This is a genomic window from Acinetobacter sp. ATCC 27244, from assembly GCF_000156555.1.
In the GTDB taxonomy this organism is placed as follows: domain Bacteria; phylum Pseudomonadota; class Gammaproteobacteria; order Pseudomonadales; family Moraxellaceae; genus Acinetobacter; species Acinetobacter haemolyticus.
Genome location: NZ_GG665966.1, coordinates 1 through 57,671 on the forward strand (window position 1 = coordinate 1; position 57,671 = coordinate 57,671).

Genomic DNA, 57,671 nt, shown 5'->3' on the forward strand with positions numbered 1-57,671 from the left:
AAAGGTGGGTTTGTCTATTTTATCCGCGAAAATATGCACTTTTTATCGTTCTGAATGAAAAAAGATGCCCGTATTGGACATCTTTTTTATTTTGATTGATCGATTAGGCTTAACTACGGACCACATTGAGGAAATATAAGTGCCGCTCATATTGATCAATAATGTCTTGGATCAAATCTTCTTGTGTCCAGTCCATCACATCATAATTTTGACCACCTTCTCGTAGAAATACTTCAGCTTGAAAGTATTCTCGGTCTTCATCCTCAGCCTCACTTTGCCCCAACATAAAACTAGGTGGCGTGGTTTGATGTGAAAAAACCGTATATTCAAAATTAATTTCCTGATGGTGATCCACACGTAAGCGTAAACCTTGTTCGGTTTCATCAATACTGACTTGTAATTTACGGCGTTTAAATTCAGCTTGTACAGCCTCAAACGCTTTTCTTACTTGTGTCGCAATATATTGCTTGACCTCTTCTTCAGTATGCGGGTAATGCATGATCAAACCTAAACGTTGCTGCCAACTGCGCGGGTTGTTCATCGCTCTCGGTGTTGTTCGTGCCTCGGTCAACATTTTGGCTTTGGTCGCATCAAGATTTAATGCTTTTAATAAACCCCAGCTCATCAGCAACATGATTAACGCAAATGGCAGTGCACTGACTAACATTGATGCCTGCAAAGTTGATAAACCACCAACTAACAACAAACAGATCGTCAGTGTTGCAATCAGCACCACCCAAAATACTCTTTGCCATGCAGGCGTTTCCTCATTTTTGGCAGTTAAATAGTTCACCACTAATGCACCTGAATCGGCTGAGGTCACGAAGAAGAGTAGAACTAGTATCGCAGCCAATAAGCTCATGACACCAGAAAGCGGCAAATGATTTAAAAACTCAAAAAGAGCAACTGATGAATCTTCTTGTACCATTTGCATCAAAGCAATATTGTTTTCTTGCATGATGCTAAACAGTGCGGCATTCCCCCAAAATCCCATCCATACAATCGTGAAGCCTGTTGGAATAAGAATGACCCCAAGAATAAACTCTCGAATGGTACGTCCACGGGATACGCGAGCAATAAACATCCCTACAAATGGAGACCAAGCAATCCACCAAGACCAATAAAATACGGTCCAACCACCAATCCAACCTGTTGACTCATAAGCCTGAAGATTAAAGGTCATCACAAATAGATTTGAAAGGTACTGTCCAGTATTTTCAACCGTAGTACGTAATAGATGTAATGTCGGTCCAACTAAAAAAACAAAGGTAACCAAAACGACGGCAAGGATTAAGTTCAGCTCAGATAAGCGTTTCACCCCCTTTTCTAGACCTGCAAATACAGATAAAGCTGCCAAAATACTGACAAAAATAATCAGCATAATCTGTGTAGATGTGCTTTGATCAAGACCAAACAAATAGTTTAAGCCTGCATTGACCTGTAACACACCAAAACCTAATGAAGTCGCAACACCAAAAATCGTACCAACGGTCGCAAAGGTATCAATTGCATCTCCCCAACGCCCATAAATACGTTTACCAATAATCGGATATAAGGCAGAACGTGTTTTAAGCGGTAAATTATGACGGTAAGCAAAATATGCTAGTGATAAACCTACCAACGCATAAACAGCCCATGCATGTACTCCCCAGTGGAAGAAAGTAATTCTCAATGCCTCTTTGGCTGCTTGCACTGTTTCAGGATCACTATTTGGTGGGGTTACATAGTGCATAACCGGTTCAGCCACACCAAAGAACATCAGTCCGACGCCCATACCTGCAGTAAACAGCATCGCAAACCATGAACCCTTACTATAGTCTGGCTGACTATGATCTGGGCCTAGTTTAATATTGCCACTTGCAGAACAGGCGATATAAACCAAAAGAACAAGAAAAATCGCCACACATAAAATATAGAACCAACTAAAAGAATCGGTAATCCATTGTTTTGCTTGGGCAGATAAACTCTCAAAAATACCTGGGGTAAAGATTGCAAACGAAAGGAATACGGAAATAATCAATACCGTGCTAAAGAAAACATTTCGGTTGACGTTGGACAACCAAGATGATGTTTTGGAATGCATATTTTCTCCATACTATTCTAATAGCTATTGCGTCGCTTCGGCACACTAGAAGACGGAAAGTGAATAATTAAAAACGTCTAAACTATAAAAAAAACTCATCAGAGTTTATAAAAGGAATTATCAAAGCTGTGGGTACAGAAATGATAACTTTCCAATAAAAAACCACTATGTCGGTTATTTTTTAGGGTAACAAAGAATGTACTGAACACCTAATCATCAACCACTTTGCTCACCAATACACTACACATTACTGTGCGTTGATAATCACAATATGACATTTAATCCGTCGTTAAAAAGGCAATAATCATTTTCGCTAATTCTTGTTGAAGTCTTTGTTCTTCAATTAAAAATGTATTTTTACTGGCATAACGCATCATGGTAAATAAAGTACTATTGATAATCACAAAAGATTTATGCTTTAAGGTTTCAAAATCCCACTGGGGATAATATCGCCCAAACAAATACATCCCTATTTCTAGAAAATGTTGTTCCAAAACCTGTGCGGCTTCAGACTCACTATAGGCATGCCAATTTTTTAAAATCTCAATAAAAAAGCCTTGATCAGACTTTAATGTTTCGAAACCAAAGGCAATGCTTAATGTGATGATGTCTTGAATAGAAGCTTGCTCTTGCAAGACCACTAACTGTTTTAAAGCTTGCCCCAAATTTTCACTTTTACGTAATAGCAACTCGGCAATAATTTGCTCTTTATTTTCGAAGTATTGATAAATCGAGCCAACACCAACACCTGATTTTTCAGAAATTTTAGGCGTGGTGACCTGTAGCACCCCATGCTCAGCAATGCATTTTTGAGCACCCTCTAAAATACTTTCCACAATCATTTTGGCACGTTGTTGCTGTGGGCGTTTTCTCATGTACAGCCTCGATTTAAATGCGAATTGAATGCGAATATTTATTCGTATTAAGCTTTGATTAGATAATAATCTGAGGCGTGATGCAATGCTAAATCTAAATAAACCTAAGCGTTTGGCTTCCTATGAAAAAATGGTCCAATCCAGTATCACCAGCAAAGTATTAAGTTATTTAGTTAACCAAGACATACAGCCAAATTATGACGAATATCTGGCACTCAATACAGCATTACAAAGTGGTGACGAACCAATGGATCAAGTGATGCAGTGGATGTTGCAAAACCCCAAACTACACCGTAAGTATTTTGAAACTGCACTTTATGAAGGACTCGATAAACTCCCCCATAACATTCCAGAGCTTACTGATTTTTTTCATTTGGTTGAACAAAAACCAGTTTGGTATGAGCAACATAAAATTGACGCTGCAATCAAATTTACCTATCGACTAGGCATAAATAATGGTTTGATTTTAAGAGATTTATCATTAATGACAGGCTACATGTATCCTGGATTTAATCAGCCATTGATTCTGACAGGTGCATTAAAAAAACAAGCTGGCACTCGTCTTGCTGAAACCACGAAATGGTGGGTGGATATCACTGAACCAGATGGCTTTACACGTTTTGGTAAAGGTTTTACCTCAACGATCTACGTTCGTTTCATTCACGCTCTGGTTCGCCATCAACTGAGAAAGTCAGAAAAATGGGATGCTGAAACATGGGGTCTTCCAATCAATCAATATGACCAAGCAATGACCAATATTGCATTTAGTGGCGTGGTTTTAATTGGTATCCGCGCTCTCGGTATTTTCCCAAATAAACAGGAAGTCGATAGTTTTTTACATTTTTGGAAATATGCAGGCTGGTTAATGGGAATTGAAGAGAAATGGCTGGTTGATCAAGAGCGTGATGGTTGGAAACTCATTTACTGGATGCAGTTTGCTCATCCTAAATCTGATGCGAGCAGTATTTCACTGGGATCAAGCCTTTCCAAAGAACCTTTTGAACGTCAATACCGTTATTTACGTACTTTTCAACAGAAACTCGCCTATAAACAACATTTAGAAATTACCCAGTTTTTTATTGGTCGTAAGAAAATGAAACGCCTTGGTTTAGATGCTCAGTCTGCGTCATGGTTTGCTTACTATCTGATACTTCGTAATCTCACCCTCTATACCAGTGCCAAATATATTGCGCCAATCAACCAATTTCTTGAACGAAATGGACGACAACTACAGAAAACGGGGCTGTCGTTATATCGAAAGCAATCACAACAACTTGCCAGTATGCATCAATAACAATTGAAAAAGCCCTCAATCAATTGAGGGCTCTATCTTTATATCAACATGTTGATTAGTGATCAGATGCACCTGTAGCACCCACCCCAGTCATTGAACGAACATACTGTGCATCAAATGCTTTACGCTCTTTTTCAGCACGTGCTGACTTATCCGTTACAGAGAAGAACCAGCAGCAGAAGAATGAGAGTGGCATCGCAAATAATGCTGGACCGTTGAATGGGTTTGGTGCAGTGTCAGAAATACCCAACGTATCAACCCAAACAGCTTTAGAAAGAATGATGAGGCTGACCGCACCAATCAAGCCTACTAAACCACCGATAACTGCGCCACGTGTAGTCAACCCTTTCCAGAACATAGATAACACTAAAATCGGGAAGTTTGCACAACATGCAACCGAGAATGCTAAACCGACCATGAATGCAACGTTTTGTTTTTCGAATAAAATACCAAGTACCATCGCAAAAACAGCTAAACCTAAAGTTGCAATTTTTGACATACGTAGCTCAGATGCAGGCGTAGTTTTCCCTTTTTTGAATACGTTTGCATAAAGATCATGTGAAATCGCTGATGCACCTGACAGAGTTAATCCAGCAACCACCGCTAAAATTGTGGCAAAGGCAACCGCTGAGATAAAGCCCATGAATAAATCGCCACCGACGGCATCACTCAGATGCACCGCAGCCATGTTATTCCCACCCATCAACTCTAACTTTCCAGTAACTGCCATTTTTGCAACATCAAGGAATTGCGGGTTGTTGGCAACAAATAGGATTGCACCAAAACCAATGATAAAGGTTAAAAGGTAGAAGTAACCAATGAAACCTGTGGCCACTACAACCGATTTACGTGCTTCTTTCGCATCTTTAACGGTAAAGAAGCGCATTAGAATATGTGGTAAACCAGCCGTACCAAACATTAGCGCAAGACCCAGTGAAACAGCATCAATTGGATTTGCTGTCAACGAACCAGGACTCATAATTCTTAAAGCTTCATTCCAGCTTAAGTTATGCGCTTGACCATAGGCTTCAATCGCTTGATTGAACATATTGGTAAAGCTGAACCCAACACCTTTCATCACCATAAAGGCCATGAAAGTTGCACCGCTTAGTAACATCACTGCTTTAATGATCTGTACCCATGTCGTCGCCAACATCCCACCGAACATGACATACGCCATCATCAGTAAGCCAACAATCACTACCGCAACATTATAGTTCAGACCAAAGAGTAGTTTAATTAACTGACCCGCACCTACCATTTGTGCAATCAGATAAAATGCAACCACCACCAATGAACTCATTGCCGCAAGAGTACGTACAGGCTTCTCTTCCAGACGGAAAGACACCACATCTGATAAATTATATTTACCTAAATTACGTAAACGCTCGGCAATTAAGAACAATACGATGGGCCAACCGACCATAAAACCAAGTGAGTAAAGGAGACCATCGAAACCTGACATGAAGACCATGGCAGAAATACCCAAAAACGATGCGGCAGACATATAGTCACCAGCAATCGCCAAACCATTTTGGAAACCGCTAATACCGCCACCCGCAGTATAGAAGTCTTTAGCAGATTGAGTTTGCTTTGCGGCCCACTTGGTAATGAATAGCGTTAAACCAACAAAAATTGCGAACATTATAATCGCATGCCAGTTGGTTGCTTGTTGCTCTGCCGCGCCCAAATCAGGTCCTGCAAATGCAATACTTGAACAACAAAAACTGATCACCGCGAAAAGTTTTGCTGTAAATGACATTCCTTTCATCTTAGTGCATCCCTTTTTCATGCGTAATCGCCTCAACTTCCTTGAGTGCTTCTTCGTTTAATTGATCAAGTTTATTATTGGCAATATAGGAATAGACACCACATAATAAAAATGACAACACGATGATGCTCAAACCAAGGGGGATACCTACAGTGGTTACTCCTCCGCTAAATGAGCTTCCTAAAAATTCTTTGTTGTAGCCGACCAAAAGCATAAAACCGACATAGATAAACAGCATAATTCCTGTGAGCGTCCAGCTTAAGATGCTTTTCCTTCTCACCATTTCCTTAAATTTTGGATTTCGTAGAATCTGATCTACTTGTGAATCATCCATAACCAACTCCTTATTTTTGTGTCCGACCATGGACCCCTTTTTCTCTACGGGATTCTTCACTATCCAAGTTAGCAAGTTTATGATGATGCCGTAACTTAGACTTTGGTCGCTACAAACGCATTGATACGCATCTCCAAGCCCGTGCTTCGGGTATGATAAAAAATGGAATTTGATCACGTGAGCAATATGAACAGTTGGCTTATTCTTGGCATACTCGCACTTTATATTGCGCTGTTATTTGGCTGTGCTTTTTTTGGAGAAAAACACGCCAGTCGCCTCAGTGCGCGTGGTCGAATGCTGCTATTCAGCCTGACCTTAGGGGTATATTGTTCATCTTGGACATTTTACGGAGCAACAGGTGCAGCTGTCCGTGATGGAATCCTGTTTCTACCCATTTATCTTGGGCCCTTATTATTTATTTGGTTTGGTTATGATATTTGGAAACGTTTAGGACGTATCCGACAGTACCATTCCATTTCATCCATCGCTGATTTCATTGCTGCTCGCTACGGCAAAAGTGGTCGTTTGGCAGCCTTAGTGACGATATTGGCAGTAATCGCGATCGTACCTTATCTCGCCCTTCAGCTCCATGCGATTGCCTTAAGTGCGGCAGTAATTTTAGAACCCAACTCACAAATTCATACCACGACCAACAGTGTCTTGATGCTTACAGCGCTGTTAGCCATTTTGGCAATGATTTTCGGAACACGTCATATTGCAAATACCGAACAACACGGTGGTCTCATGCTTGCCGTCGCGTTTGAATCTTTTGTCAAATTGTTTGCTTTACTCTGTGTTGCTGGATTTTTCTTGTTGCAGTCACCTGAAAACATTAAACAGGTCAGCCATGATGTATCGCAGCATTTTTATAATGTACAGCAACTCGGTGTACCTGAAACCTTCTGGGTTCAAACTTTACTTGCTGCCCTTGCGATGATTTGCCTTCCACGCCAATTTCATGTTGCTGTGGTTGAACTTCGTGATGAAAAGCATATTCATGGCGCACGACTCTGGTTTGCCATCTATTTAATTTTAACAACACTCGCGATCATCCCTATCGCGAGTTGGGCTTTAAATGCCCTTCCTGAATCATTGGGTACCTCAGATATTGCTGTTTTAGCATTACCACTCAGCTATCAACAAGATTGGCTGGCTCTTTTAGCTTTCTTGGGTGGTTTTTCCGCATCCACAGGGATGTTGCTGGTTGCATCAGTCGCACTTTCCATCATGCTGAGTAACGATTTGATTATGCCTGCACTTTGGCATTTCAAAGTGATTTCTCGACATGATCCTCAGCTCCCCAAAGTGCTTAAGCTAACACGGCGTATCAGTATTCTGAGTGTCATGTTACTTGGCTTTTTATTTTTTAATTTCTTTAATGATATTAATCAACTTTCAGTATTTGGTCTTTTAGCATTTAGTGCCGTAGCACAGTTCGCCCCTTCTCTCATCGGCGGATTATATTGGCGTGGTGCGAGTCGCCAAGGCGTCTATGTCGGATTGATCGTTGGTTTTTTCATGTGGAGTTATACTCTACTTTTTCCGACCTTATTACGCAGTCTGCCTGAAGATTATCAGAACATTGCCCAACATATCTTGTTGTTTGGGCCGTTTGACATTCATAGCCTTCGCCCTGAAGCGCTACTCGGTTTTGAGTCGTTTGCGCCATTAACACACGGTGTGCTTTGGTCTTTAGGCTTGAATCTCATTTTATATATCTGGATTTCAAGACTTTACCGCCCAAGTATTGCCGAACAAATTCAAGCTGAAAGCTTCTTTTACTATGAAACCAAACCCGTGGCTTCTACACATGCAACTGTAGATCTGAATGACTTACATCAAAACGCAGCTCGACTCAAAGTTGGAGACTTATTGGCACTTGCCAAACGCATTACGGGAGAACGACCAACCAACCAAGCCTTCCAACAATTCTGCGAACAGAACCACATTGTTTTAAATGAAAATCATGTCGCCAATGGTATGTGGTGGCGGTTCACTGAACAATATCTCGCTGGCATTATTGGAGCAGCCTCTGCACGAACTTTATTGACCACAGCACTCATCAATAATGGTTTGGCCTTGGGACAAGTGGCCAATATTTTGGATCAGGCCTCACAATGGCAACGTTTTAATCAAAACCTGTTGATGACCATGATTGATCACATGACACAAGGTGTAAGCGTGGTCGATAAAAATATGTGTTTGGTTGCTTGGAATAATCAATATTTAAAACTGTTTGATTATCCCAAAGATCTGGTTTATGTCGGTTGCCCGATTGCCGATTTGATTCGTTATAACGCAGAACGTGGTGAATGTGGCCCCGGTCCTGTTGAAGAACATGTACGTAAACGCCTTCACTGGATGAAGGTTGGAAGTGCACATGAGTTTGAGCGAATTCGTAAAGATGGGCGTGTCATTCAAATGCGAGGCAATCCGATTAAAGGCGGTGGTTTTGTCACCACCTTTGCAGATATTACAGCCTTCCGTACCAATGAAGCGGTACTCGAAGAACGTGTGCATGACCGAACCCAACAACTTGCAGATGCACTGAAAGAACAACAATTAGCACTCGAGCAAGCCGATAAAGCCAATCAATCCAAAAGCCGCTTCCTTGCCGCAGCCAGCCATGACTTATTACAACCTATGCATGCTGCACGGTTGTTCAGTACTGCATTAGAACAAAGCGTACATTCAGCCGAAGACCAACAAACACTACAACAACTTGATCGCGCCTTATATGGGGCGGAGAGTATGCTGTCTGCATTATTAGATATTGCTCGATTGGAAGGTGGGACGATTCAGCCTAAACGTCAAACCTACGCACTACATGATTTACTCAGCGATCTTGAACTGCAATTTAAATCGATTGCCGCTCAACGAAAGATTCAGCTCCATGTTCACGATACAAAATTTTGGGTCGATACGGACCCACAATGGATGCGACGTATTATCCAAAACTTTGTCAGTAATGCACTGCGTTATACTGCCCAAGGTCGTGTCGTGGTCGGTGTTCTACGTTCAGCTCAGCGTCCACATCATATCCGGATTGGTGTATGGGACACAGGTCCGGGCATTAATGAACAACAAAGAATCAAACTTTTCCAAGAGTTTGAGCGCTGTGGACATACCTCACCTTGGGGAGAGCAAGGACTAGGGCTTGGCTTAGCAATTGTCCAACGCATGACTCATTTATTGGATTTTCCAGTCTATGTGTACTCTGAGTTAGGCAAAGGTTCCTGCTTCATGATCGAAGTGCCTTTGGCCGAAGCTAAGAAACCTCATCTCGCACCGACACAAAACACGGCGCTACAGCATACTGCTTACAAGGTACTGTGCTTAGACAATGATGAAAACATACTAGAAGGTATGCGCACACTGCTCGGTAAATGGGGCTATCAAATTTTCACTGCCACCGAACCAGTTGAGGCACTTAAATTGATTGAACAAGAAGATATCCAAGTCTGGTTGATCGATCAGCATTTAAACCATGACCAACTCGGCTTAGATTTTATTGAGCAACATCGACCTGCCCATGTACCTGTTGCCCTGATCACCGCAGATTCAGATCCTGAATTACCGCAACGACTCAAAGAGCAAAATATTGTGCTACTTCGAAAACCCTTGAAACCGGCTGCTTTACGGGCATGGTTATCAGGATTAAAAATTATGCCGATGTAACCAAATGTGTGACTGATTTGACATGACTCATGTTTCGAAAGGAGGATCTTTCCACAAACTAGCAAAATATTTTGCAACATAGGCGGAAAGCATCAAAACAATTGGATTTAGCTAATGATTAAGTGACCAAAACGCTCAAAGCTTTTTTGACTATGGCAAAAATGTTCACTTACATTACAGAACATTTGTATATTTATTTACAATTTATCATCCTATTGTTTTCATTAGACTTTAACTACAAAAATCAATATATAAGACTTTAGTCGTATTCTACTTGCTTTCTGAATAACGCATAAATTTATGCGTATCAAGAGGAACCTAGGTTCATGTTTTGGGTTTCTCATTATTATCAGAAAGGACATTGAGCATGAATCAGCAGCCTACATCAGAACTTCGTTCACAACAATTTTATCGCCAATACAGTGCCAATGCGTTATTACCACAATTGGACTGGAAAGCGATTTTTGTACACAATAAATTAGATGACGCGCATATACGTGCACTTGATACGCTTTATCAAACAGCAATTCCTTTGGCTTTAAAGGTCTTTGATGAATTGAATTTTGATGTATTTGCACCTGCTGCATACCAGCCTCAGGGACTTGGACTGTTTGAAAAGCTCGCTCAACAGGAAGAATTGTTTTTAAATACATTAGAAACTGAATCAGCACATCTCGATGAAGAAACACGATATCAGATGTGGAGTATGTTATTACGTGGCGGTGCGGTACTCGTCTTTAAGGCATGGCTTGGTCATGTTAAAGCAGGCGCTAACCAACTCGATCGTACTCAATTTGATGAGCTTTCAGATTTATTGTTCATCAAAACACGCCCTGAACAATTGGCACAACATTTAAAAATTCGTAGCACAACTGAATTTGGACATATTTTCTTGATGTATGAAAATGATGTATTCCTAGATCATTTTAATAGCTTAGAAACAGCTGCTTTGTTTGTTGATCTGGGTGTTTATGATGCTGCATTCTTAAGTCTACGTGATGATCGTGTCGCCGAATATCTCAAAGCCAAAGGCTATGTGACCCAAGAACAAATCGATGACTTGCAATGTGCATTGAATCCATTGTATTGCGATAGCTTAATGCCAAAACAAGACTGTTTGGCTTAGATTTTAAAAACAAGGTGGAAATATCCACCTTGTTTTTTTGTTGCTTAGAACTTCATGCTCATGCGCATCCAATAGTTTCGTCCAATATTATTGAACTGTTCACTGGCACCATAACCAAACATCGAAGCGCCTGCTTTATTAAGATGCTCGGTATAAGTTTTATCTAGAAGGTTATCAATACCAACCGAAACATCCATTGCCTTGGTTAATTGATAACTACCGTTCACTGCTAATGTATTAAACGCCTTGCTTTCATTCATATCATAACCCACCACATTCCCTTCATTTAGGCTGATACGATTCTGCTTAGCGACCACACGCCACAATAACCCCAAGCTATACTTATCCTCGACATAACGAAGATTAATACGTCCTTCTAAAGGTGCAATTTGTGGCAAGGCACGATCATCAGAGGTATTTTTTCCCCAAGCATACATGGTGGATACATCCGCTTGGATCTGATCATTAAATTGGTAACCTACACCCGCTTCTACCCCAGCAATCGTTGCATCCACATTACGCGCCAAAGGCTGTCTCTTAGCTGGTGTATTATATTCCAACAAAATAAAGTCTTTGATTAAGCCGGCATAAGCAGAAGCCCAAGTGTTCCATGCACCATGTTCTGTTTGAAAACCAACATCCAGTTGTGCTGTCCGTTCATTTTTGAGATTGTTTAAATTATCAAGCATACGGTAGGTAGTTTTCCCCTTCATATCGGTTGCTCCAACCCCACGATTTGTTGAAGTACTATACAGCTCCCAGAAATCAGGGCTGCGTTCCACATAACCCAGACCTGCATAGGTTTTTACACCATGTTCAGGTACAGCTTTTTCGATACGGATAAAACCACTTGCCAATGTATCACGGCGATCTTTACCATTTTTCAAGTTATCAATTTTGACTTGATCAATACGTGCACCTGCAACTAGTTTTTGATCAGAATCAAGATTGTAGGTCCACTCGCTAAACCCACCATAAGACTGGAATTTTAAATCTTCAGCATAAGGTGAATTCATTGACGGCATGGAATACATCACCATGTCCCCACCATGTTTATTATGCTGTGTGTCTACGCCTGAAATGACACTAAACTTATTCCAATCAGTTGTTACGGCGAGACGCGTATTTAAGGTTCGGCGATCAACACGCATCGACATTTTGTTGGGTACAGTCATGTCCATACCATGCATTTCCATTGTCGTCATGGGTGGTGTACGCAAGCTAAAATTATCCATGATGTGATCGTTATAACTATAATCCACTTGGGCTTCGATCTTTTTAATCACCTCATTTAGATTCTTTCGTTCAGCATGTAAACCAAGGCTTTCTCGTTTAAATTGCGAACCATCCATACTACGACCCGCATAGGCTGCTTCGCCATCGCCCTTACCAGCACGCAATTCCAACCATGAATCCTGTGTCGGTTTCCAACCTAAGGCGAGATCAGCATTCCAACGCTCCCAGTTAGAATGAACGGTTTGATCATCACCATCTTTATAGTTATCGGCTACAGAGCGATTGGCATTCAAACGTGCATATTTCGTCTCATCCCCAATTGCGGCTTCGACATTATGATCTAAACGTCCATATGACCCTGTCACCACACTCGCCTGCCCACGATAAGGTTGATCTTTGCTGAGACTCTCTAGTTGACGCTCAAAAATCACCGTGGCAGCCGAACCTGGTGTTGCATACCGTACTGTTTGTGGTCCTTTAATCACGGTAATTTTGTCAAAGCTTTCAGGCTGAATATAAGAGGTTGGGGCATCCATACGACTCGGACATGCCCCTAGATTTTCACTACCATCAACGAGCATTTTAATCCGTGAACCAAACATTCCACGGAACGTTACATCACCATTGGTTCCCCCATTTTTAATCGCATTAAAACCCATAATGCTTTGTAAATAATCTGCCCCATCTGTTGCTGGCACAGGTTGGATGGGCTTCTTCGGATCGGCCTGTACCACCAAACCATTGTTTTGATTGGGTTGTTGTGCGGTGACGACAATCGGTGCAAGTATCACTTGAGCCGTTTGAGATTGTGGTTGAACTTCAGCATTTGCCCATACCATCGCGGCATTTGAGGCAGCAAGAATCGCAACCGTTAATGGTTGTAATAAAAATTTAGGTTGAGCCATGATTGGTCTCTCTTAAAAACATAAGTAAAACTGGGCTAGAGTTATGCAAACCCTAATAAAATAAAGTTTTAATTTATGCTGAAAGAGGTGGAGCCCGCCCTTGGGGCAATAAGAACAATCGTTGTAGTGCAAAATAAACATGCTTAAAAGCTTGCTGATATGCAACTAAACGGATTTGAATCCGAACTAAAACCTCTTTGATGCCAAGCTCAGGTGGCAAGATCAAGTTGGCATAAACGGTACAATATTGGCATTGATGATTGGGATCGTGGTGATCGTGCTGTGACACCGATGCCTGAGTCTGATCAAACTGATGACCATGATGCGAAGAGTGTTGCGTATGTTGATTATGCGCTGTTATGACTTTCGGTAGTAGCAACGCCTGTGTAATCGTTTCACAGACAGGTGCAATCTGATATTGCTTGGGCAGTAATGGCTGCAAGAATACCGCAATCTGTAAACAGATCGCGGCAAATGCAAGCAATAACCCACAGCGAAACAAAGAGAACATCTTCAAATGATTTTTACAGTTTAGCGTTTAACTGCAACTTTCTCTTTTTCACGTTGACGAACCACTTTTTCGACCTTTTCACGCGCACGTTGGCGTTTTAGTGGTGATAAATAATCAACAAAAAGTTTGCCATTTAAGTGATCCATTTCATGTTGGATACAAACAGCGAGAAGTTCGTCAGCTTCTAACTCAAATGCTTGACCTTCAAGGTTAATTGCTTCGATTTTTACGCGTGACGGACGCTCAACTTTATCGTATATTTGAGGCACAGAGAGACAGCCTTCTTCATAAGGCTGCGTTTCTTCAGTCAGCGGAGTGACTTTGGGGTTAATGAACACCATCGGTTGGTTTTTCTCTTCAGAGAGATCCATAACAATAAGCTGAATATGATGATCAACCTGAGTTGCCGCTAAACCTATACCCGGTGCCTCGTACATGGTTTCAAGCATATCTGCTGCAAGCTGACGAATCTCATCAGTGACTTCTTCGACTGGCTTGGCAATGGTACGAAGGCGGGGATCAGGGAAACTTAGAATAGGTAATAAGGCCATACTGACATCCTCAACTTATGCCGTTGATCAGAAAACCGACTGAAGGGAATGCTTGATCAAAAAAAATTGTGTGTAAAGTCGTTATTATAGCGCAACTACACACATAATTTTTAGGAATTATGATAATGAAAAAGGTTTTAAACGGCATACAATCATTTCATGCCTTGGGGTTAAAAAAACAACTGATTGCCGCTGCAATATGTGCAGGACTAGGCATGAGTGTCAATCTTGCACATGCTGCAAGTCCGAACGTTAGTCCACCCTCAGTAAAAGTGGGTGCACCACACGTTTATGTGGTCAAAAAAGGCGATACGCTTTGGGACATTTCAGGTAAGTTTTTAAGTAAGCCTTGGCGTTGGCCTGAGATTTGGGCAAGCAATAAGCACGTTAAAAACCCACATTGGATCTATCCAGGCGATCGCTTATTGCTTTGTAGTTTGAATGGCAAACCATTGGTGGGTAAAGATGAGGGAGATGGCTGTGCGGGTATTATTCGCCGTTATACAGGCAACACCTCAACATTACGCCCACAGGTGCGTGTCGAAGCACTCAACAATAGCATTCCAGTTATTCCACTGGCGCACATTCAACAATGGCTCGAGCGTACCTCGGTTCTTCCAGCTGATGCAATTGCGCATACACCTTATATCCTGGGTACAGCCGATCAACGTGTACTCGCTGGTAAAGGTCAACGTGTTTATGTTCGCGGTAACGGTATTGAAAATGGTCAACGCTATGGCGTATTCCGTGAAGGTGAACCGTACACCATTCTTGATGAACATGGCAAAAAGCAGGTCCTTGGCGTTGAATTGACCCAAGTTGCTTCAGGTGTTGCCATTAGCACTGAAAAGGATATTACCACTGTTGAGTTAACCGATAGTTATAACGGTGAAGTTCGTCGTGGTGATCGTGTCATGCCTGAACAAGATGCCATGTTACCAACATTGTTCTACCCAACCGATGCAAATCAAGTCACTGATGGCGGTAAAATCATTCGTGTCATGGGTTCAATTGGTACAGCCGCTAAAAATGGTGTTGTCACCGTCGATCGTGGTACAGCTGATGGGATCGAAATCGGACAAGTATTTAATGCTTATCAAGACGGCGAAACAGTAAAAGATCCGAAAACGAAAGAAAATGTCAAATTACCAGGACAGTATGTCGGTAGTGTGATGATCTTTAAGAGCTTTGACCGTATCAGCTATGCGTATGTGCTTGAAAGTGAGTTACCAATAAAAATGGGCTCAAGTATCAAACCACCTCGTTTAGATAACTAAGTAGATGGCATATGTTGAACCAATTATTACCTCACCATTACTCTACCGTGCTGGTGTGGTATTTGGTTCAACATTCACTTTCTAGCTTTCAAAAAATTGTCGACTATTTTGGCAATTGCGAACAGGCCACCCAAACTGAGCGCTTCCCTGAATGGCAACAACTGGGTTTACATGCCAATCATTTAAAACGTTTAGCTGAATTTCAAACACCTGACGGGCAACAACAATTTGCTCAGTTAGTAAAATTAATCTGTCAACATAGTGATTTTATTTTAACACCCCAAGATATTGGCTATCCGACACAACTGCTCCCTTACTCAGACCATCCACCGATACTTTTTGGACAAGGGAATCCACACGCTTTATTACAGCCACAAATCGCGATGGTAGGAAGCCGCAAACCGAGTCCTCATGGGCGCCAAGTCGCTTATGATTTTGCGTATTATTTAAGTGAAAAAGGTTTTTATATTAGTAGTGGTCTAGCCCATGGTATTGATCATGCTGCACATCAAGGTGGATTGGCTCATCAACGTACCATTGCTGTTGTTGGAACAGGATTAGACCGTGTCTATCCAGCTCAACATGTACAACTAGCCCAGCAAATTGCACAGTCGGGTGCTATCATCTCCGAGTTCCTTCCCTCCACTATGCCTTTACAACAACATTTCCCTCGTCGAAATCGTATCGTCAGTGGCTTAAGTCTTGGTGTGGTTGTGGTTGAAGCTGCAATAAAAAGTGGTTCTCTTATTACTGCCAATCAGGCGGCTAGCCAAGGAAAAATGGTGTTTGCGATTCCTGGGCATATTTATAGTGAACATCATCAAGGCTGTCACCAACTCATTCGAGAAGGTGCAATCTTAGTCGATCATCCTGAGCAAGTAATCGAGGACTTAGCCTTACCTACTCAATGGCAATCTGAACAACAATCCTCAGAAAAATCCTCAAATGCGGCCCCAAACCTTCCCTCACACTTGGTTGGTCTATATCAATGTTTAGACTGGGTTGGGCAAGACATAGACCAACTCACACAACAACAGCAAAGCAATATTGCTGAGCTTACTTCACACCTCATGGAACTTGAGCTATTAGGTTTATGTACACAACAAGGCGGACGCTATTTACGTTGTCGTCCAATGCTTTAAACTAAGCGATGTCTCCTCCTTTTTTCGTATACATAACATGATTACCTCCTCTGTTGCTGATGCAGCTCAACTTTTAAAACAAGGACAAGTACTCGCCTATCCCACTGAAGCCGTTTGGGGGCTAGGTTGTGATCCATTCAATGAACAGGCTTTTCAAAATGTCCTTGAATGCAAGCATCGTCCAATTGAGAAAGGTGTCATTCTATTAGCGGGCTGTATCGAGCAAGTAGAGCATTTATTACAAGACCTTGAACCCGCGATTCGGCATCAGGTGATTAATAGTTGGTCAGATCGTGTTGAAACAGAACGCGCAACGACATGGCTATTACCCGCAGACCAACATATTCCGACATGGATCAAAGGACAACACCCTTTAGTCGCGGTGCGCGTCACTACACATCCATTATGTGTCCAACTTTGTCACCATTTTGGTGGATTTGTTGTGTCTACCAGCGCTAATCCTGCTGGGTTAGCACCAGCTCGCAGCTTAGAGGAAGCACATAACTACTTTGGTCATTCCCTACATTACTTAGCAGGCAATTTAGGCTTGAGTCAAGAACCGAGTCGGATTCTCAATGCGTTAACAGGTGAAGTTGTTCGCGCCTAAAATAGGCAAAAAAAAGCTCAGTTATATAGGGATAACTGAGCATAAAAAGGATGTGTATAATCACATCCAGAGGGTTCGAAAATTCGGTCAGCAAATAAAAAATGTATCAATTTGCTTCGGTGTTTATTATGGCGGAATCATCTCATTTATACAAATATATTATTCTCCTAACAAAAAATGTGAAAAGCATACCATTTTTGTCACCTTTAGATTTTCAATAAAATTATATTTTTATTTTTATTGAGCTTTTTTTTGATGATAATTTTAGCTGTTCTTCAAAATATACTTGTAATATCAAATAGAAAGAATCGTCTTCATACCAAATAAAATGCGCGTTTGTCTATTTTTTATACAAACACGCATTTTATTTACATCTTAAGTTGTCGATTCTAACGCACGAGATGGCAGTTTTAGGCTTTTTTTCTGTGCCAGAATAATCCCAACCAAGATCATAAAACCACCAATACTATGATAAATTGTCCAGCTTTCCGCTAACCAAAAACTCGCGATAATTGCTGTAAACACTGGCATCAGATTCATAAAAATACTGGTTCGATTGGGTCCAATGACCTGAACAGCCAACATCCATAGCAAAGGCGCGATTAAGGACGGAAAGACGCCTGCATAAATTACACTTGCTGCATTTTCAGCATTGATCCAGTCCAGCCCAAACCAAAGTAAAAATGGCAGGTGGTATACCAATGCAAATCCGATTTGAACATATAAACTGGTCATGAGCGGCAGCTTTAACTGCCACTTTTTAAGGAATACACCATAAAAAGCATAAAATCCAACTGCAAGTACCATCACAGCATCACCCCAATGCCCGCCCTGCATAAATAAGCTGGAAATATGACCTTGCCCCATGACATAAAGCAATCCAGCAAATGACAGTACACTTCCTAAAATCGCAAATCGATTTGGGCGATCTTTTAAAATCAGATATGAGATAAAAATGGTAAAGATAGGAACGAAAGCATTGACGATTCCCATATTGGTGGCGGTGGTATAATGCGCTGCCGCGTAGGACAAACCTTGATATAGCACCATACCAAAAGCACTTAATACCGCCAATTTTGGAATAAGAGGGCGAATCAAAGCGCGTTGCTGCCAAATTTTAGGTAACATAAACGGCGTTAATATCAGAAATGCCACCAACCAGCGATAGAAACTAATACTAACTGGTGAAATATAATCAGCAACATAGCGGGTTACTGCAATATTCAGCGACCAAATCAACACCGCAATCAATGGCAATACAAATGCCCATTTCTGATATTTAGATAACTGACCCATCAGTTTGTCTCACCTTATTACAACCATTCAAATATTGTGAGAGATGTCCAAAATAATTGAAATATCGTATATCAGACATTTATATCGCGCTTTAGACATCGATCATTCGAATAATTCCCATGTCCGCATCGCATGCTCAACCACTTTATGTAATTGGGTGACCGTTGCACCATCCCGCGCTTGCATGGTTAAGCCTTGTAACACCGTGGCATAGAAATCAGCCATTTCCGTTACGGGTGCAGTTGCTGCCAAGTCACCCTCGGCAACCCCCTGTTGCAGACGTTCTAGTAGTCTTTGCTTGGTTTTTAAACGTTTTTCTAAAATATTATGCTGAATTTGTTGTGCATTATCCGAACAGTTAATGGTCGCCACCACCAACATACACCCTGTTGGTTTATCTGGCTGTGCTAAACGTTGTACATTGTCATAAAGATAAAGTTCGAATGCCACTTTAGCAGTCTTTGCTTCTAAGAAGATCGCTTCAATAGGACAAGCCTCATGCGCCAAATAATAATCAATACATTTATAGAAAAGCCCCGCTTTATCACCAAAACTACTATATAAACTTGGTGCAGTCAGCTCCAATGCTTGTGTTAAGTCACTGACAGATGTCGCTTCATAACCATGTTCCCAAAACAACAACATTGCTTTTTCTAAAACCTGTTGTTCATCAAAGCACTTTGGACGTCCACGCTTTTTTTTGAGCGTGTCGTCACTCGGTGTTATTAGAGAATCATCTGCATGGGTCATGGCAATCACAAATATTTTTATAACGATCACTATTAAATTAATTGACGCCATCGCTTTTATCAACTATTTTATTTTTTAACGATCGTTATAAAAATTCAATCTTTTTCGATTTTATTGTTATCTATCTAACAATAAAGGAAATTATTATGGAACAATCATCTCCCACTGATATACGACCCATTGAGTCAAACCCTTCTCAAGGCAATTGGTTTGCACTGCTCTCCGTTACTTTAAGTGCTTTCGCGCTAGTCACTGGTGAATTCCTTGCTGTGGGCGTGCTTAATGAGATCGCACGAGATTTTCAAGTGTCCGTTGGAACAGCAGGTTTAACTGTTTCGCTAACGGCCATCGTCGGAATGTTTGCCGCAGTATTGATCCCGATATCGGCCAAAACACTGGATCGCCGGACACTATTACTACTGTTAACCTTGCTCATGATTTTGGCCAATTTCATTACAGCTTTTGCGTCCAACTTTGCATTATTACTGTTTGGACGTATTATTTTAGGGATTGCGATTGGTGGCTTTTGGGCAACAGCAGTTGCTCTCAGTGGTCGCTTAGCCCCGCCACATTTACCGATTGCCAAAGCAACGGCTTGGGTCGCTTTCGGGGTGACCTTAGCAAGTGTACTCGGTGTACCTATGGGCACGTGGTTGGCACAGTATAACGGCTGGCGCACCTCTTTCACCGTCATTTCACTCATGGGAATTTTGCTTTTTATCTTCCAATACCTCTATTTACCTCAATTAAAACCATCGTCTTCGCTGCGTTGGAAAGAACTTCCAATTCTTGTGCAACATCCCGCTGCTCGTAAAGGGCTGATTATTTTTATCTTTATGGGATTTGCACACTTCGCAGTTTATAGTTATTTTTCCGCCTTTTTTAAACATCAGATTGATTTCTCTGATGGACTGATTAGCCGTTTACTTTTGGTATATGGAATTGCGGGGATTTTTGGCAATATCTTTGCGGGTTATCTTGGGCAAATCAATATTCGCTACACCTTTGCAGTCAGTGGTTTTGCATTCTTTTTAGCATTTTTAAGCTTGCCGATGTTTGGCGCACATATTATGACCGCCATGGTGTTGACGGCTTTATGGGGCTTCGCTTATGGCATCATACCGACAGCAGTGAATATCTGGATGTTTACACATGCACCTGAAGCGGTAGAAAAAGGCATGCCAATGGTGACATTGACCTTCCTCATTTTAATTGCCTTAGGCAGTATGTTTGGTGGAATTATTGTTGATCATTTTAATGGCACCATCTTATTCTTTGCCATGCTTCCGCTGGTACTTTGCTCTCTGGTCTTGATTTTCACGCTAGCACGCGGTTTAAATAATCCTCAACTCAGCTGTGAAAATGAATAGAGATATTCCCCATGAAGCATGATCTGGCTAAACAATTTCCTTTTTTACATGGTATTGAAGTGCATGAATTTCTTTATCAAAAAGATGACGTTGTTAGCCCTCATTCTTCACTTTGGGGAGACTTTAACTTCAATCTCAATGGAACTTTAGAGTTTGATATTGAAGGGAAATATTACCTTTCGCCACCTAGCTATGGACTGTGGTTACCCCCACGTACTGAACATCAATCACTGCCCGTCGAACATGAAATTCATTATATTTGTATTCGTCTGCACCCTAAATTCGGTCAATTTTTAGGAAATAGTTGTCGTTGTTTCAGTATCCAACCTTTTTTCCGTGCATTGGTCATTCAAATCCTCGAACAACAAAAGCAAAGCCATTCACCAGAGTACGTGGAGCATCTACTCCAAGTGTTGTTAGATCAACTCAAACAAGCACCGACGTATTCCCATTATCTTCCGCAAAGCAACCACCCTATTTTATCGCCAATTTTAGAAAAGCTTGCAGATCCAGAATTGTTTCATTTGAGCTTACAGCAGGTTCTTCATCATTTTAACGTGAGCGAACGACATGTATTGCGACTGAGTCAACAAGAGTTACAACTCACACTCTCAGAATGGCGCAATCGAGCAAAAATTATTTTTGCAATTAATCAAATTCGCGAAGGAATGACCATTAAACAATTGGCATTTGCACTTGGCTATCATCACAGTTCAAGTTTCATCGAGTTTTTTAAACGCTACACGGGACAAACCCCCATACAACTTAAAAATGCAACGCTTTAAAGTTATACATTTTTCAGCATATTTTGTATGTATTCATATCAATAGCATTGCACTCTAAAAGATTAGCAGTTAAAACAAACAAGTGATTTCACAACAACAAATTAGGACATCCTCCATGAGCCAATCGGTTTATCACATTCCAGTTAAAGACATTAAAGGTCAAGACATTGATCTAGAACAATATAAAGGCAAAGTTTTACTCTTGGTGAATGTAGCCTCAAAATGTGGATTGACCCCTCAATACGAAGGTTTAGAAAAACTATATCAAGCTAAAAAAGATCAAGGCTTGGAAATTCTCGGCTTCCCTGCCAATAACTTCTTAGAACAAGAACCGGGTTCAAATGAAGAAATCGAACAATTCTGTTCACTCAATTATGATGTACATTTCCCACTTTTCGCCAAGATTTCTGTGGCCGGTGATGATAAACATCCACTTTATCAAACATTGACCCAAGCGATTCCTGAACGAATCGGTGAAGGACCTTGGTGGAAAGATCTTGTAGATTATGGTTTAACACCGAACAACCCACCAGAGGTTCTTTGGAATTTTGAGAAATTTCTCGTCAATAAAAATGGTGAAATCGTTGCACGCTTTGCACCTGATATCACGGCAGATGATGAACGCATTGTCACTGCGATTGAAGCTGAATTGGCGAAATAAGTTTAATCATCACTGAGAAGAATAGCCTTATTCTTCTCATACTTCAGCTCAAACCAACCTGTATTATCTTATTGCATGAAAATGTTAACGAATTGCAAAAATCACATTTTTCTTCACACTTTCTGATTATAGTGACGCTCTTTTCAGATTTTGATGAAGTTCTGTCATGCTTAAATACCGCCCAATCTCCGCGATTCTTTCTGCAGCAGCATTGATTAGCACGATTGCGCTGGTCGGTTGTGACCAACCTCCTCAAAAGAATGAACAGGCTCAGCAATATACTGAACAAGAACAAAACACCCCTTCGAGCACCGAGCAAGACGCTCTATCCAATATTGCTGACAACCAAAATCTAAGTCACGGCAATATGTTTAATATCATCCGTGATGTTGCGCAATTGCAACTCAAAACAGATGACTACACAGCATTGCTCCAGAACTCACAGAGCCAACTCGAACAGGCGATTCAAAACCAGAATGTTCAACAACTCAAAGAAAGTACTGCAAAACTTAAACAAGAGCTTCATGCATTACATGATGTTTTGTTGTCTTTGCAACTCAAAAGCACCGAAGTAGACCAAATCCGCCAAAGTCTGCTGAGCGCAAATCAACAGTTACTCAATCTACCTCTTTTACATGGTCAACAAGATATTAGCCAATTAGATTTTGAAAAAATCGCAGCACAGTTTAATAAAATTCAGGTCGATATGTTGAAACTTGCAGCTCTTGTTTTAGGTAATCCAACTTCAGAAGCAGATCAGCCAAACTAATCTCATAAATTTTCTGATTTTTAAATCTTAGATAGCTTGAATTGAATAAGGTGGGTTGGCATCGTTTGGGGCTTGTTGCTCCAAATCTGGTAGCTTTTCCGCATGTTGTGACATTTGCTTATACTTTTGCAGTTCAGCATTTAACTGTCTCACATGCTGTTTCAATTCAATCGATATAAATTGGTCTGCCTGTGCCAATGCAACCCAGCCTGCCTGAGCTCTGCGTTTAGGGTGATCATGCGCTAATTGTTTTTGTATCCATATATACAACCTTTGTGCACGTTGATAAGCCTCAAACTTATAAGCATATAAGGTTGTTGAAATGATTGCTTCTGGGATCTTCCCCATCAACTTTGTTTCAATCTGTCTCAGTTGAAATGCGTATAAATCAACTCGATATTTTAATAAATTCTGATTAAACCATTCTGCAAAGCGAATCAACAAATCGATGACCAAATCCGATTGCGCCTTCAACGCAACTTTCTCAGAAGTAGGTCGACGTTGTTCAATCTTGTGTATCCGCCAAGTTCGATATACTGCAATCCCCCCAATAAAGAAAGCACCAATTGAATCCGAAAGTGCACGCCCCATTGTAGCTTCAACAGCCAAACTATTTTTTGATATTGAACTCGAATATTTATCCTGCGAATACATCCCCAATATGGGTGAGTTTATCGATGTATTAAAATTACGATATACCGCAAAACCAGTATTCATCAATGGAATCGGTAAAAACTCTTCATTGCCAGTTGAATGCTGCAAACACGCAACAGCTGAGCGCTGCACCGAAGCATAGCTCAAAGCAAAATCAGCAAAGACTGAAGGATATTTTTCTTGTAAATGCGCAAGTTCAATATTCACAATAATCGCAATATGCGGATGCTGTCGTGCAAATGTTCCTATTTGATCAGCATCTAAGCTACATTTTACTTGCATGGGTGTGCCATCAACGATCAAATCAAAACTTGCAACATCAGTATGTTCAACAAATTCGATGCAATGTCCTTGTTGACTTAGATTATACGCAACTTGTTGTTTAGCAAGATAAGATGACACTTGTAACAACGCTGCATCATGCTGGTAATCAGACGCTGGGATTTGCTTTAAGTTATAAAATGCATCGGGCTCACGATGAGCGGCTGTTACCAAAGCATCCAGTACCAATGGATTTATTTGTAAGTAGTTCCAAATAAATCCCATACGATGATTGACCGCATTAATCCCACTGACTAACTTAAGATCACGCCCCATGAGAATGTTTTGCAATGCCGTATTCGCCGCTTTATGACGATCTAAGTTCATCGCAATTTCATGGTTATTGAGTAATTTGGGCGCACTCTCCACCACATTTTTATAATAAGGAACGATAAACTCATCTGTGGTTAGCCAATGATTCAAGGAATATCCAACAAATTTAAATTTATGCTGTATACCAAGCAATGATTTAGGTAATTCACGAGGCTGGGATTGCAAGTTTGCTGGTAATAACAGCACTACAGCCCATTGTGTTAATTGCTCATGTAAATGCGGTTGTTGAACACAATCAAGATTGGTCAAACATTCTAAAGCCTCAACCGCATCACGCTGTCCTTGCTCATTGTGATAATCATTTCGACTCAACAAACAGTGTATAAAATCATAGTGCACACTTTCAGGATGATAATCTTGCTGTTGAAATAGCATACGATAATTTTTAATTGCAGCTGACCAATCCTCGAAACGAGAATATAACTCGGCTAATGCTAACGTAACGGAAGAATTATTATATTTATCTTGTAACTGGTTAAGAATACTCAGTTTTAGATCACTATCTTGGCACGCGAGTAACTGAGTTAACAATGCGGCTCGTTCAGATATCGCAAGCGGTGACTGAGCATGTTGCAATCTAAAATTGAGCCCTTGCTCAAACCACGCATATCGATGAGCATGTTGTGGATAGGCCGGGATAAAAACCTGATTGATGAGTTGAATCAAACGCAATGAACAATGCGTTTCATCGACTGTACTGTGTCGGAAATTCCAAACTTTAGGTAAGTTTAGACTAAAAAATTGCGTATAGAGATTAGCCGTTAAATCAGGTTGTATTAATGTCACGAGTTTTATCTGATCTTTGACAGACAAATGATGTCCTTGTTGTTCGATACGATCCAAGCGCAACTTTAAGACATTACTTGCTAACATACTTTTCCTAATTTTTTCTTTAATATACGCATTCGTTATAGCTTACAACGATGTCATCCCTTCATCGTTAAGCATTCATCATATTATGTTTCGAGATAATAAAAAAGCACCTTCAAAACAATCTAAGATTGATATTGAAGGTGCTAAAAACTGAATTAAGCGTTGTTATTATTTACAAAATCGCTAATTTACTTTTTATCCAAACTAATACTCTGCTTACTACACTTTCCAGCTTGTGCAAATTTATACTCAGCAATCGCTTTTTTACCTGTCTCTAAATCTACTTGTTTCAGGTTCGCGCCACCTGTGATTACACCAGGTTTGATATATTGCTGAATAAAATATTGTTTTCCTGCTTCTGTATTCAATGTCAAATGATTCGGTGAAAAATCTGATTCAGTCGAAATCGTATGTTTCTGGTTACCCTCCACCTCTTTTAAGAAGAATGTGCCACGCGCAGTTTCACCTAAACACTCTCCGTCAATCCAAACATCTTTTTTGAGTGCTGCACCCAACACACTATTTGAACGGTAAACATAAACCGCAGCTTTACCTTCTGTAGGTGCATCAAGTTTTTTTGCTTGTTGAGACAATTGCGGTGTTGCTTGCGGTACGGAAGCACAACCAACAAATGTCAGTGCAAGAATGGCTGGAAGTAAAATTTTCATTATGATAATTCTCATGAAGTTATATGTTGCGAGCAGTACTTTATATGAAAATGAGAACTATTTGAATTTTGTTTCCAGTATATTTTCCAATAAAAAAGCCACCTGACGGTGGCTTTTTCAATCGAAAATCGGTACTGATTAAAGTGCGCGATTTTTGATTTTACGAATCGTTTCAAGCTGTGCTGCAGTTTCTGCAAGCGAAGCAAGTGCAGCAGCAGAATCCAAATCACTCTTTTGATTTGCGAGCAATTGTTCAGCTTGTTTACGAGCTTCTAAAATTGCCGCTTCATCTAAGTTGTCCGCACGGATTGCAGTATCTGCAAGTACAGTCACAACATGAGGTTGAACTTCTAACACACCGCCAGATACATAAACGATTTCTTCTGTACCATTTTCCAACTGAACACGAATCGGGCCCGGTTGGAGCAAAGTTACAAGTGGTGCGTGCCCTGGTAAAATACCAAGCTCACCACCTGCGCCTTTTGCGATTAACATCGTAACCGTGCCAGAGTAAATCGACTCATTCACACTTACAACATCACATTGCATCGTCGCCATGAGAATCTCCTTAAATTAGAGTTGCTAATTAAAGTTTCTCGGCTTTAGCAATCACTTCGTCAATACCACCAACCATATAGAACGCTTGTTCTGGAATGTGATCGTATTCACCAGCTAATAGACCTTTAAAGCCACGAATCGTTTCTTTAAGTGGTACTAATTTACCAGGTGCACCAGTAAATACTTCAGCTACGTGGAATGGTTGAGAGAAGAAACGTTGGATTTTACGCGCACGGTAAACAACCAATTTATCTTCTTCAGACAATTCGTCCATACCCAAGATTGCGATGATGTCTTTAAGCTCTTTATAACGTTGCAATACGTTCTGTACAGAACGTGCAATTTCATAATGCTCTTGACCAACAACCAATGGATCTAGCTGACGTGAAGTTGAGTCAAGTGGATCGATCGCAGGGTAAATACCTTGTGAAGCGATGTCACGGCTCAATACAACTGTTGCATCCAAGTGAGCAAACGTAGTTGCAGGAGATGGATCTGTTAAGTCATCGGCTGGTACGTATACTGCTTGGATCGATGTGATCGAACCAGACTTAGTCGACGTAATACGCTCTTGAAGAACACCCATTTCCTCTGCAAGTGTCGGTTGGTAACCTACTGCAGATGGCATACGGCCTAACAATGCTGATACTTCAGTACCTGCAAGTGTATAACGGTAGATGTTGTCTACGAACAACAATACGTCACGACCTTTACCATTTTCATCTTTCTGATCACGGAAATATTCAGCCATGGTCAAACCAGTTAACGCTACGCGTAAACGGTTACCAGGTGGCTCGTTCATCTGACCGTAGACCATTGCTACTTTGTCAAGAACGTTAGAATCTTTCATTTCGTGATAGAAGTCGTTACCTTCACGAGTACGTTCACCAACACCAGCGAATACAGATAAACCTGAGTGCGCTTTAGCGATGTTGTTGATCAACTCCATCATGTTAACGGTTTTACCAACACCAGCACCACCGAACAAACCAACTTTACCACCTTTAGCGAACGGGCATAGCAAGTCAATGACTTTAATACCTGTTTCTAAAAGATCAGTAGAAGCTGCTTGTTCTGCATAAGAAGGTGCTTCACGGTGAATCGGCAAACGCTCTTCAGTCGCAACTGGACCCGCTTCATCAATCGGACGACCCAAAACGTCCATGATACGACCAAGCGTAGCAGGACCTACTGGAACAGAAATCGGTGCATTTGTACTAGTTACATTCAGGCCACGTTTAAGACCTTCTGTAGAACCCATTGCGATGGTACGAACAACACCATCGCCAAGCTGTTGCTGAACTTCTAATGTAGTTTCAGTACCGTCAACTTGGAGAGCGTCATAGATCTTAGGAACGCTATTGCGCTCAAACTCGACGTCGATAACCGCGCCGATGATCTGAATGATACGACCGCTACTCATTGCTGTCTCCTCAATTCAAACTTAATAATGTTAAACGGCAGCGGCACCGCCAACGATCTCGGAAATTTCCTGAGTAATCGCGGCTTGACGCAGCTTGTTGTAAATGAGTTGTAGGTCTTTAATCAATTGTCCTGCGTTGTCTGTCGCTGCTTTCATTGCGACCATACGAGCAGATTGCTCACATGCAACGTTTTCAATTACACCTTGATAAACCATCGACTCGATATAGCGAACCAACAAACCATTTAACAGCTCTTCTGCTTCTGGTTCGTAGATATAATCCCAACCATAAGTACGGTTAAGATCTTCGCCTTCTTCTGCTGGTGCCAAAGGAACAAGTTGTTCAACTTTAGGTTGTTGGGTCATCGCATTGACGAAACCATTTGACACAAGGTAAATACGATCTAATTCACCCTTATCAAATGCATCAAGCATCACCTGAACAGAACCTGTCAACTGTTCCAAACTCGGTGTATCACCAAGTTGGGTAGTTGCACCAAGCACTTTACCGCCGTAACTCTTAAAAAACGAAACCGCTTTTTGACCAATCAAAGCAAATTCAACTTCAATTGACTGCTCTTGTTGTGCTTTGACATGCTGCACAACTTTCTTGAACAAGTTAATGTTCAAGCCACCTGCCAAACCACGATCTGAAGACACCACGATATAGCCAACACGCTTAACAGGGCGTTCAACCATATAACGGTGTTTGTATTCAGGGTTTGCTTGAACCAAGTGAGCAATTACACGGCGCATATTATCGGCATACGGACGGCCTTGAGCCATGCGCTCTTGCGCACGACGCATTTTAGAAGCAGCTACCATTTGCATCGCGCGAGTAATCTTTTGCGTGCTCTTGATACTAGCTACTTTGGCGCGAATTTCTTTTAAATTTGCCATACGCTTAACCTAGTAGTCGAAAGCTCTTTCGAGCTTTCGAAGGTTGATCCGTGAACCAAACTTAACTAAAGCTTAACTTAGTAAGTTTGAGTCGCTTTGAAGCTCTCAATACCTGCTTTGATTGCAGCTTCGATGTCTTTGTTGTAATCACCAGTTTCATCGATCTGTTGCATTAACGCAGCATGTTCAGAGCGGAAGTAAGAAACCAACGCAGCATCAAAGTCTACGATTTTCTTCACTTCTACGTCAGCCATGTAGCCTTCGTTAGATGCATATACAGAAATAGCTTGGTCAGCAATTGAGTATGGAGCATATTGTTTTTGCTTCATTAACTCAGTTACACGTTGACCATGCTCAAGTTGCTTACGAGTCGCTTCATCAAGATCAGAAGCAAACTGAGCAAACGCAGCCAATTCACGGTATTGCGCTAAAGCAGTACGGATACCGCCAGACAATTTTTTGATGATCTTAGTTTGAGCAGAACCACCAACACGAGATACAGAGATACCCGCGTTCACAGCAGGACGAATACCTGCGTTGAATAATGATGTTTCTAGGAAGATCTGACCGTCAGTAATCGAGATTACGTTGGTTGGTACGAATGCAGATACGTCACCAGCTTGAGTTTCAATGATCGGTAATGCAGTTAAAGAACCAGTTTGGCCTTTAACTTCGCCGTTCGTGAATTTCTCAACATAGTCAGCAGAAACGCGAGAAGCACGTTCAAGAAGACGCGAGTGAAGATAGAATACGTCACCTGGATACGCTTCACGACCTGGTGGACGACGTAATAACAATGAAATTTGACGGTAAGCAACAGCTTGCTTAGACAAATCATCATAAATGATTAACGCATCTTCACCACGATCACGGAAGTATTCACCCATTGTACAGCCAGAGTACGGAGCTAAATACTGCATTGCTGCAGGATCAGCAGCCGCTGCTGCGACAACAGTTGTATACGCCATAGCGCCAGTTTCTTCTAGCTTGCGTACAACGTTTGCAATTGTTGATTGTTTTTGACCAATCGCAACATACACACACTTAATGCCAGAGTTTTTCTGAGCGATGATCGCATCGATCGCCATTGCTGTTTTACCAGTTTGACGGTCACCAATAATCAACTCACGCTGACCACGACCTACAGGGATCATGGTATCAACTGATTTATAACCAGTTTGAACAGGTTCGTCTACTGACTGACGCCAAATTACACCTGGTGCTACTTTTTCAACAGCATCAGTTAGTTTTGCATCAATAGGGCCTTTCCCATCAATTGGGTTACCCAAAGCATCTACTACACGGCCAAGAAGTTCAGGACCTACTGGAACTTCTAATACACGACCAGTACAACGAGCTTTTTGACCTTCTTGCAGGCTTAGGTAGTTACCTAAAACAACGGCACCCACTGAATCCTGTTCTAGGTTCAGTGCCATACCGAATAAGCCGCCGTCGAATTCGATCATTTCGCCGTACATGGCATCCGCAAGACCGTGAATACGCACGATACCGTCAGATACCATAACAATGGTACCCTCATTTTTTGCGGTCGCGCTGGTGTCCAGATCGCCGATACGCTGTTTAATGAGCGCACTGATCTCGGATGGATTCAGTTGTTGCATTGCGCTATTCCTCAATCTTTTTTAAGTTCAGTCTTTTTGCTATTACGCAAGAAGACGAGTCCGCATTTTTTCAAGCTTGTTAAGCGCAGAGTCATCTATCACTTGGTCGCCTGCACGAATCACAACACCTGCGATCAACGCCGGATTAACGGTCACAGTCATTTGAACTGTTTTGTTAAAACGTTTTTCTAGTGCATGAGCTAAAATATGCTCTTGCTTCGCGTCCATCGGGAAAGCAGATTCAATCACTACTTCCAAGGTGTTGTTGTTCTGCGATTTAAGTAATTCATATTCTGCTGCGATTTCAGGTAACAACGTTAAACGATCGTTATCTGCAAGAAGTGTCAGAAAATTTGACACTGCTTGAGATTGATCTTCACCTAAAACCTTCGCAAAAAGACCTACTTGTTCCGCAGGAGTCAGCTCAGGGCGATTTAAATAAGCGGAAAATGCTTCATCTTGCACCGCAGCACCGAGCAGTTGTAACGCATTTGACCAAGCGTCAGTTGCATTCTGCTCAGATGCATAAGCAAATGCTGCTTTAGCGTATGGGCGTGCCAACGTCAAGAGTTCAGCCATATTTCCCTCGCTTAAAGTTTAGCAGCCAGCTGAGTCAGCATGGCATTATGAGCTTCTGCGTCAACTTGTTGGTTCAGAATTTTTTCTGCGCCATCAACTGCCAAAGCAGCAACTTGTTGACGTAATTCTTCGCGAGCAGCATTGATGTCTTGATCAACAGTTTCTTTCGCCTGTTGACGAATACGCTCACCTTCAGCCGCAGCTTGGGTACGCGCTTCTTCGACCAATTGTGCCGCACGACGGTTCGCTTGTTCGATCAATTGAGCCGCTTGTGCTTTTGCTGCATCGATCTCTGCCTTTACTTGTGCTTGCGCATCAGCTAAGTCAGCTTTCGCTTTTTCAGCAGCATTTAAGCCATCAGCAATTTTACGCTGACGCTCACTAATCGCATTGATTAGTGGTGGCCAAACAAACTTCATACAAAATGCGACAAAAACCGCAAATGCAATCGCTTGGCCAATCAATGTGAGGTTGATATTCATTTCGCTATTCCTCAATATGTGGATTTAGGAATTAAGCTATTAACCTACAAATGGATTAGCGAAGATGAAGAACAAGCCAATACCAACACCGATCATAGGCACAGCATCAAGAAGACCCGCGATTAAGAACATACGAGTTTGAAGTTGTGGAGCCAATTCTGGTTGACGAGCAACAGCTTCTAGAAAGCGACCACCCAAAAGACCAAAACCAATCGCAGTACCTAAAGCACCGAAAGCGATCAAGATAGCAGATGCAATTGCAACTAGACCTAAAGTGAGTTCCATGAAAAATTCCTCAGAGGTTAGGTTATTACCAAATTAAACTAAAAATTTAAGCCCAACCATCAACTGATAGTTAGGCAATACCATTAATGCTTTTCGCTTGCCATGCTCAAGTAAACGATGGTCAGCATCATAAAGATAAATGCTTGCAACGTGATTACAAGAATGTGGAAAATAGCCCAAGGCACAGATAACGCCCACTGGATCCAGAACGGCAATAATGCGATCAAGATGAAGATCAACTCACCCGCATATAAGTTACCGAACAGTCGAAGAGCCAACGAAACTGGACGAGCAAGGAAAGTTACTAACTCCAATACAAGGTTCACTGGAATCAATAACGCTTTTGCAAATTTATTACTTGGGTTAAATGGGTTAAGTGCCAATTCGCCAACAAAACCACCTACACCCTTTTCACGAATACTATAGAACAAGATCAAGGCGAACACAGATAACGACATACCTAAGGTAATGTTCGGATCTGTAGTCGGTACAATCTTGAAGTAAACATGATGCGGGTCCATACCAAATACGTGAGCACCGATTTGTTGAGCTAGGACAGGAATCCAGTCAACAGGCACTAAGTCCATCAAGTTCATGAGGAAAATCCACACAAAGATGGTTAATGCCAATGGTGCAATTAAACGTGATTTGCCATGAAAGGTGTCACGGACACTTGAGTCCACAAACTCGATAATCATCTCGATTGCTGACTGGAATTTTGTTGGAACACCTGCGTTAGCAGCTTTCGCAACAATCCAGAACATCAAACAGAAAATAATACCAAGTCCGATAGACCAACCCATTGAATCCAAGTGAATTGCAGTGAACCCCATCGATTGAGCTTCTTCAGCAGACTCAGCCAATTTCCATGTCCCATCTGGCATTTTGCCATAGGTCATATTGGTCAAGTGATGCTTGATATACTCGGTCGAAGTCAGGGCATGTTCTTCAGCAGCCATAAATCACACCTGGTCAATGTCAATCATTAAAAAGAGGAAAAATGAATATTGCGGACTGCAAATATCTCACTCTACCCTCCAAAAATCTTTAAATGTGCCCTATTCTCGTTGTTGCAATCGTGACACCCAAAATGGCGCAACCCACGACATTGCTTGAACGAGAATAAATCCACCCAACAATGCAACCGGTGACAGCGGTTTAACATTGCTCAAAATCAAAATAAAACCCACGATCACAATCGCAAACTTACCGAGCATTCCCCGATACATGTTGAGCATGACTTGTTTTGATGCCCTAGCACCAGCCGTCCTGAACGACTGCCAAGCAAAATAACAATATGCTAACCAACAAACCGAGGCCCCAAGCGCAGCACTCAAAGCAGCAGTTCTATCATTTATCATCCATGCCAGCAAAGCTGCAACTGGAATCATACATGCTTGTAAGAAGACCAAAGCTTTTGCTAATCGTCGGTCAATCAAGCGACTAGTTCGGCTCATTTTTTACCCACTCACAGCATAACTGCTTGACAAGTTTTAATCATGATCGTTTCGAATCGCTGGCATTATAGAGTTACACCCCTGAACATGCAATCTTTTATCGACCTAAGTCTGCTTTTTTCGTTACCATATTTTTTGACGATAGAGTCAACGCATTTTTATTTTTTTGATCAATTTTGAACACTTATCACGCATTTATCGGTTTTTGAAGCCAATTTTTTCCAAGCAGCAATAAAATTGTCCTCACCGTTCATGCTTTCATCCACTGTTTCAAAAATGACGGGATTTAACCTGCGATAGACATTTTGATTCGCTGAAATTTCAGCCAACAAACACATCTGTGTTTTTGGACGATTGTCATTCAAATACTTAATCTGTGCGGCTGTTGGTGCAATGTGTGGATCATCAGTCAAAGCACCTGCAAATTTCAAATTCAGTGCTCTTTCTAAATACTGATATGCATCATGATAAGACCAATATGGCTTTGACTTATGACTACTTTCATATTGTTGCGCTGTTTGTCGCATTTGCTGCGCAAACTCTCGTGCATTGGCTGTGTATTTCGCTTTGTTTTCTGGGTATTGTTGCGAGCGTAGGGCCGCGATGAAAAATGCAATTCGAACCGCGTTATTAGGTTCTAACCAAACATGACTATCAACTGTATTATCCAATGATGCACCACGTAAACTACGCTGTGGTAAAATTGTCAAAATACCCGCATCTAAAAGTGAAATGGCTTTTCTATTCTGACTTAACAATTTATCTAATGGTGCTTCATGTGCCTTGCCCAACCAAATCACCAAGGAAGCATCCTGAATGATTTTGCGATGTGCGGGCGTTAAGTGGACATCATGTCCCGTCTGATCACTTAAAAGAAGGGTTGGCGTTTCCACACCATTGGTCACTTCTTTTGCAATCAAATAAATTGGCTGTGTTGACACGACTAAGCTTTGCGTCCAGCCCCATGTGCTTAATAAGGAAAAGGTGACGAACAAAACAAGGCGCAACATTACAACACTACTCAACTTGGCAAGGCATGTTATAATATAACAAAAGTTCAAAAATGCCTATGTCTATTTTCTATATTTGCCACAGCTTCTATCACAAGTATGACTTATATAGTGAGTTCCCAATGAATTGCATGGTATGATGTAGGGTCTATTGAACACACTACACATTTCTATTTTTTAGATGCTTGCTAAATCTAGTGGCTTGGATCACTTTTTAATGTGTGCGTGAAGATCAATAGACCCTTGGCTAATAATGAGGTCCATTTATGAGTTCTTGTTCACATGAACATGACAATGCTTTACACGGTGTTCATGGTCATCATGATATCAAAGCACGACTTGCTGAAGCAGAATATCTGTGTACCACAACTGGTGCACGGCTCACACCTTTACGCAAAGAAGTCCTTGAACTCATTTTAAATGCCTCTGCACCGATGGGTGCTTACGATTTGTTGGCAAAATTAAAAGGCCAAGCTGATCGTCCTGCTGCCCCACCAACGGTGTATCGCACACTCGACTTTTTGTTGGAAAAAGGCCTAATTCACCGTCTCACCTCAATTAATGCCTATATCCCTTGTTGTCATCCACGTGAAGGGCATCAAGCTGCATTCCTAATTTGTACAGAATGCCATATGGTTAAAGAGGCGTCTGCTCAAGGACTGATCCAGCAACTTGATCAATTGGCTGCTTCCGATCAATTCACTGCTCAGCACAGCATTATTGAAATTTCTGGGAAATGTCATCAGTGCAGCACAGCACCCTAACAACTCCACTCATCCAGTTGGAGAATATCTCTGTTCAACGTGATGAACGAGAGATTTTGAGAAATGTTGATTTTGACTTAAATGCCAAAGAGATTGTCACGCTCATCGGTCCAAACGGCGCAGGAAAGTCGACTCTCATTAAAGTATTACTGGGCATCATGTCTCCCAATAAAGGCAAAGTTCATTTTTCGAAAAAGTTAAAAATGGCTTATGTCCCACAAAAATTCAATCCATCTGCAAGTTTACCACTTCGTGTTCAAGACCTATTGGATTTAGAGTTTTGCGAGAAACGTCTTCGTCAAGAAATTATCCACGATACAGGCATCTCAAAATTACAAGAATCTAGAGTCCAACAATTGTCTGGAGGCGAACGCCAGCGTGTTCTTCTAGCTCGTGCATTATTACGTCAACCTGACATTCTCATTCTAGATGAGCCAATGCAAGGTTTAGATATCCAATCCGAAGCAGAGTTGTATGAATATGTTCGCAGCCTACCTGAACGCTATGGCTGTGCAGTACTGATGGTTTCACATGACTTACAATGGGTGATGCAAGGAACACATCGTGTGGTTTGTTTAAATAAACATATTTGTTGTAGTGGCTTACCTGAAAGTATCCAACAGCATCCTGAGTATCAAGCTATATTTGGGACGCAACGGATGTTTTACCAGCACCATCATAACCACTGTGTGCATAGTGATCATGCTGAGCCATGTGCGCATGACCCTCGCCCCCATATTCATCCCGAACCAAAGGTCTAAGCCATGATGGAATGGTTACAACTGCTATTACCCGCTTGGATTATGGGAACATTACTGGTGTTCTTGACCGCACCACTCGGCTGTCTAATGCTATGGCGCAGAATGTCTTTCTTTGCAGATACGATGGCTCACGGTACGTTGCTCGGGGTCGCAATCGCAGGAATTTTGGGTCTTCCTTTTTGGTTAGGCGTTGGTTTTTTAGCGCTATTGTTAGTTGCCATCTTATGGGTTCTTCATGATTCTCGGCTACCTAATGATGCATTGCTGGCGTTGTGTTCAGCCACACTTCTCTGTGCTGGCTTACTACTGATTCAACAAGTCCCAAGCCTAAGACCAGAGTTATTAAGCTATTTATTTGGCGATCTACTCAGTATTGAATGGTCAGACTTACCTATTTTTGCGGTAGTCATTATGATCGCACTGGTGGTGTTATATCGTTCATGGTCTGCACAAATTCAAATCGCAATTGATCCAGATATCGCAATGAGTGAAGGGATCAATGCCAATTGGCAACGCCTAATTTTTATGTTGCTTCTGGCTTTGTTTACGGTCTTAGCGCTGCGCGCTGTAGGCTCATTACTCATGGGTGCGTTATTGGTCATCCCAGCATTGAGCGCACGTCTTCTTGCTCACTCGCCTAAACAAATGGTGCTTTGGGCATTCATACTCGCACAATTGGGTATTACAGTTGGCTTATGGTCAAGTGCAGCATTAAATATCGCGACCGGCTTAAGTATTGTCCTATTTATGGCGCTGATCTTCGCCGTGATTTTTATGCTTCAAAAATTTAATAGATCGTCACAGACAAGCTAATCCGCATTTTTTAATTGGATTGCTGGATTGCGCCAAGTAGCAATGCAGCACAGCTAAACATCATCGCGAAGCTTCGATTTAAATATTTCTGCTGTTTTGGTGATCGCAATAATCTCAATACTTTTGAAGCTAACCCTGTATAACCCGCCATCACAATCAAATCGATTGTCACCATGGTGATCGCCATAATCAGATATTGCAACCACTGTGGTCGCCCTAAGTCCAAAAACTGAGGCAACACCGCCAATAAAAATACAATCGCTTTGGGATTACTCATATTGACCACAAATCCTTTAAACATCAAAGCAGAAGCAGATTTGTGGATGTATTCTTTTTCAATCTCAATGGCTTGAATGGGTGCTGTCCACTGTTGATACGCCAAGTAAAGTAAATAGGCAACACCAAACCATTTCACCAACTGAAACGCCCAAGGTGTTGTCGCAAACAATACACCGACACCCGCAGCAACAATCATAATTTGAAGCAGCAATGCAATTTGCAACCCTATCACATTCCAATACCCGTGCTTAAACCCATGATTTAAGCCACTCGACATGGAGACAATTGCTCCCGCACCAGGTGAAATACTAATCACCCAGCAGGCCAACATAAACGCAAACCAGACTTGTAAAGACATAGCAACACGGCAACATAAAAAGTGGAATTATACCGTTTTTATTTTGCCATGATCTTATGTGATAAGACCATAAAACTGAGCAAATAAACTTTTAAGCTCAATCAACATCAGGCACAATGATTTATTTTCCGACCTTTAAAAAATAATGAAGGAGTTTTTAATGACTGCTCAATCTGTCATTCTTCCACTACCATCTGATCATGCCCGTTTTATTGTTTTGCGCTTAAAAGATTTAACTATTCTTGAATTAAAACAACAGATTGATGCTCTACTTTCAACTCGTGATCGCCTGATTAGCCAACATCCAAATGGTCAAATTAAAACAGCAATTGCCTTTGGTCCTGAACTTTGGGCAAAACTCTACGCAGAAACACCCGCAGGTTTTAAACAACTTAATCCTGAACAAGGGGCATTTAATATGCCTGTCGTGCCTGCGGATGTATTTATTCATATTGCCAGCGCCCGCGCGGATCTATGCTTTGCAATGAGCCAAGCCTTCTTTGCGGGTATACAAGATAAAGTTGAAGTGCTTGATGAGCGCGCTTGTTTCCGCCAATTTGATGGCCGTGATTTGACTGGCTTTATTGATGGCACGGAAAACCCACAATTCCCTGAAGACCGTGCAGAAGCAACCCTCATCCCAGATTCAGCAGGTGTATTTGCGGATGGTAGTTTTATTTTTGCACAACGCTATGTCCACGATTTAGCCAAATGGCACCAACTCAAAGTTGATGCACAAGAACATGTGATTGGGCGGACGAAACTCGAATCAATCGAACTTGATGACGATGTAAAGCCTGAAAATGCGCATGTTGCTCGTACTGTTGTCGAAGATGATGCGGGTGAAGAAATGGAAATTTTACGTCATAGCCTACCTTATGGTGATGGCAAGGGTGAACAAGGCCTATTCTTCGTCGCATATACCAACAACTTAAACATCATTGATGAAATGTTAAAACGCATGTTTGGTACCACTGGAGATGGTATCCATGATCGTCTATTACACTTCACCACTGCGGTAGATGGTGCTTATTATTTTGCACCTAGTGATGAACTGTTAGCTGAAATTCTAGAAGTCTGAATGACCAGATGCTATGTCAATGCAGTGACATAGCATCCTTTTTCTCATGTGATGAAATCCGAACAAAAAAAGATTTATAGGAATATCTTAAATCCTCACAAATCCCTCTCCCCTTAAAGCTGCAAAATTTGCTATATTTAGCGTTTTTCCGCGACATTTATTTCGGTAACTATGAATACGGCAATACAAGCAGCTCTCGATCATGCGGTACACACCCTGCAACAACAAGGCGTACTTCCTTCAGATTGGACCAACACGAGCCATTTAACCCGTACTAAAGACCGAAGTCACGGAGACTTTGCTTCGAATATTGCGATGATCGGCTCTAAAGCAGCAGGCATGAAGCCTCGTGATCTTGCTGAAAAGATATTGGCTGCACTCCCTGAGGTTGCAGACATCAGCAAAGCAGAAATTGCAGGTCCTGGTTTTATTAACTTTTTCTTAAACGCAGATCAACGTTTTGCTGTACTTGATCAGATTGAAGCGCAAAAAGATCAATATGGTCGTAGCCAAGTCAATGCAGCCAAGAAAATTCAGGTTGAATTCGTCTCTGCTAATCCAACTTCAAGCCTACATGTCGGTCATGGACGTGGAGCTGCCTATGGCATGACTGTTGCGAACTTATTGGAAGCAACTGGAGCAAAAGTTGATCGCGAATACTATGTCAACGACGCTGGTCGTCAAATGGATATTTTGGCGACTTCAACCTATCTCCGTTATTTAGAATTGACGGGACAAACACTGGTTTTCCCTAAAAATGCCTATCAAGGCGACTATGTCAAAGAAATTGCACAAGAAATTATTAATAAAGATGGCAATACCTATGTTCGTGCAGTAGCAGACATCTATAAAGATGTACCAGAAGACGTGCAATACGCTGAAGCATTAGATGCCGAAGGCAATAAGGTTGTGCTATCTGGTGACAAAGAAAAACATATCGATGGGCTGATTGCCAACTCACAACAACAATTAGGCGAAGGCTATCGTGTTTTCCATCAAGCAGCGTTACATGCCATTTTAGACGACATTAAAGATGACCTTGCTGATTTTGGTGTGACTTTTGATGAGTGGTTTAGCGAAGCATCTTTAACAGAAAAAATTGATGAAGCATTAGCAACTCTTGATCAGCGCGGCTACCTCTATGAAAAAGAAGGTAATATCTGGTTTAAATCGACTGAATTTGGCGATGAAAAAGATCGTGTTGTAAAACGTCGTAATGGTCAAACCACTTATTTTGCCTCGGACATTGCTTACCATCTGAATAAATTACAACGTGGCTATACCGACCTGATCGATATCTGGGGTTCTGACCACCACGGTTATATTTCACGTGTGAAAGCAGCGATTGATGCGATGGGTTATGACTCGAAGAAACTGACCGTACTTTTGGTTCAGTTCGTGAGTTTATGGCGCGGTGGTGAAATGGTACAAATGTCATCTCGTTCAGGCCAATTCGTAACTTTACGCGACTTGCGTAAGGAAGTTGGTAACGATGCTGCTCGTTTCTACTATGTCATGCGTAAATCTGAGCAACATATCGACTTTGATTTAGATCTTGCTGTTTCACAAAGCAAAGACAATGCGGTGTATTACATTCAATATGCACATGCGCGTGTAAACAGTATTGTGAACCGTGCTAAAGAGAAAGGCATTGCATTTGACGTTGCATCTGCACGCCAAGTTGCCAACTTATTAACATTGGATGCTGAAACAGAAATTTTAGCTAAATTAGCAGCTTACCCTGAAATTGTAATTCGTGCTGCGAATGTCTGCGAACCACATCAAATTGGCAACTACTTAAAAGATCTTGCTGCGCTGTTTCATGGATGGTATGCACAAGATGGTGTTAAATTTGTTGATGAAGCAAATATTCCACTATCTCAAGCGCGTTTATTACTTTCAATCAACGTGCAGCAAGTATTGCGTAATGGTTTAGAATTATTGGGTGTGTCCGCTCCTGAGGCAATGTAAGCAACACTCTTACGCAGCGTTGCTGCTCATGTCGCAAGACGGAGGGCTACGCCCGAAGTGTCACTCATAAATAAAATGGCACTTTGTAAAGCAAAATAATGACAAAACCTTGATTGATATCGGACAAACAAAGCATTATTTTTAAAGATAATGCTTTGTTTCTTTCAAGATTCAAGTTACAAATAATATAAGCTCAATCAGGGAATCGCTTTTCTTAGCGCGTCATATTGTTTGAGTGGTTCTAGCCAATAACGCAATGCATGGCTGAATAAACAGCCCCTTAGGATTAAGAGGAATCTCCGGTGTTTGGAAAAACGCAACGTGGTGTATCTGAACGACCAAATAAACCCAAAAAACCACTGATTCCAAAGTGGTTGGGCATGCTTGTTGCAATTCTTGCAATCTTATGTGTAATCGTGATGCTGATGTTGTGGAAACCATGGCAGCCCGTTCCAGCTAAAAGTCAGATCACGTCTGAACATTATCAAGAAGAAAATACCAATAAAGACTACCGTTTTTACGACTTACTTCCACAACAGCAAGTCACTCCTATTCCTGAACAAGCTGTACCAGAAACCAAACAGCAAGGTAATGTCGTGATTATCGAGTCACCTCGAGTTGAAGCGACCACAACAGAGGAATCTGAGGGTGGTATCACTGCCAGTGAACAAACTCAACCTGCTGCACCGACCTATATTCTACAAGTTCGTAGCTATCCGGATCCTGACAGTGCAGATGCTCGTCGTGCAGAGATCATTCTGAATGGTTTATCTGCTGATGTGGTGAGAAGTGTTGAGAATGGTCAAACGTGGTATCGGGTCATTTCAGGTCCTTATGATAGTCAAGAAGCTGCTCTTGCCGCACAACAAACCTTGCAACACAGTGGGATTGATTCCATCGTCATTAAACGTTAATTCGATATACTCAACACAAAAAAGGAACGATGACTCGTTCCTTTTTTAATGGGTGTCTCTTAAACGCATTCAGAATCTAAACTTTTCTGCTCAGCGCGCTGAAAAGCAGCACGTTCCTGAACTCGTTGAACAAAAGCCTGTATATTTGGATATTTACCATGTAAACGCTTTTGTAATGCCATCAATGGAAATGCCATTTGAATATCTGCAAAAGAAAACGCTCCTGCAAAATAATCATGTTCTGCCAAATAATCTTCTAAATAAATAATATGCTCTTTGACACGAGGGCGAACGAAGCCTGCTTTGACACCATCCGTAATTTTGTTGGCAATTGGCCGAATTACCCAAGGAACGTGTTTACTCACACTATTCAATACTAAAGTCATCACCAACAAAGGCATCAAAGAACCTTCAGCATAATGCATCCAATACAGATATTGATGCTGATCTTCCATGTGTTGCGGTTTAAACTGTTGCTGCTCATCATAACGTTGTTGTAAATAATCCAAGATCACGGCAGATTCTACAATGACCTGTGCATCATCAACCAAAATCGGAGCCTTGCCTAGCGGATGAATTTGCTTAAGACTTTCAGGAGCGGTGTAGTTGGGCGACCTTTGGTAGTATTCAACTTGGTAATCGATACCAAGCTCCTCTAATGCCCACAGTATTCGAAATGAACGTGAGCATTGCAGATAATGTAAGGTAATCATTTTTATGCCTGCCATGTGCTACGCAACTGTTGTTTAAATCCCTCTCACAGTTGCGTTTAGAATTATATTTTGCCCAAGCACAATAGCATTATCATGTTAAAGAATCACCGTCTGTATGTCTAAACTGCGTAACAAAGTTTTAGTTACTGGTGTTTTACTACAGACATTGAGAAGTTTTTCTTTTAAATCTTGTGAAACAGGTTGGGCAAATATTACTCGACGTTCAATATGTTCCTGCTGTTCACGATTGGTATGAAAATCAACTTCAACTGAAAAATCACCGAGTTCTATCTCTTTATGCTTAGCATACATACGCAAAGTAATCATCGTGCACGATGCTAAGCTAGCCGTGAGAAAATCATACGGCGCTGGCCCAGTATCATGCCCACCAGCAGCTTCAGGTTTATCGGTCAAAAATTGATGTGTACCACTGCTTACTTCACCTTGCCACGGCGCAGTCAATGCCTGTACTTTTGCACTTGCAATCACACTCATTTCGAAGCCCTCATTTGATCTGGCAATGTAGGTGCCTCTAAGCGTTTACCTTGATAATCAGGAATCTCTCCAAAACGAGGATGATGATTAATCCAATCTTCACGTGCTTGTTTTAGATCTTCCATGGTACGTCCGACAAAATTCCACCAGAGCAAGATAGGCGACTCAAATGGCTCTCCACCAATTAACAGCACACGGTGACCTTGGGTTAACTCAACTTCTATTTCAGTTAATCCAGTTTCTAGAACCACCATATTGTCCGTGTTTAGCTCATGTCCATTGACTCGGGCTGTACCTTCTAATGCCATAAAGGCATATTCAAATTTTGGATTGAGCGGAATTCGGGTTTTGGTATCGGTTTGTGCAGTTAAATCCACGCCAACCAAAGGTGTATGCACCTCAACAGGTGAAAGCGTATTTAGAAACTCACCGACCAACACTGTAAATTCAACCTGATCTTTAACCACAACAGGTAATTCTGGATAATGCTGAAAATTAGGCTCCATATTGCGCTTATCATCAGGCAAAGCAATCCATAGTTGCGCTGCATGCATCTTGGTTTCGATCTCTGGTGCAACCTCAGTATGAGAAATACCACGGCCAGCTGTCATTAAGTTGACCTGCTTAGGACGTATAAGTTGCTTAGAACCTAGACTATCAGTATGCATCATGGTGCCTTCAATCATCCATGTAAAAGTCTGCAAACCAATATGCGGATGTGGCCCGACATCCAAGCCATCGCCTGCGGGAAAGCTCACTGGGCCTGCGTGATCGAGAAAACACCAAGCTCCGACCAAGCGTTTTTGACGACTAGGCAACGCACGCTTAATCATGGTGCCCTTGCCTATTTCTGCAGATCGAATCGTAAATTCTTGAATAAATTGATTGATATAAGTTTCGCAGTCTTTTGAATCAGAAATATCATAGTCGTTATTATTGCTCATGATTTCGCTCTCTTTTACCTATGCTATTGCAATGAGTTGTTTTATTGATCTTAGCAATACAAACACGATTCAATATAGTCTTTTGGTAATACGCTGAGTACCATTCATGAGACAATCAAAATCTGTTTTCACGATGATTTGTGCAACAAATTTTTAATGCTGTGGTGGGAGGTCCACAAACAAAGCCGTCAAACGCCGAACCAATGGCAGACACACCAATACCGTTGGGTATGCGATTGCCCAAGATAACATCCACGTCGCAAACCATTTTGAAACAAATTCGGGTATAAAACCTAAATTCATCGACAGATTTATAAACGATATGATTCCGCTCATTAAAGCTGATAATAAGAATGGTACAATCCAAACCGCATATTTGGCAGGTAGTTTTTTAAATTTCAATTTTCGCTTCTCAATACCATGTTAGTGAAGATCAAATCAACGCTTCACATTTAGCATGAAGTTTTTCATAAACAAACTGGTTTGGCATGCTGTTTTTAGTTTTTTTAGCATAGAAGTTTTTTATCTGAAGCAATAATAATATCAAAACAAGTGTTTAACCTCTATCTTACACCACTTCCACCTGCCCAACCTGATGATAAGCACGATTAAAATACACCAAACTTTGGTCATGCTGACTACGTTGAATCGCTACAATAGGACAAATAAAAATAGTATGCGTCCCGATTTCTTGGATTTGATCAATTTCGCAATCAAAACTTACCAAAGCATCATCCAAAACAGGAGCACCTGTTTCCAACTCGGTCCAGATACCATGTTTAAAGCGTTCTTCGGGCGCTAATTTAGACGAAAATACTTTAGAAATATGTTCATGATGTGCGCCTAAGACATTGACAGTTAAAATTTTATTTTCAACAAAGTGTACATGTGAACTCGATGATTTATTCATACAAACCAATAATGTCGGCGGCGTGTCCGTCACACTACATACTGCAGATGCAGTAAATCCATAACGACCTGATAAACCAGTAGTCGTCACAACACTCACGGCACTGGTCAACAAAGACATCGCATTTCTAAAGTCTATTGATTCAATCATCATTCAGTTCCAGCAATTGAGCCATACGCTTATGTGCTTGGCTATATCATTCGACTTGATCAGATCAGCATTTAATTTACAGACATGCTGAGTAAAATGAGATCTGCTTTTCATCAAAATCATGATTGCCGATTTACTCAAATAAAATCGGCAATCCTATACACATTAGTATTTCAGTATCTATCTTAAGCAGAAAGCTCTCTACGAATAATGTCAGCACCAGCACTTAAAGCATTGAGTTTGCCTCTTGCGACGTCACGTGCTAAAGGTGCCATACCGCAGTTGGTCGATGGATAGAGTTTGTCAGCATCCACAAATTGAAGTGCTTTACGTAAGGTATCGGCAACTTCTTCAGGTGTTTCAATTTGATTAGTTGCTACATCGATCGCGCCCACCATTACTTTTTTACCTCGAATCAGTTCAATCAGATCCATTGGTACACGAGAGTTATGGCATTCTAAGGAAACAATATCAATCTTGGATTTTTGCAGCTTAGGGAATGCTTCTTCATATTGACGCCATTCTGAACCCAAGGTCTTTTTCCAATCAGTATTGGCTTTGATCCCATAACCATAGCAAATATGCACGGCAGTTTCACATTTAAGACCTTCAAGTGCACGTTCTAGAGTCGCAACACCCCAATCATTCACTTCATCAAAGAAAACATTAAATGCGGGTTCATCGAACTGAATAATATCTACACCTGCGGCTTCTAACTCTCTCGCTTCTTGATTAAGAATTTTGGCAAATTCCCAAGCGAGTTTTTCACGGCTTTTGTAGTGACCATCATATAGTGTATCAATCATGGTCATTGGGCCTGGTAACGCCCATTTGATTGGTTGCTTAGTCTGTTGACGTAAGAACTTAGCATCTTCAACAAAAACAGGTTTTTGACGGCTTACAGCACCTACAACTGACGGCACACTCGCATCATAACGATCACGGATTCGAACGGTTTCACGTTTTTCAAAATCTACACCGTCAAGATGTTCAATAAATGTAGTTACGAAATGCTGACGGGTTTGTTCACCATCACTAACAATGTCAATGCCTGCAAGATGTTGCTCATGCAAGGACAAACGTAAGGCATCTTGTTTGCCGTGAATCAACTCTTCATCTTGCAACTTCCAAGGTGACCAAAGCTTTTCTGGTTCTGCAAGCCAAGATGGTTTTGGTAAGCTGCCAGCTGTTGAAGTCGGTAATAATATTTTCATCGTCAATCATCTTCTCAATATGAATAGTTAAACAGCAGCACAGTTTTGATCAGCGTAGTTCTTTGTCCACTGCTCAAGAATATTCTGATAGGGTTTGATGAACTGCTCTTCAACGAATTTGCCTTGTTCAATCGCCAATCGGCTACGCTCTTCTCGGTCATATACGATGCGAGTCAGTGAATAATCTTGATTCTTCAAACTCGGTTGATAAAACGTTCCTGCCACAGAGTTAGCGTTGTAAATCTCAGGACGATAAATCTTTTGGAAGCTTTCCATGGTACTAATTGTGCTGATCAACTCAAGGTTGGTGTAATCACTTAGCAAATCACCTGAGAAATAGAAAGCCAAAGGCGCAACGCTATTTGGCGGCATAAAGTAACGAACTTTTAAGCCCATTTTTTGGAAATACTCATCCGTTAAAGAGTATTCATCTTGTAGGTATTCGACACCCAAAACCGGATGTTGATTCTCGCTACGGCAATAAACTTTACTGCTCGAAACACTGAGGCAAATCACAGGCTGTTTGTTAAAGTTAGCTTTGTATGTATCTGAGTTAATGAAGCTCTTAAATAAGTTGCCGTGTAGATCACCAAAGTTTTCTGGTGTTTTAAATTCAGACTGATTTTTATTATGATCAAGCAATAACACACTAAAATCATAATCACGTACGTAAGAAGAAAAATTATTTCCGACAATGCCTTCAATGCGCTGATTGGTTTTTTTATCAACAATATTGGTTTTTAATATTTCAATCAAAGGCAATGCATTTGTATTGCTTTCAGCATCAATTTTCATTTCAACGGAAATAATTTCAAGTTCGACAGAATAGCGATCGCTATTTGGGTTATCCCAATGTGCCAAAGTATTGAAACGATTGTCGATCATTTTTAAAGTATTGCGTAAATTTTCTTGACGACTTTCGCCTCTAGCCAAATTCGCAAAGTTGGTGGTAATGCGAGTATTGTCCGAAGGGCGATAGTCTTCATCGAAACGAATACTCTTTATCGTAAATTTAAATTCTTTACTCATTGATCTGACACCCTAATTTCCGTGATAAATCTAATTTCTTTATGATGTGATTTATACCTGATTCACAACATGAATAAAAATGATTTAGTTTCATAGAAAAGTGAGTAAAATTCATCTTTGTAAATTTATTATTTATTACCAATGGGTTGGATACACGTAATATGAAAAAATCAATTCAGTTTTAGAAAAAGACATACTTAATTATTGAGGATTAGTTAATTAAACAATTACTCTCCAGCATTAGCTTTTTAAAGTAACAGCATATCCAAAGCAATCATGTGGAAAATAAATAATTATCTTAGAGCTTTTAGCAAATACTACACCCTATAAAGAACATTAATAAATATTAAATTGATATGAATACATTCATATCACCTTATTAAAAGTTCAAAATGGCATTAAATCAAAATCATGATAATCTATATTGATCAATGTACATTAAATAAAAAACTTAATTAAAAGTATTTGGTTAGAGATAAAAAATGACTGCATATGCTATTGCTGTAATACATAAAACTCAATTTGATCCAGAGATAAAAGAATATTTGAATCTCATCGATGAAACGTTAGCACCATTCTCTGGTAAATACCTGATTCATGGTGGTCCCTATGTACCACTAGAAGGTACTTGGTCTAGTGATCTGGTTGTCATTGGATTCCCCTCAATGGAGCATGCTAAAGGTTGGTATGAATCGGAAGCTTATCAAGCAATTCGTCATCTTCGTACTAAACATACTCAGGGGGAAGTACTATTAGTTCAAGGCGTACCAGCAGAACATAAAGCTTCCGACCTTCTCAATCGTTAGATCAGCCAAATACATACAAAAAAGCCCGAAATAATTCGGGCTAAGAGACTCGATTTTATGCTAGAAGTAAGTACTAGCTATAGGATCATTCCCATTCAATCGTTGCTGGTGGCTTAGATGACACGTCATAAACAACGCGTGAAACATCTTTGATTTCATTCATGATACGGGTTGAGATTTTATCAACTAAGTCATACGGTAAATGAGCAAAACGCGCTGTCATAAAGTCAACAGTCTCCACCGCACGAAGTGCAATCACCCATGCATAACGACGACCATCACCAACTACACCCACTGATTTCACAGGTTGGAATACAGCAAATGCTTGTGCAGTCTTGTCATACCAACCACTCGCACGAAGTTCTTGCATGAAGATGTCATCTGCAAGACGAAGAATATCTGCATATTCTTTTTTCACTTCACCCAAGATACGCACGCCCAAACCTGGACCTGGGAATGGATGACGATAAATCATGCTATGCGGCAAGCCTAATGTTGTACCCAATTTACGCACTTCATCTTTGAACAAGTCACGTAATGGTTCAACAAGATCAAAAGCTAAATCTTCTGGTAAGCCACCCACGTTGTGGTGTGATTTGATGACGTGTGCTTTACCTTGTTTGCTTGCAGCAGATTCGATTACATCTGGGTAAATCGTACCTTGAGCCAAGAATTTCACACCATCTAACTTACGTGCTTCTTCAGCAAATACTTCGATAAACTCACGACCAATGATTTTACGTTTTTTCTCAGGATCAACTTCTCCCGCCAATGCCGTCAAGAAACGTTCTTCAGCATCTGCACGAATCACACGGATCCCCATGTTATCTGCGAACATCTGCATCACTTGATCACCTTCGTTTAGACGAAGCAAACCATTGTCTACAAATACACAAGTCAACTGGTCGCCAATCGCTTTATGCAACAGTGCAGCAACAACAGATGAGTCCACACCACCCGATAAACCTAATAAAACTTTTTCATTACCGATTTGCTCACGTAACTGTTCTACACGTAAATCGATAATGTGTTCAGGTGTCCAAAGACCACGACAACCACAGATTTGATGAACGAAGTTCGAAAGTAATTCTGCACCTTTCGCTGTATGCGTCACTTCTGGGTGGAATTGCACGCCGTAGAAACGACGTTTTTCATCGCTCACCGCAGCAAATGGGCAGCTTGGTGTACTTGCTGTTACTTGGAAACCTTCTGGAATCGCGCTGACTTTATCGCCATGACTCATCCATACATGAAGTTGGTTCTCACGATCTTGTAATTTTCCGATTAATTGGTCACGCACCAAAATATCGACTTCTGCATAACCAAACTCATGTACTGTACCCGGCTCTACTTTTCCGCCAAGTTGTTCAGACATGGTTTGTAAACCATAGCAAATACCTAAAACAGGCACGCCTAATTCAAATACGATCTGCGGTGCACGTGGACTGCCTTCTTCATGCACACTCTCAGGGCCACCTGATAAAATAATCCCGTTTGGATTAAATGCACGAATGTCTTCTTCAGACATGTCATATGCGTACATTTCAGAATAGACACCTGCTTCACGTACTCGACGTGCAATGAGCTGGCTATATTGAGAGCCGAAATCCAAGATAAGGATACGATCTTCAGTAATTTGAGTATTGGTCGTCATGGCTAATCAGAATGGCAAATGAAATAAGCGCCATATTCTAACATTTTTCATGCTTTGGCGCATCGCAATTCATCATCTATCTGATTTTTTAGTTTCTATATGCAATCGCCACTGATATTTAAGTTAAAAATTTGCAAGGCAACCGATAAAAAGAGAGCCGAATCAACATTTCTAGTGAATTCTGCTCAACACAAAACAAAAATTGGTGCTAAGATGATGTGGCGAAAATTTGCATTACCACGGAAAGGTACTCAATTACCGCCATCGTTTCCTCCGATTTAATGGGTTTCGATGTCCTTGAGAAAAAGGAAAACTAAAGGGGACTGAAAGCCTAACTTTATTATTGGTGAATGACCAATACCCCAACCATATCACTATCATCCATGGCTTGCTTCTTCATGAGCAACAATTAGGACTTGAAGGACCAATAAAATAATGTTTCAAGAAATGATTGCGGATTTTCAACAGAATTTCTGGTTATATATTTCCATCCCATTTATCAGTGGTTTAATTGGCTATGTGACGAAAGTCGTTGCTGTTCAAATGATGTTTTCACCACTTGAATTTAAAGGCCTTAAACTATTTGGTTTACCCATTGGGTGGCAAGGGATTGTTCCACGCAAAGCTGAAAAAATGGCGACCACAGCCGTTGAGCTAATGACCTCAAAGCTAATCAAACCAGAAGAGATTTTTGCTCGGCTCGATCCAAAACGCATCGCACAAGAAATCGAAAAACCGCTCATGGCAGCGGCAGAAGATATTACCCGTGAAGTTGCTCAACAGTATCAACCAGGTTTATGGGAAGGAATGCCAGAGTTTGCACGTCAAAAGCTCATTAAACGTGTACAAGCCAAAGCGCCTGAGATTGTTGAACATATTATGGGCGAAGTACAAAAAGATGTAGCCAAGTACTTCGATATTAAACACATGGTCGTCAACAACCTACTCAAAGATAAACGCTTACTCAACGAAATCTTTAAGAAAGTCGGCAAACAAGAGTTTAAATTCTTCAGCAATGTCGGCTTTATTTTTGGCTTCGGAATTGGTGTGATCCAAATGTTCTGCTGGGTTGTGACACAAGGACAATACCCTTGGATGTTGCCATTGTTTGGTGGATTCGTCGGTTTCTTTAGTGACTGGATCGCCTTACAAATGATGTTTAGACCTCTCCATCCAAAGAAGGTGATGGGCTTTACATGGCAAGGTTTATTCATTAAACGCCAAAATGAAGTTGCCGCCGATTATGCTGCCTTGATTTCTAAACAGTTACTTACCTCTCGTAACATGATGGAAGAGCTTTTCTCAGGTACACATTCTGACAAAGTGATTGAATTGGTCAGCCGCCATGTAAAACAAGAAATTGACTTACAAGCGGGTGTAGTTCGCCCACTGGTGGTGTATGCAATTGGTGGTGAAAAATATCAAAACCTAAAAGCGGACGTTGCTGAACGTATTTTGCAACAACTACCAGAGACAATGCGTTATGTGGAATCCTATGCTGAAGATGCCATGAATGTTCGCAATACCTTGGTTGACCGCATGCAGAAGCTGAGCCCAGAAGAGTTTGAAGGCATGCTCCGCCCTGCCTTTAAAGAAGATGAGTGGGCACTGATTATCGTCGGTGCAGTACTTGGCTTTATGGTCGGTGAAATGCAAATTTTGTTTATGCTTTAAACTAAGCGCCCCATGAAAACAAAAAGGAAGCGAGTGCTTCCTTTTTTAAGCTTAGTGATGATGTTTTTCGATCTTGATCACTTCTATATCAGTAGGTTTATAACGATGGGTATCAACTTCACCAACTAAACGAACATGATCACCGACCTTCAATCCAGCTTTACGCCAGATATCATCATCGACCTCAATGCTAATCGTTCCAGTACGATCTTTAAATTCGTAATGGTCACTGTGTAAATGTTTGGTAATTTGCCCTGTTAACGTAACGCCAGTTTCATCAGATAATTGAGCAACCTGACTCACGGTCACAATATTTTGAGCAGCTTCCTGTATAAGTACATGATCATCCTTACCTGCCCAAGTTTGGCTCGATAATGACAGTATCAATCCAAGCGTACATCCCGCAATGATTGTTCTCATTTTTACTTACCTTGTTTTTAAATCTGATCATAGCTAAACAAAAAAATAGCTGCATGTCGGCTTACATTTGTAATAATCGGTAAATTTAAATATTAAAGCCCCATTAGTCACATTAACTAAGGGGGCAACAAATTAGTTTTCGATTTTATGATCTAAGCTCAAACGCCCAGCACCGTATAGCATCAGATAAAATAAACCACCAGCCATCGCTAAGTTTTTCATAAAGTTGATTTGCTGTGCCTGATCATCTGCACCATGAAAGAGAAAAGCAGTCAAAATACTAAATACACCTAAACCAAAGGCAGCAAAACGCGCTTGGAAACCAAATAACAACGCCAAACCACCACCAAATTCAACAAGAATGGTCAACGGTAATAAGGCAGCAGGTACGCCCATCGCTTCCATATAACCTGCTGTCGCGCTATAAGCAGTAAGCTTGCCCCAACCAGCAACAATAAAAATATATGCCATGAGAATTCGCGCAATTAAAGTGACGATATTTTCAACGCCAGTTTGCGTTACGATATTTTTGACAACAACATTCGGATTAAACATAATTGATTCCACACTGTTTGTTTTTTAACATAACAACAGTGTATGTATGTTTTATTTTGCAATAAACATGATATTAGTTAATGCATCGTTCTATATTTGAAACAAAAATAAAATTATTGCACCTGATCACGTCAACCCCTGTTACCAATTAATTTGCTTTTTATACTGACATTCCATCCCTGCACTGCTAGGATTTAGCTCAAATTTATAGCGTTAACATTTTCATGGAACTCATTGATTTTATTCTACACGTTGACCAACACCTACTCGAATTTATTAATAATTACGGCGTATGGATCTATGCCATTTTATTTTTAATTATCTTTGTCGAAACAGGCTTTGTGGTGATGCCATTTTTGCCTGGAGATAGCTTACTTTTCGCTGCGGGTGCATTAGCAGCATCAACGGGTGTGATGGATCCTTGGGTACTGGGTGTCTTATTATTTATTGCAGCTGTTTTGGGTGACACCGTTAATTATCATATTGGTCACTATATTGGTCCTAAAGTATTTGAAACCAATTCCAGATTTATTAACAAGCAGCACCTCATGAAAACCCAACAATTTTTTGAACGTCATGGTGGCAAAACTATTATTTTCGCTCGCTTTGTGCCTTTCGCACGTACCTTCGCGCCATTTGTCGCAGGTGCAGGCAGTATGAATTATAGATATTTTCTGACATACAATGTGATTGGTGCGTTCTGTTGGATCTCCTCTTTTATCACGCTCGGATATTTATTTGGAAACATGCCGATCGTCAAAGATAATTTCACCTATTTAATTTTCGGTATCATTATTGTTAGTGTTTTGCCGGGTGTGATTGGCTTTGCTCGCCAAAAAATGAATCAACGTAAAGCATCCTCATGATGCCAAGCACTCGTTTGAATGGCTTAAAATACTCGAAACACCATAGGTAACATACAAATAATCAACAGCATTGCCGATCCTTTATATAAGTGATCGGCTTTAATTCCTGCGAAACTTCCGGTCAACAAAGCACGTCCAAACACCATCCAAAATATTGAAACAGGAATTAAAATCAAACTAAAGATGGTAAATACAATTGCCGCATTTTGAACAGAATTCCAAGCTTCCGCTGGAAAAATCCCTGCTGCTAACAACACCGTTTTCGGATTTTTTAAGGTCGATACAAACAGTTGAGTAGGACGAATGTGTTGGTGGCGTTGATCATGTTTTTGTAGATGAGAGCTTTTCCAAAGATGAAATGCCATCCACAGTACATATAATAAGCTGCCAATATGCAGCATCACATCAAAAGCAGGCCAAATCGGTTCAAATAGATGAATAAATAGCGCCCATAAACTGATGCCGTAAATATACCCCAACCATTCCACTGGGATAAAAACAAGCGTTTTGGGAACACCTTGTTGGTGGGTTGCACTGGCAAGCATAGCATTGGTTGGACCAGGGATAAGTAATACCGCCAGCATCGCCAAAACAAAAAACCAACTCTCAATCATAGATATACCGAACAACCATACATGGGCGTCACGATAAACGAATTTAGGGCAGACAAACAAGCACTAAGAAATAAGCAATCAAGGCTGAAAGAGATAATAATGGATCATACAAACTACAAATATCTGATTTTTATTATTTTTATTTGAAACATTTTGCTAATATTTAGTTTTATCGCCATAGTTAACTACAGCGATAAATCGATAGAAAATAATTAATTTGTGCGCTGCTTCACAATAATTGGACATCCCTTAAATTGTGCAGCTTGTACGATTGCATCTTGTTGACCCAGTACTTTCGCCAATTCAGTGTTCTTGGTATTCATGGACTGACCCATATTGACCGAAACAGAAGGACCAAAGCCCCAACCGCCTTTGCCCCAACCACCGCCAAGTCCAACGCCTACCCCAACACCTGTACGTTTTGGTGTTTGCACACCATTATCAATATAGTGTTGGATACGATTGTACTCCGCTTGTAGCTGTTGGCAGTTCAAAGCTTGATATTGGGTAGGCGAAACATAAGCGGGTTTAACCGTCGATGCACAAGCACCCAATAATAAACTGACAGCCAAAACTGGCATCCAATAGAAGCGTTTCATAATGTTCTCTTATTGCTTAGATTCAATCTCATTGAACAAAGTGACATAAGCAAGGGTCAATTTATGTTCAGCTGCGAGATGAACCAAAGGTAAATTCTTCTGATGTGATTCTTTCATCAATACAGATGGTGGCAACATACTTTCAAGTACAGGCAAACCATCATCCTTTAACTGTTGAACCACTTCGCGTGGTAATTTTGCTTGAGATTGATATTGATTGACCACAATCCCTTCAATCTCTAAGCGATCATTATGATCATCTTGCGTTTCGATCACATTTTCAATCAAAGTTTGTAACGCACGTTTAGAAAATACATCACAATCAAATGGAATCAACACGCGATCGGCCGCAATCAATGCCGATAAAGTAAAGAAATTGAATGCCGGTGGAGTATCGATAAAAATACGATCATAACGCGCGCTCAGTGATTGAATCGAATCACGCAACTTATAGATTTTGTGTTTACTTTCTAGTGCGTGTTCTAGTGCACCCAAGCTTGGGCTTGCAGGAATCACATCTAAATTTGCAAAGGATGTTCGATGTACATAACTGTCTAGGCCTTTGCCACGAGGTACTTTCAGGATTGAACCTAAGGCATTGCCAATCAAACTTTTTTGCTGGGTTGCACCCAAGATATCTTCAAAGAAGTTTTCAATATTTGGCTCTAGTGCCGCTTTATCCGCAGAATATGTTGCATCTTCACCCAAAAGGTATTGGCTGGAGTTTGCTTGTGGATCAAGATCAATCACCAAGGTTCTTAGCCCTTGTTTAGCGCTGATTGCAGCTAGATTGATTGTAATACTTGATTTCCCCACACCACCTTTTTGGTTAAATACCACACGCGTTAACATGATTTCCCTCTACAATATTTTTTGTAAACTGCACGCAGTTTAACCTAGAGCCAAAACAATTACTAAGACAATGTCCAACAATTACGCAAAAACAGGTTTGATCATGACTAAACCTAAAGTACCTATCAAAGCAACTGCACCGATGATAATACCTGCACGGCGTTGTACCAGTAAAATACTGTCGTCTTTACGAAAAGCTTTGATCAAGGATGAACATAACACGATGAATAAAATGACTTTGGCATAAAACCAAGGTTGCACATCAAAGTTTTTCATCACCAATAAGATCACTCCTGTAATCAAAATCACGGTCAAGGATAAATGCTGCATCGCCCCTAAGCTTTTCCGCGCGGTAGGATTCGGTTGTTCATTTTTAACACCGACAAATAATGTTGCGGCACGTGCAACAAAAGCAATGATTAACAGACTCACTGCCGACATATGAATAATTTTGGTAAGTAAATGTGCGTCCATGATCAATCCTTATTGTTTAGGTGCATGTGCACATTCTGGGCTTGCAGGTGCTTGTCCTTGCCACTCACTTGGTACATAGGCATGAATTGCGAGTGCATGTATTTTTCCAGGACTCATTAATTCGGCTGCGACTGCATAAATTTTCTGATGACGTTGAACTAAACGTAACCCTTGAAATGCTTCACTCACCACAATCACTTTAAAGTGGGACTCTTTCCCTGGGAAATACCCTCCATGCCCAGCCGATTCATTGATTACCTCAAGATGACTTGGGGTAAGGCTTTGTAAGCGTTCAATCAATTGTTGTTCTAAGTTCATCAGTCACTCTATTAAGGTCAGATCTAGATTGCCCATTAGTATACATCACCCATAGTTTGGTTAAACTTTTGTGCAAAATTTTGCTTTTTTCTATTTTTGACCACGAAAATGCTTTTATTTTATGCAATTAAGCCAATTCTCTGCATAAAGTTGTTGACCCTTATTTTGCTTAATGTATTATAGCTGGCACGCGGGAATAGCTCAGTTGGTAGAGCATAACCTTGCCAAGGTTGGGGTCGCGAGTTCGAGTCTCGTTTCCCGCTCCAGATTGGTTTTTTTAAGTGTAAGTTTTCGTAAAAACTGCTCAATATGCGGGAATAGCTCAGTTGGTAGAGCATAACCTTGCCAAGGTTGGGGTCGCGAGTTCGAGTCTCGTTTCCCGCTCCAAATTTAAAAAGCCCTAGTCGAAAGATTGGGGCTTTTTTCTTATTGTTTAAATTGAATTCTCACTGAGTCTTCGTTCCATTTTAAAACCTATCAATTTTTCATGTTCATATGTTTCTTCCAATATCACAAACTCTTTGCTTTCATAAAATTTCCTAGCGGTGAGCGTTGATTCAAGCTTAATTTTATCAATCTGATAAGAACTAGAAAGAGAAATGATGAAATCAACCATTGCACTTCCTATACCATCGCCTTGATAATCAGGTAAAACATAATTTAGAAGGATGACTCCACCTTTAGACATCAAAATAAAACCTACAATCTTATTGTCCTTTTTGTACATATACGAATAAGAGTTGTTTATCCAATTAATTATATTTTCTTCAGTTTTATTCGATAACCATTCATCAATAACATTTTGATTATTATCATGATCTAAAGAGCAAGATTCTATACTTTGCTTGATAACATTTAAAATTGCTTTTGAATCTTGCTGTTGAGCAATCTCGATCATATTTGAAACTCAAACAATTCTTAGTACTAAAGTTTAATTGAATAAATCATACTTGTAATCATGAGTTCAAATTTAAAAGCCCTAGTCGAAAGATTAAGGCTTTTTTCTGTCTATACCTTCAGTAATTATGACTGTTCAGTGACCTTGGTTTTTAAATTCAAATCATCTGTTTGCAGATAAGCTTGGGCAACACGATCGCGTGGCATAAAGGTTGTTGCGATAATCGCGATCATTGCCATTGAGCCGATATAAATCATAATCAAATAAGGGCTTCCACCGCCGACACTCAATAACTTGGTTGCAATCAACGGTGCAATACCACCACCCAATACACCTGCCAACTGCACTGAAATAGAGATACCACTATAACGAATTTCAGCAGGGAACTGACGCGCAAATAATTGTGCTTGCGGCGCATACATAATCGGGAACACCACACCAATCGCCAATACAATCGCAGTCCACACCAGTACAGGATCTTTGGTATTGAGCATACTAAAGAATGGATAACTAAATACTGCCAGCACACATAAGCCAAACATAAACATATTGCGCTGACCGACCTTATCAGACAAATGTCCACATAAAGGTGTCATAAACAGAATCACGGCTGCACCACAAATGGTAGCAAACAAAATATCTTGTCGCGGAATACCCAATTGGGTCGTGGTATAAGCCAAGGTAAATGTTGATGCAATATAAAACCATGCGTTTTCAGCAGCACGCGCCACAATAATTGTAATCAACTGTTTTGGATGTTGTTTAAAGACTTTTAAAGCAGGAACTTTAATATTTTCAGCGAGTTGCTTAACCTTCTCAAAGTCAGGAGATTCAGGCACTTTGACACGGATATACCATCCTACAGCTAGTAATACGATACTTGCGAGGAAAGGGATGCGCCAACCCCAACTAAACAATGCTTGTTCGGGCAGTAAGGACACCAAACCAAGCGCAATTGAGGCCAACATCAAGCCGCCACCGGTACTGGCTTGAGGCAAACTGCCCCAAAACCCTTTTTTGCCGTCAGGTGCATGTTCAACCGCCATCAGCACTGCGCCGCCCCACTCTCCACCCATTGCCATACCTTGGATAAAACGCAAGATCACCAAGCAAATCGCAGCCCAATAGCCGATTGTTTCATAAGTGGGTAACAATCCAATCAATACAGTGGGAATACCCATCAACATTAGAGTCAGTAACAACATGGACTTACGCCCGATCTTGTCACCAAAGTGACCAAATACTAGACCACCTAAAGGTCGTCCGATGAAACCCACTGCATAGGTACCAAATGCTGCGAGTACACCTGTCAGTGGGTCAAGATTAGGAAAAAACAATTTGTTGAAAATCAGTGCCGCT

Annotated in this window: 58 protein-coding genes and 2 tRNA genes (1 of these 60 running past the window's edge); 21 read left to right on the top strand and 39 right to left on the bottom strand. The window is 40.9% G+C overall.

Annotation, left to right across the window (positions count from 1 at the left end):
- Positions 1–109: 109 nt before the first annotated feature.
- Together HMPREF0023_RS14275 and HMPREF0023_RS14280 are read right to left on the bottom strand one after the other, a co-directional pair.
- Positions 110–2,083: a BCCT family transporter gene (locus HMPREF0023_RS14275; RefSeq protein WP_005092474.1), complete on the bottom strand. Its 1,974-nt coding sequence runs from the start codon at positions 2,081–2,083 to the stop codon at positions 110–112.
- Between the two features lie 278 nt (positions 2,084–2,361).
- Positions 2,362–2,958, bottom strand: a complete 597-nt coding sequence (locus HMPREF0023_RS14280; RefSeq protein WP_004637514.1) for a TetR/AcrR family transcriptional regulator — start codon at positions 2,956–2,958, stop codon at positions 2,362–2,364.
- An 85-nt stretch (positions 2,959–3,043) separates the two neighbouring features.
- On the opposite strand from HMPREF0023_RS14280, the gene HMPREF0023_RS14285 reads away from it, so the two are divergent.
- Entirely contained in the window at positions 3,044–4,252 is a 1,209-nt protein-coding gene (locus HMPREF0023_RS14285) for an oxygenase MpaB family protein (RefSeq protein WP_004637513.1), read from the top strand.
- A gap of 55 nt (positions 4,253–4,307) precedes the next feature.
- On the opposite strand, the gene HMPREF0023_RS14290 is transcribed toward HMPREF0023_RS14285, so the two are convergent.
- Entirely contained in the window at positions 4,308–6,023 is a 1,716-nt protein-coding gene (locus HMPREF0023_RS14290) for a cation acetate symporter (protein WP_017394442.1), read from the bottom strand.
- A gap of 1 nt (position 6,024) precedes the next feature.
- Positions 6,025–6,357 (bottom strand): DUF485 domain-containing protein, encoded by a 333-nt coding sequence (locus tag HMPREF0023_RS14295; RefSeq protein WP_004637510.1) that lies wholly within the window; start codon positions 6,355–6,357, stop codon positions 6,025–6,027.
- A gap of 186 nt (positions 6,358–6,543) precedes the next feature.
- Between HMPREF0023_RS14295 and HMPREF0023_RS14300 the strand changes: the two genes are divergently transcribed.
- A complete protein-coding gene (locus HMPREF0023_RS14300; RefSeq protein ID WP_161419219.1) occupies positions 6,544–10,035 on the top strand; it encodes a PAS domain-containing hybrid sensor histidine kinase/response regulator in 3,492 nt (1,163 codons plus the stop codon).
- A gap of 367 nt (positions 10,036–10,402) precedes the next feature.
- Positions 10,403–11,161, top strand: a complete 759-nt coding sequence (locus tag HMPREF0023_RS14305; RefSeq protein WP_008942433.1) for a hypothetical protein — start codon at positions 10,403–10,405, stop codon at positions 11,159–11,161.
- 44 nt (positions 11,162–11,205) lie between these two features.
- Here HMPREF0023_RS14305 and HMPREF0023_RS14310 read toward each other — a convergent pair whose 3' ends face one another.
- The 3 genes from HMPREF0023_RS14310 to def form a co-directional block, all read right to left on the bottom strand.
- Entirely contained in the window at positions 11,206–13,302 is a 2,097-nt protein-coding gene (locus HMPREF0023_RS14310) for a TonB-dependent copper receptor (RefSeq protein WP_008942434.1), read from the bottom strand.
- A gap of 73 nt (positions 13,303–13,375) precedes the next feature.
- Positions 13,376–13,813, bottom strand: coding sequence for a DUF2946 family protein (locus HMPREF0023_RS14315; protein WP_008942435.1), 438 nt, complete (start codon positions 13,811–13,813; stop codon positions 13,376–13,378).
- Positions 13,814–13,833: 20 nt separating this feature from the next.
- Positions 13,834–14,364 (bottom strand): peptide deformylase, encoded by a 531-nt coding sequence (def, locus tag HMPREF0023_RS14320; RefSeq protein ID WP_004637502.1) that lies wholly within the window; start codon positions 14,362–14,364, stop codon positions 13,834–13,836.
- A gap of 125 nt (positions 14,365–14,489) precedes the next feature.
- Between def and HMPREF0023_RS14325 the strand changes: the two genes are divergently transcribed.
- Genes HMPREF0023_RS14325 through HMPREF0023_RS14335 form a run of 3 tightly spaced genes read left to right on the top strand, consistent with a single transcriptional unit; the run spans position 14,490 to position 17,390 of the window.
- Entirely contained in the window at positions 14,490–15,641 is a 1,152-nt protein-coding gene (locus HMPREF0023_RS14325; RefSeq protein WP_005092484.1) for a LysM peptidoglycan-binding domain-containing protein, read from the top strand.
- An 11-nt stretch (positions 15,642–15,652) separates the two neighbouring features.
- Positions 15,653–16,783 (top strand): DNA-processing protein DprA, encoded by a 1,131-nt coding sequence (gene dprA / locus HMPREF0023_RS14330; protein ID WP_017396659.1) that lies wholly within the window; start codon positions 15,653–15,655, stop codon positions 16,781–16,783.
- A 37-nt stretch (positions 16,784–16,820) separates the two neighbouring features.
- On the top strand, positions 16,821–17,390 hold the full coding sequence (locus HMPREF0023_RS14335; protein WP_005085670.1) for a Sua5/YciO/YrdC/YwlC family protein: 570 nt from the start codon (positions 16,821–16,823) through the stop codon (positions 17,388–17,390).
- 375 nt (positions 17,391–17,765) lie between these two features.
- Here HMPREF0023_RS14335 and HMPREF0023_RS14340 read toward each other — a convergent pair whose 3' ends face one another.
- Positions 17,766–18,686, bottom strand: a complete 921-nt coding sequence (locus HMPREF0023_RS14340) for a DMT family transporter (protein WP_005085672.1) — start codon at positions 18,684–18,686, stop codon at positions 17,766–17,768.
- Positions 18,687–18,788: 102 nt separating this feature from the next.
- Positions 18,789–19,436 carry a TetR/AcrR family transcriptional regulator gene (locus HMPREF0023_RS14345; RefSeq protein WP_017396658.1) on the bottom strand — a complete coding sequence of 216 codons (648 nt, stop codon included), beginning with the start codon at positions 19,434–19,436 and terminating at the stop codon, positions 18,789–18,791.
- Between the two features lie 146 nt (positions 19,437–19,582).
- Between HMPREF0023_RS14345 and HMPREF0023_RS14350 the strand changes: the two genes are divergently transcribed.
- The 4 genes from HMPREF0023_RS14350 to HMPREF0023_RS14365 all read left to right on the top strand — a co-directional run bounded on the left by HMPREF0023_RS14350 (position 19,583) and on the right by HMPREF0023_RS14365 (position 23,021).
- Entirely contained in the window at positions 19,583–20,806 is a 1,224-nt protein-coding gene (locus HMPREF0023_RS14350; protein WP_005085676.1) for an MFS transporter, read from the top strand.
- An 11-nt stretch (positions 20,807–20,817) separates the two neighbouring features.
- Positions 20,818–21,591 carry a helix-turn-helix transcriptional regulator gene (locus tag HMPREF0023_RS14355; RefSeq protein ID WP_008942438.1) on the top strand — a complete coding sequence of 258 codons (774 nt, stop codon included), beginning with the start codon at positions 20,818–20,820 and terminating at the stop codon, positions 21,589–21,591.
- Positions 21,592–21,706: 115 nt separating this feature from the next.
- Positions 21,707–22,252, top strand: a complete 546-nt coding sequence (locus HMPREF0023_RS14360; RefSeq protein WP_004637493.1) for a glutathione peroxidase — start codon at positions 21,707–21,709, stop codon at positions 22,250–22,252.
- 166 nt (positions 22,253–22,418) lie between these two features.
- On the top strand, positions 22,419–23,021 hold the full coding sequence (locus tag HMPREF0023_RS14365; protein ID WP_005085680.1) for a hypothetical protein: 603 nt from the start codon (positions 22,419–22,421) through the stop codon (positions 23,019–23,021).
- A 27-nt stretch (positions 23,022–23,048) separates the two neighbouring features.
- Here the strand turns inward: HMPREF0023_RS14365 and HMPREF0023_RS14370 are convergent, their stop codons facing one another.
- The 12 genes from HMPREF0023_RS14370 to HMPREF0023_RS14425 form a co-directional block, all read right to left on the bottom strand.
- Positions 23,049–25,202 carry a hypothetical protein gene (locus HMPREF0023_RS14370; RefSeq protein ID WP_008942439.1) on the bottom strand — a complete coding sequence of 718 codons (2,154 nt, stop codon included), beginning with the start codon at positions 25,200–25,202 and terminating at the stop codon, positions 23,049–23,051.
- A gap of 188 nt (positions 25,203–25,390) precedes the next feature.
- Complete coding sequence (locus tag HMPREF0023_RS14375) at positions 25,391–25,870, bottom strand: DUF2846 domain-containing protein (protein ID WP_005085684.1); 480 nt, start codon at positions 25,868–25,870, stop codon at positions 25,391–25,393.
- 138 nt (positions 25,871–26,008) lie between these two features.
- Positions 26,009–26,428, bottom strand: coding sequence for a F0F1 ATP synthase subunit epsilon (locus HMPREF0023_RS14380; RefSeq protein ID WP_004637489.1), 420 nt, complete (start codon positions 26,426–26,428; stop codon positions 26,009–26,011).
- A 28-nt stretch (positions 26,429–26,456) separates the two neighbouring features.
- Positions 26,457–27,851 (bottom strand): F0F1 ATP synthase subunit beta, encoded by a 1,395-nt coding sequence (gene atpD / locus HMPREF0023_RS14385; protein WP_004637488.1) that lies wholly within the window; start codon positions 27,849–27,851, stop codon positions 26,457–26,459.
- Between the two features lie 30 nt (positions 27,852–27,881).
- Entirely contained in the window at positions 27,882–28,751 is an 870-nt protein-coding gene (gene atpG, locus HMPREF0023_RS14390; protein ID WP_004637487.1) for a F0F1 ATP synthase subunit gamma, read from the bottom strand.
- 77 nt (positions 28,752–28,828) lie between these two features.
- Entirely contained in the window at positions 28,829–30,373 is a 1,545-nt protein-coding gene (gene atpA, locus HMPREF0023_RS14395; RefSeq protein WP_004637486.1) for a F0F1 ATP synthase subunit alpha, read from the bottom strand.
- 42 nt (positions 30,374–30,415) lie between these two features.
- Positions 30,416–30,952 carry a F0F1 ATP synthase subunit delta gene (locus tag HMPREF0023_RS14400; RefSeq protein WP_004637485.1) on the bottom strand — a complete coding sequence of 179 codons (537 nt, stop codon included), beginning with the start codon at positions 30,950–30,952 and terminating at the stop codon, positions 30,416–30,418.
- Between the two features lie 11 nt (positions 30,953–30,963).
- Positions 30,964–31,434, bottom strand: a complete 471-nt coding sequence (locus HMPREF0023_RS14405; protein WP_004637483.1) for a F0F1 ATP synthase subunit B — start codon at positions 31,432–31,434, stop codon at positions 30,964–30,966.
- Between the two features lie 39 nt (positions 31,435–31,473).
- Positions 31,474–31,719: a F0F1 ATP synthase subunit C gene (atpE, locus tag HMPREF0023_RS14410; protein WP_000424060.1), complete on the bottom strand. Its 246-nt coding sequence runs from the start codon at positions 31,717–31,719 to the stop codon at positions 31,474–31,476.
- A gap of 83 nt (positions 31,720–31,802) precedes the next feature.
- On the bottom strand, positions 31,803–32,678 hold the full coding sequence (atpB, locus tag HMPREF0023_RS14415) for a F0F1 ATP synthase subunit A (RefSeq protein ID WP_004637481.1): 876 nt from the start codon (positions 32,676–32,678) through the stop codon (positions 31,803–31,805).
- Between the two features lie 99 nt (positions 32,679–32,777).
- The gene (locus HMPREF0023_RS14420; RefSeq protein ID WP_004637479.1) at positions 32,778–33,176 is read right to left on the bottom strand and encodes an ATP synthase subunit I; all 399 of its coding nucleotides are present in this window, start codon (positions 33,174–33,176) and stop codon (positions 32,778–32,780) included.
- A 170-nt stretch (positions 33,177–33,346) separates the two neighbouring features.
- Entirely contained in the window at positions 33,347–34,186 is an 840-nt protein-coding gene (locus tag HMPREF0023_RS14425; protein WP_005085690.1) for a metal ABC transporter substrate-binding protein, read from the bottom strand.
- 266 nt (positions 34,187–34,452) lie between these two features.
- On the opposite strand from HMPREF0023_RS14425, the gene HMPREF0023_RS14430 reads away from it, so the two are divergent.
- Genes HMPREF0023_RS14430 through znuB form a run of 3 tightly spaced genes read left to right on the top strand, consistent with a single transcriptional unit; the run spans position 34,453 to position 36,524 of the window.
- Positions 34,453–34,950, top strand: coding sequence for a transcriptional repressor (locus HMPREF0023_RS14430; RefSeq protein ID WP_004637476.1), 498 nt, complete (start codon positions 34,453–34,455; stop codon positions 34,948–34,950).
- Entirely contained in the window at positions 34,923–35,711 is a 789-nt protein-coding gene (gene znuC, locus HMPREF0023_RS14435) for a zinc ABC transporter ATP-binding protein ZnuC (protein ID WP_005085692.1), read from the top strand. Before HMPREF0023_RS14430 ends, znuC begins: the two co-directional genes overlap by 28 nt.
- A gap of 3 nt (positions 35,712–35,714) precedes the next feature.
- Positions 35,715–36,524, top strand: coding sequence for a zinc ABC transporter permease subunit ZnuB (gene znuB / locus HMPREF0023_RS14440; protein ID WP_005092501.1), 810 nt, complete (start codon positions 35,715–35,717; stop codon positions 36,522–36,524).
- A gap of 10 nt (positions 36,525–36,534) precedes the next feature.
- Here the strand turns inward: znuB and HMPREF0023_RS14445 are convergent, their stop codons facing one another.
- A complete protein-coding gene (locus tag HMPREF0023_RS14445) occupies positions 36,535–37,161 on the bottom strand; it encodes a LysE family transporter (RefSeq protein WP_005085693.1) in 627 nt (208 codons plus the stop codon).
- Between the two features lie 160 nt (positions 37,162–37,321).
- Here HMPREF0023_RS14445 and HMPREF0023_RS14450 point away from each other — a divergent pair, with 160 nt between their 5' ends.
- From HMPREF0023_RS14450 to HMPREF0023_RS14460, 3 genes are all read left to right on the top strand, one after another.
- The gene (locus HMPREF0023_RS14450) at positions 37,322–38,242 is read left to right on the top strand and encodes a Dyp-type peroxidase (protein WP_005085695.1); all 921 of its coding nucleotides are present in this window, start codon (positions 37,322–37,324) and stop codon (positions 38,240–38,242) included.
- Positions 38,243–38,413: 171 nt separating this feature from the next.
- Positions 38,414–40,213, top strand: coding sequence for an arginine--tRNA ligase (argS, locus tag HMPREF0023_RS14455; protein WP_005092503.1), 1,800 nt, complete (start codon positions 38,414–38,416; stop codon positions 40,211–40,213).
- Between the two features lie 302 nt (positions 40,214–40,515).
- Positions 40,516–41,127, top strand: a complete 612-nt coding sequence (locus tag HMPREF0023_RS14460) for an SPOR domain-containing protein (RefSeq protein ID WP_004637470.1) — start codon at positions 40,516–40,518, stop codon at positions 41,125–41,127.
- 59 nt (positions 41,128–41,186) lie between these two features.
- Here HMPREF0023_RS14460 and HMPREF0023_RS14465 read toward each other — a convergent pair whose 3' ends face one another.
- The 7 genes from HMPREF0023_RS14465 to HMPREF0023_RS14490 form a co-directional block, all read right to left on the bottom strand.
- On the bottom strand, positions 41,187–41,840 hold the full coding sequence (locus HMPREF0023_RS14465) for a glutathione S-transferase family protein (protein WP_005085700.1): 654 nt from the start codon (positions 41,838–41,840) through the stop codon (positions 41,187–41,189).
- Positions 41,841–41,936: 96 nt separating this feature from the next.
- Positions 41,937–42,335 carry an OsmC family protein gene (locus tag HMPREF0023_RS14470; protein WP_005085702.1) on the bottom strand — a complete coding sequence of 133 codons (399 nt, stop codon included), beginning with the start codon at positions 42,333–42,335 and terminating at the stop codon, positions 41,937–41,939.
- Positions 42,332–43,279, bottom strand: a complete 948-nt coding sequence (locus tag HMPREF0023_RS14475) for a pirin family protein (RefSeq protein WP_005092505.1) — start codon at positions 43,277–43,279, stop codon at positions 42,332–42,334. The genes HMPREF0023_RS14470 and HMPREF0023_RS14475 overlap by 4 nt, the downstream gene beginning before the upstream one ends.
- 153 nt (positions 43,280–43,432) lie before the next feature.
- A complete protein-coding gene (locus tag HMPREF0023_RS16370) occupies positions 43,433–43,681 on the bottom strand; it encodes a DUF2798 domain-containing protein (RefSeq protein ID WP_223804358.1) in 249 nt (82 codons plus the stop codon).
- A 166-nt stretch (positions 43,682–43,847) separates the two neighbouring features.
- The gene (locus HMPREF0023_RS14480) at positions 43,848–44,339 is read right to left on the bottom strand and encodes a flavin reductase (RefSeq protein ID WP_005085705.1); all 492 of its coding nucleotides are present in this window, start codon (positions 44,337–44,339) and stop codon (positions 43,848–43,850) included.
- Between the two features lie 185 nt (positions 44,340–44,524).
- Positions 44,525–45,553 carry a methionine synthase gene (locus HMPREF0023_RS14485; RefSeq protein ID WP_005092507.1) on the bottom strand — a complete coding sequence of 343 codons (1,029 nt, stop codon included), beginning with the start codon at positions 45,551–45,553 and terminating at the stop codon, positions 44,525–44,527.
- Positions 45,554–45,580: 27 nt separating this feature from the next.
- Positions 45,581–46,582 carry a DUF1852 domain-containing protein gene (locus HMPREF0023_RS14490; protein WP_005092508.1) on the bottom strand — a complete coding sequence of 334 codons (1,002 nt, stop codon included), beginning with the start codon at positions 46,580–46,582 and terminating at the stop codon, positions 45,581–45,583.
- A 482-nt stretch (positions 46,583–47,064) separates the two neighbouring features.
- Between HMPREF0023_RS14490 and HMPREF0023_RS14495 the strand changes: the two genes are divergently transcribed.
- Entirely contained in the window at positions 47,065–47,388 is a 324-nt protein-coding gene (locus tag HMPREF0023_RS14495; protein ID WP_004637462.1) for a DUF1330 domain-containing protein, read from the top strand.
- Positions 47,389–47,473: 85 nt separating this feature from the next.
- On the opposite strand, the gene guaA is transcribed toward HMPREF0023_RS14495, so the two are convergent.
- Positions 47,474–49,042 carry a glutamine-hydrolyzing GMP synthase gene (gene guaA, locus HMPREF0023_RS14500; protein ID WP_004637461.1) on the bottom strand — a complete coding sequence of 523 codons (1,569 nt, stop codon included), beginning with the start codon at positions 49,040–49,042 and terminating at the stop codon, positions 47,474–47,476.
- A 447-nt stretch (positions 49,043–49,489) separates the two neighbouring features.
- Here guaA and HMPREF0023_RS14505 point away from each other — a divergent pair, with 447 nt between their 5' ends.
- On the top strand, positions 49,490–50,716 hold the full coding sequence (locus HMPREF0023_RS14505) for a DUF445 family protein (RefSeq protein WP_171055760.1): 1,227 nt from the start codon (positions 49,490–49,492) through the stop codon (positions 50,714–50,716).
- Between the two features lie 51 nt (positions 50,717–50,767).
- Here the strand turns inward: HMPREF0023_RS14505 and HMPREF0023_RS14510 are convergent, their stop codons facing one another.
- Together HMPREF0023_RS14510 and HMPREF0023_RS14515 are read right to left on the bottom strand one after the other, a co-directional pair.
- On the bottom strand, positions 50,768–51,136 hold the full coding sequence (locus tag HMPREF0023_RS14510; protein WP_005092510.1) for a NirD/YgiW/YdeI family stress tolerance protein: 369 nt from the start codon (positions 51,134–51,136) through the stop codon (positions 50,768–50,770).
- A gap of 132 nt (positions 51,137–51,268) precedes the next feature.
- Entirely contained in the window at positions 51,269–51,691 is a 423-nt protein-coding gene (locus HMPREF0023_RS14515; protein WP_004637457.1) for a DoxX family protein, read from the bottom strand.
- A 224-nt stretch (positions 51,692–51,915) separates the two neighbouring features.
- Between HMPREF0023_RS14515 and HMPREF0023_RS14520 the strand changes: the two genes are divergently transcribed.
- Positions 51,916–52,557, top strand: a complete 642-nt coding sequence (locus HMPREF0023_RS14520) for a DedA family protein (RefSeq protein ID WP_004637456.1) — start codon at positions 51,916–51,918, stop codon at positions 52,555–52,557.
- Between the two features lie 23 nt (positions 52,558–52,580).
- Here HMPREF0023_RS14520 and HMPREF0023_RS14525 read toward each other — a convergent pair whose 3' ends face one another.
- The 5 genes from HMPREF0023_RS14525 to HMPREF0023_RS14545 all read right to left on the bottom strand — a co-directional run bounded on the left by HMPREF0023_RS14525 (position 52,581) and on the right by HMPREF0023_RS14545 (position 55,414).
- Positions 52,581–53,171: a LysE family translocator gene (locus HMPREF0023_RS14525; RefSeq protein WP_005085714.1), complete on the bottom strand. Its 591-nt coding sequence runs from the start codon at positions 53,169–53,171 to the stop codon at positions 52,581–52,583.
- Positions 53,172–53,383: 212 nt separating this feature from the next.
- On the bottom strand, positions 53,384–53,770 hold the full coding sequence (locus tag HMPREF0023_RS14530) for a hypothetical protein (RefSeq protein WP_004637453.1): 387 nt from the start codon (positions 53,768–53,770) through the stop codon (positions 53,384–53,386).
- 9 nt (positions 53,771–53,779) lie between these two features.
- Complete coding sequence (locus HMPREF0023_RS14535; protein WP_004637452.1) at positions 53,780–54,622, bottom strand: ParA family protein; 843 nt, start codon at positions 54,620–54,622, stop codon at positions 53,780–53,782.
- 81 nt (positions 54,623–54,703) lie between these two features.
- The gene (locus HMPREF0023_RS14540) at positions 54,704–55,096 is read right to left on the bottom strand and encodes a SirB2 family protein (protein WP_008942445.1); all 393 of its coding nucleotides are present in this window, start codon (positions 55,094–55,096) and stop codon (positions 54,704–54,706) included.
- 9 nt (positions 55,097–55,105) lie between these two features.
- Positions 55,106–55,414: a BolA family protein gene (locus tag HMPREF0023_RS14545; protein ID WP_008942446.1), complete on the bottom strand. Its 309-nt coding sequence runs from the start codon at positions 55,412–55,414 to the stop codon at positions 55,106–55,108.
- Between the two features lie 190 nt (positions 55,415–55,604).
- Between HMPREF0023_RS14545 and HMPREF0023_RS14550 the strand changes: the two genes are divergently transcribed.
- Both HMPREF0023_RS14550 and HMPREF0023_RS14555 read left to right on the top strand, forming a co-directional pair.
- Positions 55,605–55,680: transfer RNA gene (locus tag HMPREF0023_RS14550), tRNA-Gly, on the top strand.
- Between the two features lie 45 nt (positions 55,681–55,725).
- Positions 55,726–55,801: transfer RNA gene (locus HMPREF0023_RS14555), tRNA-Gly, on the top strand.
- Between the two features lie 46 nt (positions 55,802–55,847).
- Here the strand turns inward: HMPREF0023_RS14555 and HMPREF0023_RS14560 are convergent.
- Entirely contained in the window at positions 55,848–56,312 is a 465-nt protein-coding gene (locus HMPREF0023_RS14560; RefSeq protein ID WP_008942447.1) for a GNAT family N-acetyltransferase, read from the bottom strand.
- A gap of 125 nt (positions 56,313–56,437) precedes the next feature.
- Positions 56,438–57,671, bottom strand: the 3' portion of a protein-coding gene (locus HMPREF0023_RS14565; protein ID WP_005092610.1) for an MFS transporter. It continues 119 nt past the right edge of the window; the window shows 1,234 of its 1,353 coding nt (coding positions 120–1,353); its start codon lies beyond the right edge, outside the window; the stop codon is at positions 56,438–56,440.

Bases quoted from the DNA above. Each gene is read 5' to 3' on its own strand.
- HMPREF0023_RS14375 (WP_005085684.1), bottom strand. From the start codon at position 25,870: ATGAAAATTTTACTTCCAGCCATTCTTGCACTGACATTTGTTGGTTGT.
- HMPREF0023_RS14340 (WP_005085672.1), bottom strand. From the start codon at position 18,686: ATGGGTCAGTTATCTAAATATCAGAAATGGGCATTTGTATTGCCATTG.
- HMPREF0023_RS14305 (WP_008942433.1), top strand. From the start codon at position 10,403: ATGAATCAGCAGCCTACATCAGAACTTCGTTCACAACAATTTTATCGC.
- HMPREF0023_RS14530 (WP_004637453.1), bottom strand. From the start codon at position 53,770: ATGAAACGCTTCTATTGGATGCCAGTTTTGGCTGTCAGTTTATTATTG.
- atpD (WP_004637488.1), bottom strand. From the start codon at position 27,851: ATGAGTAGCGGTCGTATCATTCAGATCATCGGCGCGGTTATCGACGTC.
- HMPREF0023_RS14545 (WP_008942446.1), bottom strand. From the start codon at position 55,414: ATGAACTTAGAACAACAATTGATTGAACGCTTACAAAGCCTTACCCCA.
- HMPREF0023_RS14495 (WP_004637462.1), top strand. From the start codon at position 47,065: ATGACTGCATATGCTATTGCTGTAATACATAAAACTCAATTTGATCCA.
- HMPREF0023_RS14515 (WP_004637457.1), bottom strand. From the start codon at position 51,691: ATGTTTAATCCGAATGTTGTTGTCAAAAATATCGTAACGCAAACTGGC.
- HMPREF0023_RS14325 (WP_005092484.1), top strand. From the start codon at position 14,490: ATGAAAAAGGTTTTAAACGGCATACAATCATTTCATGCCTTGGGGTTA.
- HMPREF0023_RS14540 (WP_008942445.1), bottom strand. From the start codon at position 55,096: ATGGACGCACATTTACTTACCAAAATTATTCATATGTCGGCAGTGAGT.
- HMPREF0023_RS14485 (WP_005092507.1), bottom strand. From the start codon at position 45,553: ATGAAAATATTATTACCGACTTCAACAGCTGGCAGCTTACCAAAACCA.
- HMPREF0023_RS14470 (WP_005085702.1), bottom strand. From the start codon at position 42,335: ATGAGTGTGATTGCAAGTGCAAAAGTACAGGCATTGACTGCGCCGTGG.
- atpG (WP_004637487.1), bottom strand. From the start codon at position 28,751: ATGGCAAATTTAAAAGAAATTCGCGCCAAAGTAGCTAGTATCAAGAGC.
- HMPREF0023_RS14350 (WP_005085676.1), top strand. From the start codon at position 19,583: ATGGAACAATCATCTCCCACTGATATACGACCCATTGAGTCAAACCCT.
- HMPREF0023_RS14475 (WP_005092505.1), bottom strand. From the start codon at position 43,279: ATGAGCAATAATAACGACTATGATATTTCTGATTCAAAAGACTGCGAA.
- atpA (WP_004637486.1), bottom strand. From the start codon at position 30,373: ATGCAACAACTGAATCCATCCGAGATCAGTGCGCTCATTAAACAGCGT.
- HMPREF0023_RS14380 (WP_004637489.1), bottom strand. From the start codon at position 26,428: ATGGCGACGATGCAATGTGATGTTGTAAGTGTGAATGAGTCGATTTAC.
- HMPREF0023_RS14370 (WP_008942439.1), bottom strand. From the start codon at position 25,202: ATGTTAGCAAGTAATGTCTTAAAGTTGCGCTTGGATCGTATCGAACAA.
- HMPREF0023_RS14365 (WP_005085680.1), top strand. From the start codon at position 22,419: ATGCTTAAATACCGCCCAATCTCCGCGATTCTTTCTGCAGCAGCATTG.
- HMPREF0023_RS14310 (WP_008942434.1), bottom strand. From the start codon at position 13,302: ATGGCTCAACCTAAATTTTTATTACAACCATTAACGGTTGCGATTCTT.
- HMPREF0023_RS14525 (WP_005085714.1), bottom strand. From the start codon at position 53,171: ATGATTGAGAGTTGGTTTTTTGTTTTGGCGATGCTGGCGGTATTACTT.
- HMPREF0023_RS14300 (WP_161419219.1), top strand. From the start codon at position 6,544: ATGAACAGTTGGCTTATTCTTGGCATACTCGCACTTTATATTGCGCTG.
- HMPREF0023_RS14345 (WP_017396658.1), bottom strand. From the start codon at position 19,436: ATGACCCATGCAGATGATTCTCTAATAACACCGAGTGACGACACGCTC.
- HMPREF0023_RS14295 (WP_004637510.1), bottom strand. From the start codon at position 6,357: ATGGATGATTCACAAGTAGATCAGATTCTACGAAATCCAAAATTTAAG.
- HMPREF0023_RS14535 (WP_004637452.1), bottom strand. From the start codon at position 54,622: ATGTTAACGCGTGTGGTATTTAACCAAAAAGGTGGTGTGGGGAAATCA.
- HMPREF0023_RS14480 (WP_005085705.1), bottom strand. From the start codon at position 44,339: ATGATTGAATCAATAGACTTTAGAAATGCGATGTCTTTGTTGACCAGT.
- HMPREF0023_RS14465 (WP_005085700.1), bottom strand. From the start codon at position 41,840: ATGATTACCTTACATTATCTGCAATGCTCACGTTCATTTCGAATACTG.
- HMPREF0023_RS14430 (WP_004637476.1), top strand. From the start codon at position 34,453: ATGAGTTCTTGTTCACATGAACATGACAATGCTTTACACGGTGTTCAT.
- HMPREF0023_RS14355 (WP_008942438.1), top strand. From the start codon at position 20,818: ATGAAGCATGATCTGGCTAAACAATTTCCTTTTTTACATGGTATTGAA.
- def (WP_004637502.1), bottom strand. From the start codon at position 14,364: ATGGCCTTATTACCTATTCTAAGTTTCCCTGATCCCCGCCTTCGTACC.
- HMPREF0023_RS14505 (WP_171055760.1), top strand. From the start codon at position 49,490: ATGATTGCGGATTTTCAACAGAATTTCTGGTTATATATTTCCATCCCA.
- argS (WP_005092503.1), top strand. From the start codon at position 38,414: ATGAATACGGCAATACAAGCAGCTCTCGATCATGCGGTACACACCCTG.
- guaA (WP_004637461.1), bottom strand. From the start codon at position 49,042: ATGACGACCAATACTCAAATTACTGAAGATCGTATCCTTATCTTGGAT.
- atpB (WP_004637481.1), bottom strand. From the start codon at position 32,678: ATGGCTGCTGAAGAACATGCCCTGACTTCGACCGAGTATATCAAGCAT.
- atpE (WP_000424060.1), bottom strand. From the start codon at position 31,719: ATGGAACTCACTTTAGGTCTAGTTGCAATTGCATCTGCTATCTTGATC.
- dprA (WP_017396659.1), top strand. From the start codon at position 15,653: ATGTTGAACCAATTATTACCTCACCATTACTCTACCGTGCTGGTGTGG.
- HMPREF0023_RS14280 (WP_004637514.1), bottom strand. From the start codon at position 2,958: ATGAGAAAACGCCCACAGCAACAACGTGCCAAAATGATTGTGGAAAGT.
- HMPREF0023_RS14275 (WP_005092474.1), bottom strand. From the start codon at position 2,083: ATGCATTCCAAAACATCATCTTGGTTGTCCAACGTCAACCGAAATGTT.
- znuB (WP_005092501.1), top strand. From the start codon at position 35,715: ATGATGGAATGGTTACAACTGCTATTACCCGCTTGGATTATGGGAACA.
- HMPREF0023_RS14420 (WP_004637479.1), bottom strand. From the start codon at position 33,176: ATGAGCCGAACTAGTCGCTTGATTGACCGACGATTAGCAAAAGCTTTG.
- HMPREF0023_RS14490 (WP_005092508.1), bottom strand. From the start codon at position 46,582: ATGAGTAAAGAATTTAAATTTACGATAAAGAGTATTCGTTTCGATGAA.
- HMPREF0023_RS14510 (WP_005092510.1), bottom strand. From the start codon at position 51,136: ATGAGAACAATCATTGCGGGATGTACGCTTGGATTGATACTGTCATTA.
- HMPREF0023_RS14335 (WP_005085670.1), top strand. From the start codon at position 16,821: ATGATTACCTCCTCTGTTGCTGATGCAGCTCAACTTTTAAAACAAGGA.
- HMPREF0023_RS14285 (WP_004637513.1), top strand. From the start codon at position 3,044: ATGCTAAATCTAAATAAACCTAAGCGTTTGGCTTCCTATGAAAAAATG.
- HMPREF0023_RS14405 (WP_004637483.1), bottom strand. From the start codon at position 31,434: ATGAATATCAACCTCACATTGATTGGCCAAGCGATTGCATTTGCGGTT.
- HMPREF0023_RS14315 (WP_008942435.1), bottom strand. From the start codon at position 13,813: ATGTTCTCTTTGTTTCGCTGTGGGTTATTGCTTGCATTTGCCGCGATC.
- HMPREF0023_RS14290 (WP_017394442.1), bottom strand. From the start codon at position 6,023: ATGAAAGGAATGTCATTTACAGCAAAACTTTTCGCGGTGATCAGTTTT.
- HMPREF0023_RS14450 (WP_005085695.1), top strand. From the start codon at position 37,322: ATGACTGCTCAATCTGTCATTCTTCCACTACCATCTGATCATGCCCGT.
- HMPREF0023_RS14360 (WP_004637493.1), top strand. From the start codon at position 21,707: ATGAGCCAATCGGTTTATCACATTCCAGTTAAAGACATTAAAGGTCAA.
- HMPREF0023_RS14400 (WP_004637485.1), bottom strand. From the start codon at position 30,952: ATGGCTGAACTCTTGACGTTGGCACGCCCATACGCTAAAGCAGCATTT.
- HMPREF0023_RS14445 (WP_005085693.1), bottom strand. From the start codon at position 37,161: ATGTCTTTACAAGTCTGGTTTGCGTTTATGTTGGCCTGCTGGGTGATT.
- HMPREF0023_RS14520 (WP_004637456.1), top strand. From the start codon at position 51,916: ATGGAACTCATTGATTTTATTCTACACGTTGACCAACACCTACTCGAA.
- znuC (WP_005085692.1), top strand. From the start codon at position 34,923: ATGTCATCAGTGCAGCACAGCACCCTAACAACTCCACTCATCCAGTTG.
- HMPREF0023_RS14560 (WP_008942447.1), bottom strand. From the start codon at position 56,312: ATGATCGAGATTGCTCAACAGCAAGATTCAAAAGCAATTTTAAATGTT.
- HMPREF0023_RS14425 (WP_005085690.1), bottom strand. From the start codon at position 34,186: ATGTTGCGCCTTGTTTTGTTCGTCACCTTTTCCTTATTAAGCACATGG.